53 protein-coding genes and 2 riboswitches (2 of these 55 only partly in view) are annotated in these 57671 nt (G+C 45.5%); of the genes, 12 read left to right on the top strand and 41 right to left on the bottom strand.

Annotated elements, in window-relative coordinates:
- Positions 1–656, bottom strand: partial view of a globin-coupled sensor protein gene (locus BK120_RS36275; protein WP_076267612.1) — the 5' portion only. 352 nt of this gene lie to the left of the window's left edge; the window shows 656 of its 1008 coding nt (coding positions 1–656); it begins with the start codon at positions 654–656; the stop codon falls past the left edge of the window.
- A 164-nt stretch (positions 657–820) separates the two neighbouring features.
- A complete protein-coding gene (locus BK120_RS11380) occupies positions 821–2716 on the bottom strand; it encodes a PrkA family serine protein kinase (protein ID WP_076267611.1) in 1896 nt (631 codons plus the stop codon).
- 242 nt (positions 2717–2958) lie between these two features.
- On the opposite strand from BK120_RS11380, the gene BK120_RS11375 reads away from it, so the two are divergent.
- Positions 2959–3684, top strand: a complete 726-nt coding sequence (locus BK120_RS11375) for a DUF2161 family putative PD-(D/E)XK-type phosphodiesterase (RefSeq protein ID WP_076267610.1) — start codon at positions 2959–2961, stop codon at positions 3682–3684.
- Here the strand turns inward: BK120_RS11375 and BK120_RS11370 are convergent.
- The 3 genes from BK120_RS11370 to trmL all read right to left on the bottom strand — a co-directional run bounded on the left by BK120_RS11370 (position 3668) and on the right by trmL (position 6094).
- The gene (locus tag BK120_RS11370) at positions 3668–4864 is read right to left on the bottom strand and encodes an aminotransferase-like domain-containing protein (protein WP_076267609.1); all 1197 of its coding nucleotides are present in this window, start codon (positions 4862–4864) and stop codon (positions 3668–3670) included. The two genes, BK120_RS11375 and BK120_RS11370, sit on opposite strands and share 17 nt — an antisense overlap.
- A gap of 340 nt (positions 4865–5204) precedes the next feature.
- Positions 5205–5453, bottom strand: a complete 249-nt coding sequence (locus BK120_RS11365; protein WP_054023539.1) for an AbrB/MazE/SpoVT family DNA-binding domain-containing protein — start codon at positions 5451–5453, stop codon at positions 5205–5207.
- Positions 5454–5629: 176 nt separating this feature from the next.
- On the bottom strand, positions 5630–6094 hold the full coding sequence (gene trmL / locus BK120_RS11360; RefSeq protein WP_076267608.1) for a tRNA (uridine(34)/cytosine(34)/5-carboxymethylaminomethyluridine(34)-2'-O)-methyltransferase TrmL: 465 nt from the start codon (positions 6092–6094) through the stop codon (positions 5630–5632).
- Positions 6095–6243: 149 nt separating this feature from the next.
- Between trmL and BK120_RS11355 the strand changes: the two genes are divergently transcribed.
- Positions 6244–6966: a response regulator transcription factor gene (locus BK120_RS11355; RefSeq protein WP_076267607.1), complete on the top strand. Its 723-nt coding sequence runs from the start codon at positions 6244–6246 to the stop codon at positions 6964–6966.
- 99 nt (positions 6967–7065) lie between these two features.
- On the opposite strand, the gene serC is transcribed toward BK120_RS11355, so the two are convergent.
- The 11 genes from serC to liaF form a co-directional block, all read right to left on the bottom strand.
- Complete coding sequence (serC, locus tag BK120_RS11350; RefSeq protein ID WP_076267606.1) at positions 7066–8151, bottom strand: 3-phosphoserine/phosphohydroxythreonine transaminase; 1086 nt, start codon at positions 8149–8151, stop codon at positions 7066–7068.
- Between the two features lie 217 nt (positions 8152–8368).
- The gene (gene glnA, locus BK120_RS11345) at positions 8369–9793 is read right to left on the bottom strand and encodes a type I glutamate--ammonia ligase (RefSeq protein WP_076267605.1); all 1425 of its coding nucleotides are present in this window, start codon (positions 9791–9793) and stop codon (positions 8369–8371) included.
- A gap of 289 nt (positions 9794–10082) precedes the next feature.
- Positions 10083–11144: a 3-deoxy-7-phosphoheptulonate synthase gene (gene aroF, locus BK120_RS11340; RefSeq protein ID WP_076267604.1), complete on the bottom strand. Its 1062-nt coding sequence runs from the start codon at positions 11142–11144 to the stop codon at positions 10083–10085.
- Between the two features lie 314 nt (positions 11145–11458).
- Positions 11459–12439, bottom strand: coding sequence for a 4-hydroxy-3-methylbut-2-enyl diphosphate reductase (locus BK120_RS11335; RefSeq protein ID WP_076267603.1), 981 nt, complete (start codon positions 12437–12439; stop codon positions 11459–11461).
- Positions 12440–12477: 38 nt separating this feature from the next.
- A complete protein-coding gene (locus tag BK120_RS11330; RefSeq protein WP_076267602.1) occupies positions 12478–14001 on the bottom strand; it encodes a sensor histidine kinase in 1524 nt (507 codons plus the stop codon).
- Between the two features lie 4 nt (positions 14002–14005).
- Positions 14006–14698, bottom strand: a complete 693-nt coding sequence (locus tag BK120_RS11325; protein WP_076267601.1) for a response regulator transcription factor — start codon at positions 14696–14698, stop codon at positions 14006–14008.
- 84 nt (positions 14699–14782) lie between these two features.
- A complete protein-coding gene (locus BK120_RS11320) occupies positions 14783–16471 on the bottom strand; it encodes a S1C family serine protease (RefSeq protein ID WP_076267600.1) in 1689 nt (562 codons plus the stop codon).
- 191 nt (positions 16472–16662) lie between these two features.
- Positions 16663–17076, bottom strand: coding sequence for a YugN family protein (locus tag BK120_RS11315; RefSeq protein ID WP_076267599.1), 414 nt, complete (start codon positions 17074–17076; stop codon positions 16663–16665).
- Between the two features lie 75 nt (positions 17077–17151).
- The gene (locus tag BK120_RS11310) at positions 17152–17817 is read right to left on the bottom strand and encodes a response regulator (RefSeq protein ID WP_076267598.1); all 666 of its coding nucleotides are present in this window, start codon (positions 17815–17817) and stop codon (positions 17152–17154) included.
- A gap of 17 nt (positions 17818–17834) precedes the next feature.
- Positions 17835–18848 carry a sensor histidine kinase gene (locus tag BK120_RS11305; RefSeq protein ID WP_076267597.1) on the bottom strand — a complete coding sequence of 338 codons (1014 nt, stop codon included), beginning with the start codon at positions 18846–18848 and terminating at the stop codon, positions 17835–17837.
- 7 nt (positions 18849–18855) lie between these two features.
- Positions 18856–19875, bottom strand: coding sequence for a cell wall-active antibiotics response protein LiaF (liaF, locus tag BK120_RS11300; protein ID WP_076267596.1), 1020 nt, complete (start codon positions 19873–19875; stop codon positions 18856–18858).
- A 263-nt stretch (positions 19876–20138) separates the two neighbouring features.
- Between liaF and BK120_RS11295 the strand changes: the two genes are divergently transcribed.
- Complete coding sequence (locus tag BK120_RS11295) at positions 20139–21434, top strand: ammonium transporter (RefSeq protein WP_076267595.1); 1296 nt, start codon at positions 20139–20141, stop codon at positions 21432–21434.
- A 68-nt stretch (positions 21435–21502) separates the two neighbouring features.
- Here the strand turns inward: BK120_RS11295 and BK120_RS11290 are convergent, their stop codons facing one another.
- The 9 genes from BK120_RS11290 to metA form a co-directional block, all read right to left on the bottom strand.
- A complete protein-coding gene (locus BK120_RS11290; RefSeq protein ID WP_076267594.1) occupies positions 21503–21886 on the bottom strand; it encodes a hypothetical protein in 384 nt (127 codons plus the stop codon).
- 182 nt (positions 21887–22068) lie between these two features.
- On the bottom strand, positions 22069–22197 hold the full coding sequence (locus BK120_RS35920) for a hypothetical protein (protein ID WP_256710855.1): 129 nt from the start codon (positions 22195–22197) through the stop codon (positions 22069–22071).
- A gap of 61 nt (positions 22198–22258) precedes the next feature.
- Positions 22259–22852 (bottom strand): 3D domain-containing protein, encoded by a 594-nt coding sequence (locus BK120_RS11285; protein WP_076267593.1) that lies wholly within the window; start codon positions 22850–22852, stop codon positions 22259–22261.
- Positions 22853–22912: 60 nt separating this feature from the next.
- Complete coding sequence (gene thrS / locus BK120_RS11280) at positions 22913–24850, bottom strand: threonine--tRNA ligase (RefSeq protein ID WP_076267592.1); 1938 nt, start codon at positions 24848–24850, stop codon at positions 22913–22915.
- Positions 24851–25298: 448 nt separating this feature from the next.
- A complete protein-coding gene (gene ytxC, locus BK120_RS11275; RefSeq protein ID WP_076267591.1) occupies positions 25299–26231 on the bottom strand; it encodes a putative sporulation protein YtxC in 933 nt (310 codons plus the stop codon).
- Positions 26232–26404: 173 nt separating this feature from the next.
- Complete coding sequence (gene mqnC / locus BK120_RS11270) at positions 26405–27541, bottom strand: cyclic dehypoxanthinyl futalosine synthase (protein ID WP_076267590.1); 1137 nt, start codon at positions 27539–27541, stop codon at positions 26405–26407.
- A gap of 166 nt (positions 27542–27707) precedes the next feature.
- Complete coding sequence (locus tag BK120_RS11265; protein WP_076267589.1) at positions 27708–28877, bottom strand: trans-sulfuration enzyme family protein; 1170 nt, start codon at positions 28875–28877, stop codon at positions 27708–27710.
- Complete coding sequence (locus tag BK120_RS11260; RefSeq protein ID WP_076267588.1) at positions 28877–30043, bottom strand: aminotransferase class I/II-fold pyridoxal phosphate-dependent enzyme; 1167 nt, start codon at positions 30041–30043, stop codon at positions 28877–28879. The genes BK120_RS11265 and BK120_RS11260 overlap by 1 nt, the downstream gene beginning before the upstream one ends.
- Positions 30044–30073: 30 nt before the next feature.
- A complete protein-coding gene (gene metA / locus BK120_RS11255; RefSeq protein WP_076267587.1) occupies positions 30074–30991 on the bottom strand; it encodes a homoserine O-acetyltransferase MetA in 918 nt (305 codons plus the stop codon).
- A 100-nt stretch (positions 30992–31091) separates the two neighbouring features.
- Positions 31092–31201: riboswitch (SAM riboswitch) on the bottom strand.
- A 307-nt stretch (positions 31202–31508) separates the two neighbouring features.
- Here metA and corA point away from each other — a divergent pair.
- From corA to BK120_RS11230, 5 genes are all read left to right on the top strand, one after another.
- Positions 31509–32444 (top strand): magnesium/cobalt transporter CorA, encoded by a 936-nt coding sequence (corA, locus tag BK120_RS11250; protein ID WP_076267586.1) that lies wholly within the window; start codon positions 31509–31511, stop codon positions 32442–32444.
- A gap of 147 nt (positions 32445–32591) precedes the next feature.
- A complete protein-coding gene (locus tag BK120_RS11245; RefSeq protein WP_076267585.1) occupies positions 32592–33494 on the top strand; it encodes a LysR family transcriptional regulator in 903 nt (300 codons plus the stop codon).
- Positions 33495–33539: 45 nt separating this feature from the next.
- Entirely contained in the window at positions 33540–34349 is an 810-nt protein-coding gene (locus BK120_RS11240) for a histidinol-phosphatase (RefSeq protein WP_076267584.1), read from the top strand.
- A gap of 164 nt (positions 34350–34513) precedes the next feature.
- Complete coding sequence (locus BK120_RS11235; RefSeq protein ID WP_076267583.1) at positions 34514–35359, top strand: DMT family transporter; 846 nt, start codon at positions 34514–34516, stop codon at positions 35357–35359.
- A 143-nt stretch (positions 35360–35502) separates the two neighbouring features.
- A complete protein-coding gene (locus tag BK120_RS11230) occupies positions 35503–35811 on the top strand; it encodes a winged helix-turn-helix transcriptional regulator (RefSeq protein WP_076267582.1) in 309 nt (102 codons plus the stop codon).
- Between the two features lie 162 nt (positions 35812–35973).
- Here the strand turns inward: BK120_RS11230 and sdhB are convergent, their stop codons facing one another.
- From sdhB to BK120_RS11215, 3 genes are read right to left on the bottom strand one after another with little or no spacing between them, the layout of a single operon-like run.
- A complete protein-coding gene (gene sdhB, locus BK120_RS11225; protein ID WP_076267581.1) occupies positions 35974–36738 on the bottom strand; it encodes a succinate dehydrogenase iron-sulfur subunit in 765 nt (254 codons plus the stop codon).
- A gap of 2 nt (positions 36739–36740) precedes the next feature.
- Entirely contained in the window at positions 36741–38498 is a 1758-nt protein-coding gene (gene sdhA, locus BK120_RS11220) for a succinate dehydrogenase flavoprotein subunit (protein ID WP_076267580.1), read from the bottom strand.
- Between the two features lie 24 nt (positions 38499–38522).
- Positions 38523–39194 carry a succinate dehydrogenase cytochrome b558 subunit gene (locus BK120_RS11215; RefSeq protein ID WP_076267579.1) on the bottom strand — a complete coding sequence of 224 codons (672 nt, stop codon included), beginning with the start codon at positions 39192–39194 and terminating at the stop codon, positions 38523–38525.
- Between the two features lie 304 nt (positions 39195–39498).
- On the opposite strand from BK120_RS11215, the gene BK120_RS11210 reads away from it, so the two are divergent.
- The gene (locus BK120_RS11210) at positions 39499–40407 is read left to right on the top strand and encodes a LysR family transcriptional regulator (protein WP_076267578.1); all 909 of its coding nucleotides are present in this window, start codon (positions 39499–39501) and stop codon (positions 40405–40407) included.
- A gap of 101 nt (positions 40408–40508) precedes the next feature.
- Here BK120_RS11210 and BK120_RS11205 read toward each other — a convergent pair whose 3' ends face one another.
- Positions 40509–41171, bottom strand: coding sequence for a potassium channel family protein (locus BK120_RS11205; protein WP_076267751.1), 663 nt, complete (start codon positions 41169–41171; stop codon positions 40509–40511).
- An 18-nt stretch (positions 41172–41189) separates the two neighbouring features.
- Positions 41190–42530 carry a TrkH family potassium uptake protein gene (locus BK120_RS11200; RefSeq protein ID WP_076267577.1) on the bottom strand — a complete coding sequence of 447 codons (1341 nt, stop codon included), beginning with the start codon at positions 42528–42530 and terminating at the stop codon, positions 41190–41192.
- 90 nt (positions 42531–42620) lie between these two features.
- A riboswitch (cyclic di-AMP (ydaO/yuaA leader) is annotated at positions 42621–42825 on the bottom strand.
- A gap of 245 nt (positions 42826–43070) precedes the next feature.
- On the opposite strand from BK120_RS11200, the gene BK120_RS11195 reads away from it, so the two are divergent.
- Positions 43071–44699 (top strand): CPBP family intramembrane glutamic endopeptidase, encoded by a 1629-nt coding sequence (locus BK120_RS11195; RefSeq protein WP_076267576.1) that lies wholly within the window; start codon positions 43071–43073, stop codon positions 44697–44699.
- On the opposite strand, the gene uvrC is transcribed toward BK120_RS11195, so the two are convergent.
- A complete protein-coding gene (uvrC, locus tag BK120_RS11190; RefSeq protein ID WP_076267575.1) occupies positions 44665–46569 on the bottom strand; it encodes an excinuclease ABC subunit UvrC in 1905 nt (634 codons plus the stop codon). The genes BK120_RS11195 and uvrC overlap by 35 nt on opposite strands.
- 208 nt (positions 46570–46777) lie before the next feature.
- Between uvrC and BK120_RS34880 the strand changes: the two genes are divergently transcribed.
- Positions 46778–46924, top strand: a complete 147-nt coding sequence (locus BK120_RS34880; protein WP_144376731.1) for a YqzM family protein — start codon at positions 46778–46780, stop codon at positions 46922–46924.
- A gap of 77 nt (positions 46925–47001) precedes the next feature.
- Here BK120_RS34880 and BK120_RS11185 read toward each other — a convergent pair whose 3' ends face one another.
- From BK120_RS11185 to BK120_RS11150, 8 genes are all read right to left on the bottom strand, one after another.
- Entirely contained in the window at positions 47002–48936 is a 1935-nt protein-coding gene (locus BK120_RS11185; RefSeq protein ID WP_076267574.1) for a dihydroorotate dehydrogenase, read from the bottom strand.
- Positions 48937–49034: 98 nt separating this feature from the next.
- Entirely contained in the window at positions 49035–49277 is a 243-nt protein-coding gene (locus BK120_RS11180; protein ID WP_076267573.1) for a YezD family protein, read from the bottom strand.
- A 24-nt stretch (positions 49278–49301) separates the two neighbouring features.
- A complete protein-coding gene (cysW, locus tag BK120_RS11175) occupies positions 49302–50186 on the bottom strand; it encodes a sulfate ABC transporter permease subunit CysW (protein WP_076267572.1) in 885 nt (294 codons plus the stop codon).
- Positions 50187–50203: 17 nt separating this feature from the next.
- Positions 50204–51037 carry a sulfate ABC transporter permease subunit CysT gene (cysT, locus tag BK120_RS11170; protein WP_076267571.1) on the bottom strand — a complete coding sequence of 278 codons (834 nt, stop codon included), beginning with the start codon at positions 51035–51037 and terminating at the stop codon, positions 50204–50206.
- Between the two features lie 34 nt (positions 51038–51071).
- Positions 51072–52178 (bottom strand): sulfate ABC transporter substrate-binding protein, encoded by a 1107-nt coding sequence (locus BK120_RS11165; protein ID WP_076267570.1) that lies wholly within the window; start codon positions 52176–52178, stop codon positions 51072–51074.
- 388 nt (positions 52179–52566) lie between these two features.
- Entirely contained in the window at positions 52567–53523 is a 957-nt protein-coding gene (gene dnaI, locus BK120_RS11160; protein ID WP_076267750.1) for a primosomal protein DnaI, read from the bottom strand.
- A 21-nt stretch (positions 53524–53544) separates the two neighbouring features.
- Positions 53545–55077, bottom strand: a complete 1533-nt coding sequence (locus BK120_RS11155) for a replication initiation and membrane attachment family protein (RefSeq protein ID WP_076267569.1) — start codon at positions 55075–55077, stop codon at positions 53545–53547.
- A 307-nt stretch (positions 55078–55384) separates the two neighbouring features.
- Positions 55385–55675, bottom strand: a complete 291-nt coding sequence (locus BK120_RS11150) for a YuiB family protein (RefSeq protein WP_076267568.1) — start codon at positions 55673–55675, stop codon at positions 55385–55387.
- Between the two features lie 164 nt (positions 55676–55839).
- Here BK120_RS11150 and hemQ point away from each other — a divergent pair, with 164 nt between their 5' ends.
- The gene (hemQ, locus tag BK120_RS11145) at positions 55840–56586 is read left to right on the top strand and encodes a hydrogen peroxide-dependent heme synthase (RefSeq protein WP_076267749.1); all 747 of its coding nucleotides are present in this window, start codon (positions 55840–55842) and stop codon (positions 56584–56586) included.
- A 129-nt stretch (positions 56587–56715) separates the two neighbouring features.
- On the opposite strand, the gene BK120_RS11140 is transcribed toward hemQ, so the two are convergent.
- Together BK120_RS11140 and BK120_RS11135 are read right to left on the bottom strand one after the other, a co-directional pair.
- A complete protein-coding gene (locus BK120_RS11140; RefSeq protein ID WP_076267567.1) occupies positions 56716–56988 on the bottom strand; it encodes a hypothetical protein in 273 nt (90 codons plus the stop codon).
- Positions 56988–57671: the 3' portion of an NAD(P)/FAD-dependent oxidoreductase gene (locus tag BK120_RS11135; RefSeq protein ID WP_076267566.1), read on the bottom strand. 510 nt of this gene lie beyond the right edge of the window; 684 of the gene's 1194 nt are visible here — the last part of the coding sequence; its start codon lies beyond the right edge, outside the window — the gene reads right to left on this strand; the stop codon is at positions 56988–56990. Before BK120_RS11135 ends, BK120_RS11140 begins: the two co-directional genes overlap by 1 nt.

Below are 57671 nucleotides of genomic sequence, written 5' to 3'. Positions count from 1 at the left end.
TCTTCACGAAGCTCACCTAATAGTGTATGCGTCTTATCCTGAGATTGCGAAGTCGAAATCGCAGTTGCCGCAATCGATTGTGCACCCTCGTCCAATTCAAACATAAGTGAAGCAAGTTCTTGCACAGCACTCGTAACAGTCGTCAGCATGATGGAACGATTGTCTGCCAGCTCTTGAATTTTTTTCTGTTCATGCTGATTGTAAGCTTCAAGCACGAATTGCGAGTCCAGATTAAACAATTTCGTCAAAGCATGCACAACATCCTTCCAGCGTTCAGGAAGAACTCTTTTCAGTACGTTCGTCGATATGTCCAGATAAGTCATATATGTACCCAAATACCAGTCCGTTGTCAACCCAATTCGGGAATGAACAGCGCCTATTTTAATGCGGTTATCAATGTAAGCTTGGTCGATTACCCCCTCGGTAAGCGACATGTAATACCATATCTGCGTTTCCTTCAAACGCTCAATGGTGCTTACATTAGAAATAATAGCGACAAGCTCCGGCTGCTGGCCAATACTTTCATAAAACCGGTCGACCACTTCATGGACAATATTTTGAAAAATGGGCTTGCATTCCGCTAAAATTTTGAGATCCTGCTCCGTAATGCCCGTGTATTCAATCTGCTTCTTGCGCTCTGCTGATAAATTAATCAAAATAGCCCGACTCCTTCGGTATATAGTAGACCACTATTACCTATTATATCGGAAAATATTCAAGAAACAGTATGATCATCTCAAATTCTTTTTAAACCTAGAGGAAGAAAAGAAAAGCCGATAGACAATTGTCTATCAGCTTCTCTAATACTCAGGCCAATTTTTTATCGATTGAGCAAGCTTCCTACATAACGAAGCAATTCATTTGAACATACCGAGCAGTAGCTGTGCTCATCCATAAGACGTTTCGTTACTTCATTAATTCGCTTCAATTGACTCTCATCCGGTGTTTTTGTAGACGTCGTTATTTTCACAATATCTTTCAGATCAGCGAACAGCTTCTTCTCAACGGCTTCGCGCAACCGCTCGTGACTTGTAAAATCAAACTTTTTCCCTTTCCGCGAATAAGACGAGATTCGAATCAAAATCTCTTCGCGGAACGCTTTTTTCGCATTTTCGGAGACGCCAATTTGCTCCTCGATGGAACGCATGAGGCGCTCATCCGGATCCATTTCTTCGCCTGTCAGCGGATCTTTAATTTTTGCCCAGTTGCAATACGATTCAATGTTATCCAAGTAATTCTCAAATAAGGTGCGGGCAGATTCCTCATAGGAATATACGAATGCCTTCTGAATTTCTTTTTTCGCGAGCAGATCATATTCCTTGCGGGCCACCGAGATGAAATTCAAGTAGCGCTCACGCTCATCCTTCGTAATGGACGGATGGTGATCCAATCCTTCCTTAAGCGCACGCAAAACATCAAGCGCATTAATACATTGTGTATCCTGCTTAATAAGCGCGCTGGAAATTCGGTTAATAACATAGCGCGGATCAATACCTGTCATACCTTCCTCTAAGTATTCGTTTTGCATTTCCTTCAAATCTGCTTCCTTGAACCCTTCTACTTCCTCGCCGTCGTACATCCGCATTTTCTTCACAAGATCCATGCCTTGCTTCTTCGTTTCCTTCAGCCTCGTTAAGATGGAGAAGATGGCAGCAGCACGCAGCGCATGCGGTGCGATATGGATATGGCGCATATCGCTTTGCGCGATTAGCTTCTTATAAATTTTTTCTTCGTCGGACACTCGCAAATTGTAAGGGACCGGCATAACGATCATTCTGGAATGCAAGGCTTCATTTTTCTTATTGCTTATGAACGATTTGTACTCCGATTCATTCGTATGAGCAATAATAAGCTCATCCGCGCTGATCAAAGCGAATCGGCCTGCTTTAAAGTTGCCTTCCTGCGTCAGTGAGAGCAAGTTCCATAGAAACTTCTCATCACACTTGAGCATTTCTTGAAATTCCATCAATCCGCGATTTGCCTTATTAAGCTCACCGTCAAAACGATAGGCACGAGGATCGGATTCTGACCCAAACTCCGTTATCGTCGAGAAATCGATGCTTCCTGTAAGATCGGCAATATCTTGTGACTTCGGATCGGATGGACTGAATGTGCCAATACCAACACGGTTATCCTCAGAAATAAACACCCGCTCAACGAGTACGTTTTCAATATCGCCGCTGTATTCCGTCGTAAGCCTCATTTGGCATGAAGGGCATAGATTCCCTTCAATTCGAACACTGAGCTCTTTTTCAATATCAAGCCGAAGCTCATGGGGAATAAGATGAAGCGGATCCTCATGCATCGGGCAGCCTTTAATCGCATAAACGGCTCCACGCTCAGTTCTGGAAAATTTCTCAAGACCTTTTTTGAGCATCGTAACGATCGTGGACTTTCCTCCGCTGACCGGACCCATTAACAATAGAATCCGTTTGCGAACCTCCAGCCTGCGAGCTGATGAATGGAAATATTCTTCAACCAGCTTCTCCACCGCACGATCCAGCCCAAAAATTTCTTGATCGAAAAATTTGTACTGCTTGTTGCCGCCAACATCTTCCACCCCATGAGATTCAATCATTTCATAAACGCGAGAATGTGCTGTCATGGCCGGGGACGGGTCCTTCCTTAACAAATCAACGTAATCCTTGAATGTTCCTGTCCAAGCAAGTTTCTCGCTCTCAGCCTGATACTCCGATATTCGCTTGAAAATGTCCATACCGTGCCTCCTCCCATCGCTTCCGCATTCCACTTATCATTCTACGCCCGGGATTTGTCTCTAGACGCTCTATCGAGTGGTGCCAACTTTTATTGAGGTATTACATTCCTATGCTTATTCGAGGAGATAATTGCACACTATTTTTGTCCTTCATCCATCAAAAAACGACAAGTGCGCAAAATCCTTTGCTATAATGATTCATAAGCATCAATGGAAATGAACGTGGAGAGGAGTTAGCAAACGTGGCAGTAGCACGCGAAGAAGAGCTCTACAAACCTATAAAAAAGTATTATGAGCAGCTTGGGTATGCGGTAAAAAGCGAGGTCCTTCATTGCGATTTGGTCGCTATTCATCCTGAGCGAGCGGATACGATAATTGTCGAAATGAAAAAAACATTCAATCTCGCCTTGCTTTTGCAAGGGGTTGAACGTCTTCGATTAAATAGCCATGTCGTGCTGGCGGTTGAACGCAATCGAACAAAAAGCGGAGCGCACAACCAGCGCTTTGGCGATTTGACTGAACTGTGCCGAATGCTTGGGCTCGGATTCATGACCGTCACCTTCTATAAAACAAAGCCGCCGGTAATCGATTGGTTGTGTCAGCCGGGCGATCCGCCGCTGCGCGGAGTAAGGCGCAAGAAGCAAGCACAATTGCTGACCGAGTTTAAGGAGCGCAGCGGCGACTATAACGTCGGCGGCAGCACAGGCCGCAAGCTTGTTACAGCATACCGCGAGAAGGCTCTGCGCTGTGCTTATGCGCTTCACACCTCGGGACCACTAGCGCCGCGCGAGGTCGCAGCAATTACTGGCTATAGACGCAGCGGCGAAACGCTGCGCAGCAATTATTACGGCTGGTTCGATCGCATTGAACGCGGCAAATACAGCCTGCGCCCTGAGGGCGCGGCTGCATTATCTGAATATAGCAATGTTATCGCTGAATGGTCGGCAACGGTTAGCTCCGCCCCGTAAATTCGCCGATCGCTTCAACAAACCGCAATACGCCTTGTTCTGTACGCGCTCCTGTATTATACGTGTAATTCAACCTTGCAGTGTTGCGCTGTGGATGATCGGCATAGAAAGAGCTGCCCGGCACAAACGCAACCCCTTTTTGAACCGCACACCGCAGGAGTGCCTCTGCATCCAAACCGTCAGGCAGCTCCAGCCATAGGAACATGCCGCCTTTCGGTTTTACCCAAGTGACGCCCTCTATTGCCTGACGCTCAAGAAGCCCATGCATCTCAAGCATACGCTCGCCGTATGACTTTGAGATAAGACGGATATGACCATCGAGATCAAACCCTTTAAGCAATTGACTTAAAATTTGTTGATCGATCGTACTCGAGTGTAGATCGGCAGCTTGCTTAGCTTTGGCTACCATGTTGATTACTTCGCTATCTCCAATAGCCCAACCTGACCGCAGCGCAGGAGCTACCGTTTTAGAAAACGTACTCGTATAAAAAACCGCGCCGCCCTCTACTTGTCCTTCTAATGAGAACAGTGAAGGGAATTGCTCGCTCTCATCAAATTTTATGTCACCATAAGGATCATCTTCAATAATTGGCATTTCGTTTTGCTTGCAGAGAGCAAGTATTTTCTTCCTTCGCTCAACGCTCCATACACGTCCCGTAGGATTGCCGAATGTCGGTACAGCATAAAGCAGTCTCGGACGATGCTCGCGAATAAGACGCTCTGCATCCTCAGGAATGATTCCTTGCTCATCACTCTCCGCTGCCACTACCTTTAAACCATGAAGAGCAAATACTTGCAAGCTTGCCAAGTAAGTAGGCTTCTCTACCAAGATTACATCTCCAGGCTCTGTAAGTACGCCAACGAGCAAATCAATCGCCTGCTGCGATCCTGTCGTCAGAATCATCTGATCTGGATTAACATGCATTTGCTTAACTGCCATTCGCTCACAAAGCTGCTCCCGCAATGGCAAATACCCAGCTGTCAAACCATACTGCAATGCGCTTGCTCCAGCTGTAAATACACGGTCTGCTGCTTCGCGCACGGCTTGTACGGGGAACAGCTCCTCAGCTGGAAGTCCTCCAGCAAATGAGATCATTTCCTTTCCTTGCGTCAGCTTAAGTATATCCCTGACCGCTGAAGATTTAAGCTCTGATACTCTAGATGAAAAACGATAATTCATATTGATTGCTCCTCCTCGCAAGCTATATTGCTATGCTTATACTCTCTATGTTAACAATGTGTTCACAACTTTTAAAGTTTTCTTTTTTGCCATCGTTGGTTATAATAAAAACAGCATACTTGGAGGTGTCCCACAGATGAACTTTATTATCGTTATGACTGTGTTTGCATTGTTCATTATTGCGATGCTTACCAGCTCTTACAATGATGACAAAACAAAAGGACTATAAGCCTGCTTTATCCGCTTATAGCCAGCGCAACAAAAAAATGAAGCTTCCCGAAGAGCATCAATACTCTTCTCGGGAAGCTTCATTTCGTTATACAGGATGCAAAAACGCTGATTAGCGCTGCAGAACTGCCATTTCTTCCATGCATACACCACAAACATAGCGATCCTTGAAATCACGAACTTCAACCATTGAACCGCAAAAAACACACTTTGGACGGTAACGCTCCAAAATGATATGGTCACCTTGGACGAAAATTTCAACGGGATCGCCCTCGTTCATCAAATAACGTTTACGTAATGATTTTGGAAGTACAATACGTCCGAGTTGGTCCACTTTTCTTACTACACCTGCTGGTTTCATCACTTTCACCTCTTCTGTGTCTGGTTTCGCAAGCTATTTTTGAGAAACCTCTGCGTTATAGTCTTTCGATGGCACTTCAGTATTTCCTTCCTAATTTAATAATTTCTTAATATCCTGCAATAATTCTTTTTATTAGAGCAAAAAAATTCCAAAAAATGAGAAATAAATTAACATTTTTAATCGAGTCCTGGAAAATGATTTTGTCTAAGCGCTTCATACACGATAATTGCTGCAGAATTGGACAGATTAAGTGATCGCACTTTATCCGTCATCGGCAATCTAATGCAAGTTTCTATATTCGCATCTATAAGCTCCTGTGGCAAGCCCTTTGTTTCTTTTCCGAATACAAAGAAATCGCCATCCTGATACTCGAACTGTGAATACGTCTTTCTCGCTTTTGTACTTGCGTAGAAGAATCGGCCTTGCGGATAACTTGCGAGCACCTCATCGAAGGAATCATGATACTCGATATGTACCGAGTGCCAATAATCGAGTCCCGCCCTCTTCAAGGTACGATCGTCCGTATCAAAGCCAAGTGGTCTTACCAAATGCAAAATAGTGCCGGTTGCAGCGCATGTACGAGAAATATTACCTGTATTTGCAGGAATTTCTGGTTCTACCAAAACAATATGAAATGGCATAGTTTTGTTTCTCACCTCTCATTTTGCCTATTATACACGAAAATGACGAATATTTTTACACCCACTTTACGTACCGTTAATCTCAAGCATAATTTCAACCTTCATAATAGAACCATAATAGGCGGAAACACATGGAGGAGAGCTGAATCATGCGAAAAAAAATTTTGATCGTGGATGACGAACCATCTATTTCAATGTTGATTGAATTTAACTTAAAGCTGGCAGGTTATGATGTACGTTGTGTAGGTGATGGTGAAGCTGTATTCGAAATGCTTAAGCCTTTCCGTCCCGACTTAATTGTTCTAGATCTCATGCTGCCAAAAATGGATGGACTCCAAGTTTGCCGCGAGCTGCGCAAGCAAAGCAATGCAGTACCCATCGTTATGCTGACTGCACTTCAAGACGTAACCGATAAAATAGCTGGTCTTGATAATGGTGCCGATGACTATATGACTAAACCTTTTAGCCCGCAAGAGCTTGTTTCTCGTATTCAAGCTATATTCCGCCGAGTTCAATCGCTTCCAGGCACTGCTGATGACACAACGTTCAACATTGGCCGCTTGAAGGTTCAGGTTGAACAGCGTGAAGTTTTCATAGACGGCAAATCCGTTGAGCTTACGCCAAAGGAATTTGAACTGCTATTGTTCCTATGCCGCCACAAAGGAAAAGTGCTTAGCCGCCAGCAGCTGCTTCACGGCGTTTGGGATTACCATTTCCTCGGTGACACACGAATCGTCGACGTTCATATTAGCCATCTGCGCGACAAGATCGAGAAAAACGCTCGTACACCGGAATATATTATGACCGTCCGCAATGTCGGTTATAAATTAAACGGTCCTCATATTGCTGAGAGCAGTCTTGCCCAAGCTTAATGAACTTATAACTTTAATACCCAAAAAACAGCCTGCTTCTATATTAGAAGCAGGCTGTTTCCATTCTAGCAATAATAGGCGTGAAATCAAAACGACTTATTAACCGTTCCGTTTTTGGAAGTCAGCCATGAATTGTGCAAGCGCCTGGCAGCTCTCAAGCGGAACCGCATTGTATGTTGAAGCTCTTAGGCCGCCAACATCGCGATGACCCTTCAAGCCTTCAAAACCTTCTTTCAACGACTCCTTAACGAACAGAGCCTCAAGCTCCTCCGTTTGAATACGGAAAGTAATATTCATAAGCGAACGGCTTTGCGGCTGAGCACAGCCCGTGTAGAAGCCGCTGCTTTGATCGATAGCATCATAGATCAGCTTCGTTTTGTCGCGGTTGTACTGTTCAAGCTGAGAAACTCCGCCTTTTGCCTTGATCCACTCCAGAACCAGCTTCACCATATATACCGAGAAAGACGGCGGTGTATTGTACAACGAGCCGCTCTTCGCATGCGTGCTGTAACGGAACATCGTTGGAATCGTTTTGTTGCTGCTCTCGATAAGATCCTTACGAATGATGACAACGGTAACGCCTGATGGACCTAGGTTTTTTTGTGCGCCGGCATAAATGACACCAAATTTGCTCACATCAATCGGTCTGCTCAAAATATCACTGGACATATCCGCAATAAGTGGCACATCACCAGTGTCAGGGAATTCTTGGAACTGCGTTCCACCGATCGTTTCATTTGATGTTAAATGTACATAGGAAGCATTGCTCGGTACTTCAATTTCTGACATAGTCGGCATACGCATAAATTTGTCAGCTTCAGTCGAAGCGGCAATAACCGTTTCTCCGACAAGTTTCGCTTCTTTAAGCGCTTTGTCAGCCCAAGCTCCTGTCATGACGTAAGCGCCTGGCTTGCCAGGCTGCAGAAGATTCAGAGGAAGCATAGCAAACTGTGTGCTCGCGCCGCCTTGCAGCAATAAAACTTCATAGTTTTCTGGAATTCCGAACAATTCACGAAGCAGGGCTTGCGATTGATTGTTCACTTCTTCATACATTTTGCTGCGGTGAGACATTTCCATAATGGACATCCCTGCGCCCTGATAATCAACAAATTGCTCCTGGGCTTGCTTCAGCACCTCAAGTGGTATTGCGGCTGGTCCTGCATTAAAATTAAATGCTCGTGTCATCTTCGGATACCCACCTCTGTTTCTTTATTTATGATATGGATATGATAGCAATTTTGAAGGGCTGCATCAAGTGTATTCCGCATATTAAATAATTTAAAAGTCGAACGTATGTCGCAATACTGTCAATAAACATTCGGATTTCGTTCATTATATCTTTATAAACCATAAAAAAACGGGTCCCAGAGGGACCCGTTTCTTATATTTCTTGAACGATTGATTAGCAATCGTAGTAAAGGCTGAACTCATGCGGATGAATACGGATTGCAACAGCTTTAGCTTCTTGACGTTTTACTGCAACGTAGTTGTCAATGAAGTCTTTGGAGAATACGCCGCCTTCAGTCAAGAAATCGGAATCTGCTTCAAGGGCATTAAGCGCCTCGTCAAGCGTTCCAGGAACGCTGCGGATTTCTTTTTTCTCTTCTTCTGGCAATTCGTAGATGTTTTTGTCGAAAGGACCGTAACCAAGAGCTACTGGATCAAGCTTGCGCTTGATGCCGTCCAGACCTGCAAGCAGCATCGCTGCAAATGCAAGGTAAGGGTTAGCTGTGTTGTCCGGCGTACGGAATTCAATACGACAGCCTTTAGGCGTTACAGCTGCAATCGGAATACGAACGGCTGCAGAACGGTTGCCTTTTGAGAATACAAGGTTAACCGGCGCTTCGTAACCAGGCACAAGACGTTTGAATGAGTTCGTGCTTGGGTTAGTGATTGCGATCAAAGCCGGAGCGTGGTAAAGTACGCCGCCGATGTAGTGCATAGCCATTTCGCTTAGGTTAGCGTAAGCGCCTTTGTCATAGAACAAAGGAGTATCGCCGTTGAAGATAGAAGCATGAACGTGCATACCGCTACCGTTGTCACCGAATAGTGGCTTCGGCATGAAAGTAGCCGTTTTGCCATATTGGCGAGCTGTGTTGTGAATAATATATTTGAATTTCATAAGGTTGTCGGCTGTTTTTGTCAATGTGTCAAAACGGAAGTTGATCTCTGCTTGACCAGCAGTTGCAACTTCATGGTGATGACGTTCTACGCGAAGGCCTGATTCCTGCAATAGGCGAACCATTTCGCTGCGGATGTCTTGTTGGGAGTCGATTGGAGCTACAGGAACATAGCCGCCTTTAACTGGAATTTTCGAACCAAGGTTTCCGCCCTCTTCTTTACGGTTCGTGTTCCAGCCAGCTTCCTCGGATTCAACAACATAAGAGGATGCGTTCATTGTGCTTTCATAGCGAACTTCATCGAAAATAAAGAATTCAGGTTCTGGTGCAAAAAATGCTGTCGTACCAATACCCGTAGTTTGAAGATACTCTTCAGCCTTTTGAGCGATGCTACGTGGGTCACGGTCATAACGATCGCCTTCAGGTGTATGAATATTACACATAACGTTCAGTGTAGGATGATCAGTGAAAGGATCAATAAATACGGATTCTGTATCCGGCATCATAACCATATCGGAATTTTCGATACCGCGGAAACCGTGGATTGATGATCCATCAAAAGCTACTCCGTTTACAAAAGTATCAGCATCAACCTCAGCAGCAGGAAGCGTGATGTGGTGAGCCTTACCTAGAAGATCCACGAAGCGGAAATCTACAAACATAATGCTGTTTTCTTTAATATTGTCCAAAACATTTTGAACTGACATTATAATTTCCTCCATTTCCGAACATTAGCGTAGTGTTGAACAAGTATTGTTCAATTATTGCTCCAAATCCATGTGGTTATTATAAAACTAGCCCTCAATCTCCGTCAATAGCTATGTAAGGTATTTTTTGAACTCATGTTAGGTATACTTACAAGTTTGTACGTTTGTTCACAAATCCTCAATAAAAAAAGCTGAGATCCTTTGATTTATAAGGCTTTTTGAGAACGGTTACACAAAAAACAAAAAAACTTTGCCATCCTAAGATGACAAAGTTTGGTTTGATGTTATGTTAGATTTTCCACTCTACAAAAGCTTCTGCTGGTGCTTTTGGCGTATCAAACTGTTTGCCTACGATAGGTGCCAGCTTCTCTAGGTCCTTCAATAAGTTAGCGAATTGGTCCGGGAACAAGGATTGTACCCCATCGCCAGTCATCGAGTTATCTGGATCGGTATGCATTTCAACGATCAATCCATTCGCGCCAGCCGCTACTGAAGCTTTCGACATAGGCTCAACCAGCTCACGACGGCCTGTTCCATGGCTCGGGTCAGAAATAACTGGCAGATGGCTGAGAGATTGAAGAACTGGAATTGCAGATAAATCAAGCGTATTGCGCGTGTAAGTTTCGAATGTTCGGATTCCGCGTTCACACAACATGACATTTGGATTGCCGCCTGCCAAAATATACTCCGCGGCATTCAAAAACTCGTCATAGGTTGAGCTGAATCCACGTTTAAGCAGTACAGGCGTTTGAATCGTTCCAAGCTTGCGCAGCAAATCGAAATTTTGCATATTGCGTGTACCTACTTGAAGAATGTCAGCATATTCTGCGCATACATCCACGTATTCTGGCGTCATGACCTCTGTAATCGTCAGAAGGCCGTGCTTCTTACCCGCTTCCGCCATCATAACAAGCCCTTCCACACCTACGCCTTGGAAGCTGTAAGGCCCTGTGCGCGGCTTGAAGGCGCCTCCTCGCAGCACCTGTCCGCCAGCCGCTTTTACTAAACGAGCAATCTCGTCGATTTGCTCCGGTGTTTCAACAGCACAAGGTCCGCCCATTATAACAAGATTGCTTCCGCCGATTTTCACGCCTTTTATGTCAATAACTGTATCATCCGGATGAAAGTCGCGGCTTGCTAGCTTGTATGATTTCGAAATTTTAATAACGTTTTCCACACCTTTCATTTGACGCAAATGCTCAGCAAGCGTAGGTTCTGCTTTGCCAATAATTCCAATTACTGTGCGATCCGTACCTCTTGATACATGTGCTTGAACTCCTGCTCTTTCAATATGAGCAACAATTTCTGTAATGCGTTCTTCTGCAATATTTGAATTCGTGATAACGATCATAGGGATCACTCCTAAATTTATTGTGGGATTTGGGCAAAAAAAATGTACAAACTTTTACTTAATAAATGCATGGCATCGCACGAAGCGCGCCTCATTTTTTCATATCTCATTGGATATCCACTTTATGGCTTTTATGCTTCGTAGCTTTTATGCTTCGTAGCTTTTAAGCTTCTACGCTTTTAACCGCTAAAGTAAATATACAAGAGAAACTCATTTTCGTCAACCCCCACCACCATAAAAAAGGAGATGAAACTCGTTCATGATGCTTCTTCTGCATCAATCACTAGTCTCATCTCTTTCTTCATGTTAGCTATTTATTCAGTTTTCTCTGCGGTTGCCGTTGCCGCTGGCGTCGACTTCACGCGAACATTAGGCAGCAGCTTATTCATATTGACCGTACGACGGATTTCCCATGTCTCCGGATTATTATGATCGTACTGCTCTAAATAAGTAATGACCTCTTTCGTAAGCGGCGTCGGCGTAGACGCACCAGACGTAACTGCGACACGATCGATGCCTTTCAGCCATTCCTGTTCAATCTCTGACACATCGGAAACGCGGTAAGCTTTCACTCCTGCGATCTCCTCGGATACTTGTGCTAGACGGTTCGAGTTGTTGCTTCGCGGATCGCCAACTACGATCGTAAGCTGCGCTTCGCCTGCTTGCTCTGCTACCGCCTCTTGACGAACCTGAGTGGCCATGCAGATTTCATTATGAACCTCTGCAGTAGGATAACTCTCAAGGAGCTTGCTAATCACATGACGAATATCCCATTGCGACATCGTCGTTTGGTTCGTTATAAGAATACGCCCTTCCGGCACATTAAGCGCAGCAATTTCCTCTTCCTTTTCGATGAGGTGAACCCGCTCCGGCGCAACGCCGATCGCTCCTTCTGGCTCAGGATGGCCTTTCTTGCCAATATAAATAATATGATAGCCTTCCGCCGATTTATCGCGAATGAGATCATGAGTTCTCGTAACGTCAGGGCATGTCGCATCCACAACGGAAAGCCCCTTATCACGAGCACGCTGACGTACTTCTGGCGAGACGCCATGCGCTGTAAATATAACGGTGCCTTGTTCGATTTGATCCAAAATGTCGAGTCGGTTGGCACCATCAAGCGTAATGACACCTTCCTGCTCGAATGCTTCTGTAACATGGGCATTATGGACAATCATACCTAATATATAAATAGGTCGCGGCAGCTCCAAGTTTTTGACCGTTTGCAAAGCCAGCACCATCGCGTCGACGACGCCATAGCAATAACCACGCGGTGATATTCTAACGATTTCCATTTATTGCACCTGCTTTCTGACCGGATATGCGTAAACAGCTATGAATCCTTCATTTCATCCGTTGCTACTATTATAGACGAATGAGACGTGTCAGAAAAGCTAATTGGAAGCCAAATCGTAAACTTCGTTCCATTTCCTTCGCTGGTGAGCACTTCTACAGAGCCTTTATGCTCATCAATAATCCATTTTGCAATGGATAATCCAAGACCTGTACCGACGGTAACCCCCCGTGATTCGTCCGCTCGATAGAAGCGATCGAAAATATGCGGGATTTCATCTGGATTCATCCCAATCCCTGTATCTTGGATAACGAAGCCGATTTGTAAATCCGTTCTGACCGCACTCAGCTCAACCGTACCCTCCGACGTATATTTGAATGCATTCTCAATAAAAATAAACAACAGCTGCTGCAAATAATTGTGATTGGCATTGACGCGTACCCCATCCAATGCCGATAGATCGCCAAGCTTCCATTCAGCTGTACGCGGGAGCAGCTGTGCTCTTCGCACAACCTCCTCTGTAAGCGGCAGCAGGTCAAGCGGCGTCTTCTCCATCGTATAACCCGCATCTGCTCTCGCAAGCGCAAGCAGATCATTAACAAGCGTACTCATACGAATCGCCTCGGCAGATATATCGCTCATCGCTTCTTTGGACATATCCCATCGATCCGAATCCAGCGGCAGCCACTCGCCCGTATCGATGTCTATATTCGTCTCTCGAACTCGCGTCCACATCCGCTCAAGCAGCTCAATATTGCCTCGAATCGTCGTCAAAGGCGTCCTAAGCTCATGAGACGCGTCAGATACGAACCTGCGCTGCGCCTTGTAAGCTTCATCAAGTTCATTGTATGCCATCTCCAAACGCGCAAGCATCACGTTTAACGTACTCACAAGCCTTCCAACTTCATCTTTCGGCCCCATGACAGGTATGCGCACACTGAGATCAGCACCATTTTCAATTTGCTCTGTTGCACGAATAACACGCTCAATCGGACGCAAGGCTTGACGGGCAATTAGCAAACCTATAGTAAAGGCGATAAGTACAACGATTAAAGAAGCGAAAATGAGCGTCGTACGAACACTATGCAGAAATTTTTCTTCATTGTAAGGGATTGCACCAACCTGAAGAAGGCCAACTAGAGTTCCATCATTTGTATAAATAGGACGTTGGTGAATCAGCATATTGTACTTTTTCTTATTAATTTCCACTCGTTTTTCGACTACTCCCTGCTCAGGCTTATCCGATGCTTCAGGATAAGGGAGGACAATTCCAAATTGATTTAAATTGTTTGACTGACTTATTGCACCTTCAATATAATTGACGATTTGAATATACATATCCTTCTCTTCAATTTGGGATTCTCGTCCCAAATTCAAATCATATTGATCCCAAAAAGTAGTTCCACCTCTAACGACAAGTTTTTGATCCTGTTTCTTTAATTGCTCCTTTAAATCAGAATACGTATTCCAATTTAAAAAAACATAAATAGAAACGCCAAAAACAAGAAGCGTTACCGCAAGCAAACCCGAATACCAAAGCGTTAGCCTGAGCCTAATGGACATAAGCTTAACCCGCCTCTCCGCGAAGCACATAACCGGTGCCGCGAACCGTCTGAATGAGTCGGTTTTTGCCTCCGTCCTCTACCTTTTGGCGCAGCATCGCGATATACACCTCCAGCACATTCGACTCCCCGCTGAAATCATAACCCCAAATCTTCTCCATAATTGCATCACGCGTAAGTACACGACGAGGATTTTCCATGAATAGCAGCAGTAAATCGTATTCCTTGGACGTTAGCTCAATACGGCGACCCGAGCGAATCGCTTCTCTGGCATCCATATCCAAAATCAAATCCTCATAAAGCAGTTGATTGCTTGATTGCTCGATTTTATCTGCTTTGCGGCGCAGCAAGGCGCGTGTCCGCGCAAGCAGTTCCTCCAGCGCAAACGGCTTAACTAAATAATCGTCAGCCCCAAGATCGAGCCCTTTGACCCGGTCATTGATATCATCCTTTGCCGTTAGCATCATAATCGGCACCGTACTGCCTCCCTCGCGCACACGGCGGCAAACTTCCCAGCCATCCACTTGAGGCATCATCACATCAAGAATGAGCAGATCCGGCTCCGTCTTAAGCAGCACCTTCAGCCCTTCCATCCCATTCGAAGCGGTAGTTACCTCATAACCTTCAAACGCTAGACTTCTACGAAGCAAAGAAATAATTTTATCATCATCATCTACAACTACAATATGTTGTCTCAACGGCATGTCCCCCTCTATTTGCAGCAAAAAGCACAGAGCCTGCTGTCTCTCTGCGCTTTTTGTTTCTATCCATCAGTTAAGGCTTTATTGAGCGCCTGACGTATTTTTATCACCAATCTCAACCTTCAAGTTCATCGCGCTGCCTTTGCGCAAAATGTTCAGCTCGATCTTATCGCCAACTTTTTTGGTTTTAATTTGATCGATAAGAGCTTGCGTGTTTGCGTATTTCTTCCCGTCAATGCCGACGATGACGTCGAACTGCTGCAATTCAGCCAAGTAAGCTGGTGAATTATAGTATACATTACGCACTATGGAGCCTTCTACTTTATCCATGCCTAATTGCTTCGCAATATCCGCTGTTACATCCTGCAGCTCTGCGCCAATGTATGGAGCGGCTGGCTTAGGAATCGTCTTGTTGTTTTTAAGATTTTCCAGCACATCTTGAATCGTGCTCGTCGGAATCGCGAAACCGATGCCTTGGGCTTGCGAGCTTACTGCCGTATTAATGCCAACGACCTCACCATTCACATTCAGAAGCGGTCCGCCAGAGTTGCCTGGGTTAATCGAAGCATCTGTTTGCAGCAAATGCTCATATTTACGCGCTCCCTGTGTGTCAGGGATATCGATCGGACGTTCTTTGGCACTTAATACGCCAACAGTAACCGTATGATCGAAGCCGTATGGGTTACCGATTGCAACAACCCAGTCGCCGATATTAATCGTATCCGAGTTGCCAAGCGGAAGCGTTGGGAACGCTTTGTCGCCTGTTACTTTAAGTACCGCTAAGTCTAAGTCATAGCTAGAACCCAGCAATTCAGCCGTGAATGGCTTATCATAGCCTTGAACAATCACTTTGATTTGGTCAGATTCTCCGATTACGTGCTGATTCGTTAAAATATAGCCTGTTGAATCGAAGAAAAACCCAGTTCCGATGCCTGATTGCTGCATGTTGCCTTCTTCATTCTTTTGTCCTGCATCCGGCTGTGTCGTTCCAGGGTAATCATCGCCAAAAAATTGGCGGAAAAACGAATCATCGAGCATGTTGTTGCTATTGTTGCGTTTTGCTGTATTAACGAAGGTTTCGATTTTCACTACAGCTGGACTTGCTGTCTCGAACAATTTAGCAATGTTGTCTGGTCTATCTGCGACTGTAGCCGCACCGCCATTGCTGGTCGTACCCGCAGAAGCAGTGGAACCCGATCCGCTAGATTGTGTATTTGATGTTAATGCGGCTTCTTTCGTGAACCAGTTGTTTAAGTCCGCAGTATACATCAAGCTGCCTACTACAAGAACACCTGCTAGAAACGATGAAAAAATAGCCTTAAAGGAAGTCCGGCGCGGTTCCCTTACTTGCCATGGCCCTTTGGAGGACTGCGGCGACGGCGTGAACGTTCGAATTTGGGATTGCATAGGCGATTGTGATCTTGCCCGTTCAGATTCCATTGTTGAATCCGATTGTACATTCGCTTCTTCTGCACTGGATGCCTGCGCTTGCGTATCGTGTGTATGTGTATTGCCGTATGGCTGATCTTGAATCAGCTTAGGCTTTTCCGATCCGTAGCCAGAAGCGGAATGATTCCCGCCTTCTTGAGAATTCGCCTTATACGGCCCATACGAATAATAATAAGATGGCTTTGCCGGCTGCTCCGATGACTCATTTGAAATAGGCTGCGCGGAGTCATTTACGTTTTCGCTGTTATCAGCTGAGCCATGTCCCTCTTCATTTTTGCGGAAAAAGTCGTCAAATCCCTTTTTGTTGTTTTGATCGTCCATGTACGTTCTCCTCCTTGAATCTTATTGCATCATGCGTCCAATTGGCATTCTATCCGGAAACATGTTATTTGATATAGTTCTATCATGCACATTCTACCTTAAAACAAACTTAAAAGGAATTTAAACAGAAATAAAAAAAACGCTCCCAAATGATTTTGGCAGCGTTTTTTTGAGTGTTTTTACGATGTGAATCAATGCGGAAAAAGCTGCTCTACTTCATTTAATGTTTCTTTTGCGCGATCAATCCACTGCGGTTCTACTTCAGCATCTGGATTCGACGGTGATTGGAATTGATCAAACAGCGCTCCGACTACACGAACCGATGCTTCCGGATCATTTCCTTCTCTGTACTCATGCTTAAGCACGTACGGTGTACCGAGTATAATCCTCGCTTCATTATCTTTTTCCCCAACATCAATATGACCAGCAATGACTTCAAAAGGAATGCGAAGCCAAATCTTATTCGCATCATCAAGCGCGCGGTCAAAGGAACCAGCAGCGTACTCCCAGTTGCCGCCAAGCGTGAATTGCTGCGACTCCAGCAGCTCTTTCGTTTCTAAGAAATGTTGCTCCCGTGATTCCAGCACGGACGAAATGGGTATCATGAAGGCGTCTCCTTTGCACTAGCTTATTTCTAATCTCTTTTTGCTAGTAGGTAGTATACCCTTCCATTTCCATCTTTATGTGCGATTAGCCCAGCCCTTGCGATGGGCCAGCACGGCAAGCTGTGTCCGGTCGTCAAGCTCACACTTCATCAATAAATTGCTGACATGTGTTTTCACTGTTTTTACACTAATATGCAGCTCTTCTGCAATTTCTTTGTTCGATTGTCCATCTGCAATAAGCAGCAGAACTTCCTTCTCACGTTCCGTTAACCCCTCATCACCAGACTGAGCGGTCTTCTGTCTTAAACCTCTCGTTAACGCCTGCGATACGTCAGCAGTCATGACTGGCATTCCTTTGAATGCGCCGCTGATCGCATATATAAGCTCTTCTGCAGAAACGGTTTTGAGCACGTAGCTGACAGCGCCAGCCTCTATCGCGCCATAAACCTTGTCATCTTCGAGGAAGCTGGTCAGCATTACGATTTTCATATCAGGAAAATGCGAGATAATCGCCCTTGTGGCTTCAATGCCATCCATGCCGGGCATCATCAGATCCATCAAAATAATATGAGGTCTATTCTCATCCGAGCTAGCCTTCAGCAAGTCAATTGCTGATTGTCCATTGCTCGCCTCTGCAATGACATGAAGCTTTGGCTCCAGCATTAGATAAGTTCGAAGGCCCGTCCTTACCATATCATGATCATCCACGATCATTACTTTTATTAGTTCAGATGCATTCATTATTCATGCTCTCCCCGCTACATTTTTGGTATCGTAACCTTTACCCTCGTCCCGCTCCCAGACTTGCTCCAGATTTCGGCCGCGCCGCCAAGCTTCTGTGCTCTCTCCTGCATCGTAGACAGTCCATATGAGCCGCGTCTCACCTCATCTACCTTGAAGCCAACCCCATCATCCTGCAAAATCATGCTAACCTGCCGTTCCGTATCTGCCATTGTCAGCGTGCAGCCCTTCGCGCTTGCATGCTTTTCGATATTCGCCATCGCTTCTTGGACGATAAGAAAAAGCTGATGCTCCTTCGCTTCGGATAAACGCTCCTTCAAGCGCCATTCCAGCTCACCTTGCAAATTATTTTGGCGGCAATAATCAGGGAACCACTTATCAAGCGCTTCATATAAAGTTCGACCTTCAAGCTCCATAGGCCGCAGCTGAGCGATGAAATTCCTCATTTGTTTCTGAGCCAAATTAGACATATTGACGAGCTGCTCGAGCACAGAATCCGCACGTTCGCGATCAACCTGCTGCAGCTTTGGAAGCGATGAAGCGCACATATGGATAGCGAATAACTGCTGGCTTACCGTATCATGCAAATCCCTTGCCAAACGCTTTCGCTCCTCGAGCACGGCCGCTTCATTAGAAGCAGACTCCGTCATCACATACTCTTCGCCGCGTACTTGCAGCCATTTCATCTTTTCTTCCATCTGCTGAGCGAGCTCATTAAACTCACGATAAACCTCATTAAATGAATTATGACCGCCCTCAGTAATCCGAACGCCATAGTTGCCGTTTGATGCTTGCTTTAACGATAAATGAAGCGTATCAATTCGGCGTCCAATGCGCTGTGCCGCCCAGTAACCGAACGCCACGCTGACAAGGAGGAAGACGGAGGCAGCCCCTAGGCGCACTTCCGTCTTATTGACTTCATCTAAGAGTCCATTCCACACCACCGCTCCAAGTATTAGAGACACGGTTGATGCGATGACAAACATTCCGATGAGCTCCCACTTTCCGCTCCTCAAAAACCGAACCATCATACTCGAATCACCCTACCTTTGTAACACGAACATCTCCGATAAACGTGCTGACGACCAGCTTAATTTTTTTGTTAGCTTCCTGATAAGTTGGCGATTGAATATTGATATTCGTAAACAATCCGCCTTCTTTCTGACCAAGCACCTTCACATCGCCAATAAAGGCGCTTGATACAACCTGTACGCCTACTTCATAATCATTCGGAACGTATACTTTTACATCGCCAATAAATGAAGATACATGAATTTTGGTTTCGCCCATGGATACTTGTGCTTTTGTTAAATCAAGCACGGTATCACCGATGAAATGGGAAATATTAAGCGGCTTTAAATCCCAATAATCATGACCGATATGAATATCCCCTATAAACCCGGAGCGATTCTGCACATTGGAATCATTGTGGTTCCACCATTCCACATGCTCCTTATGATTTCGTTTCCATTCTTTTTCATTTTTTTTGTATTCTGATTTATGGTGATTTTTCCATTCCTTATACTCTTTCTTGCTGGCAGTAAAGTCATCATATGGTTTGTTTGATGCGCTTTCCTGCTTCTCTTCCTTCGTGTGCGTGTCCGCAGGCTGCTTCGTTGGATCAGGGTGAAGAGGCGGCGCTGGCGGAACAGACGCTTCATCTGTGTAAGGGCGGTATGATTTCCAATCATCTGTTGGCGGAGTTTGGCGTTTTGATCTTGGTCTCCAAATAATATTGATCCCGACTAAAATAACAACTATTGGCCAAATGTAAGGAATGATGTCGCCAATAGACCATGAGAATAAGTTTAAATTGCGTCCCAAAAATACACATCCGATTAATAGGACAATCGCGCCCCACCAGCTCGAACCCGAGCCGTACGTTTTGCTGGACAACAATCCGCGAATACCTACAATCATAACGATTACAGGCCAATAGGTAGAAAATAAATCTCCAATATCAAAGGTCACATGACCCGTTTGATTCAGTAAAAACAAGACGCCAACTGCAATGATGATTAACCCGGTGAATAACCGGTTTGCGAAGTTTCCGTTCATGCGGCACCAGCTCCTTACGATTCCATCGTCGTTTGATATTCTTAGTATAACGGACAACATGCAATAGAAAAAGGGACGACCGATTGAATTGTTAGTCAGTCTCTAGACTGAGCTTTTGTTGATTCTATCCATTTTAAACCTAACATGCGTCATGAAACATAACGCAGAGCGTTGACATTGTTAACGTCTTCTATTTATAATGATGAACGGATTAAGAAAATAGAGACCGCTATGCATGAATATTAAGAATAGGAGATGAAGAAATGGACGTTATCGAACTGTCAAAAGGACTAGATACCATCTGGGTCGTTTTGACAGCAGCCATGATCTTGCTCATGGAAGGCGGCTTCGCATTGCTTGAAGCAGGATTTGTCAGGCAAAAGAATGCCGTCAGCATCATCATGAAGGTTTTTGTCGACATCGCTTTCGGCGCACTCGTTTTTTACTTTTTTGGCTTCGCACTCATGTATGGGCAGGACGCAGGCGGAATAATCGGAACGACCGGCTTTCTCATCAACGGAGACCTGTCTCACATAAAACTAAATATTACGCACGAAACCTTTTGGTTATTCCAATGCGCATTCGTTATAGCCGTCATTTCAATCGTGTCGGGCGCAGTAGCGGAAAGAATAAATTTTAGAGCTTATATTTTACTCACTATTGCAATGACCGGATTCATTTACCCGCTAGCCGGACACTGGGTATGGTCGAGCAGCGGCTTTCTTGGCAAGCTTGGCATGATCGATTTTGCAGGCTCTGCTGTCATTCATGCTTTAGGAGGTTTCTCCGCTCTCGCCGCAGCCATTTTCATTGGTCCGAGAATCGGTAAATTCAGTCCAGACGGCAAAGCCAATATCGTTCCGCCTTCCAACTTGCCGCTTGCTTCTGTAGGTGCATTCATTCTATGGTTTGGCTGGTTCGGGTTTAATGCAGGCAGTACTCTTAGCGCTACAAACGGCTCAATCGGACATATTGCGATTACAACGATGCTCTCGGCAGCTGCTGGCGGCGCAACATGTATTCTGTTTACGATGTTCCGCTACAAGAAAGCAGATCCGCCAATGGTCATCAATGGTTCACTCGCCGGCCTCGTTGGTATTACTGCAGGCTGCGCTTTCGTATCTGACATCGCTGCAATTGGGATCGGCGCAGTATCCGGCATCGCGATGGTGCTGGTCACTGAATGGCTGGAACGCAGGCAGATCGACGATCCAGTCGGCGCCTTTGCCGTACATGGCGTCAGCGGCAGCATCGGAACAATTGCAGTCGGCTTATTCGCACTTCCCGAGCTAGCAGAGGGCGTAGGCAAGGGCTACTACGGTTTATTTTATGGCGGAGGCTTCAACTTGCTCGGCGTTCAAGCATTAGGGCTCGTAATAGTTTCCTTATGGGGCTTCGCTTTAACTTGGGGCGCACTATGGCTGATCCGCAAAATTATGCCCGTCCGTGTCTCCAAGGATGAGGAGCTCATCGGCCTCGATGTTGGCATTCACGGTGTTCCCGCATACAGCCAGGAGCATGATTTCCTCGATTATGATCGCTTAAAAAACAGCAAATAAACATAAAGAACCGCCCAAGCCGGAATGGCCTGGACGGTTCTTTGCTATTATTTAGAATGATCATTCCATTAATCGTTCATCTCATTGGCCAGCTCATAGGATACCGTTACAATATCGTTTGGAGCCGATACGTTTTTGATGGAGCGAGCACTTTCGATTTCCAGACGGAGCGCACGAACCTTTTCCATCGGTTTTCTTACAAAATGAATATATTCAACGGCCAGATGATGATCCGGCTTCCTGCCAGTCAGCATTCTTCGAAGTGTAGACATCGATTGATACGCGCGGTCTTCCATCAGCCTTCTTTTCTCATAACGCTCAACCATCTGTTCAATTTCAGCTATTTCCTGCTCTTTCTTAGCAACGTAAGCATCAATAAAAGGTAAAACCTCGCCCGCTTTACGATGATGGGCAGCAATTACAAAGCCTGAATGAATGATCGGATCTGTCATGAGTATTCACCTGTCTTGTCATGTTATTATTTCTTACATATGTAATCATACAACAAACCGAGGTCATTTGAAAACTGTTTTTTATTAGATCAAAATAACGGTGCGATGAGCAGAGGACAAATAAAAAGAGGAACCGATAACGGTTCCCCTTCGTTTCCTTCTCATGGCATAGCAAAAAAATATTACTTCTCAGCTTTTTGCTGAGCATTGTTTGCCGCTTGTTTGTTAGCAGCGTTATTTTGGTTAAACTCTTCTGCGAATTCTGCATTGTATTGATTGTTTTGGGCTTTGTTGTTTTTGTTTTTAGCCATTGTATTCACCTCCCCGTTTCATTGATAGTATGGCATTCTTGCCGCTTATTATACGACTCATTTACGATTCTAAATACGTCTGCGGAATAGGCTTTCCGGCCTCTATAGCCAAGTTTATTTTGTTCAGCCATGCCTGCGAAAGCTTGCCCGTTCCCATGCGCAGCACCTCTACATGAACGGTGCGTTTGCCCCACTGCTCATACACCTGCTTGATCGTTTCAAAATACAAGTCGATGCGTTTTCCCTTAATTGCTGAACCCGTATCAGCCACCACGCCATAGCCATAGCCAGGTATATAGAGCAGCGTCCCAATGGGAAACAGCCTCGTATCCGCCGCAATCGTTGAGACTTGATCCCTGCGTACCTTTACGCCCGAATAGGTGATTCCGTATTGTGGATGCCCAGGCCGTTTACCGGTCGATTCTACGCCAGCTGTGTAGCCTGTAGCAACAACTTCAACCTTTTTCGGCTTCGTGCGCTCAGCTGCCTCTGACTTGCCGAGGTTGTCGCTTTTGCTTGCAACAGGGCTTTGCTCAGGTGCTGATGCTTCAGCATGAATCGTATCGCCGCCCTTTGTATCTAAACCGATTACGATAACAGTTAGGAGCAGCAATGCCGTTAATCCTTTTTGAATATAAAAAAAGCTTGTAGCCATCTGGGTACTTCCTCCTCAGAAGAATAATGCCCCGATGGCTCAAGCTTTATGCGTAACTTATTATTGTTCTTTGTTTGCGATCTGCTTTTGCAGCTGCGAAATCAGCTCTGCAACTGGAATAGCGCCAAGATCGCCTTCACCGCGTTTCCTTACGGAGACGGCTTCAGCTTGCATTTCATTCTCGCCCACTACGAGCATGTAAGGCGCTTTCTCCAGCTGGGCCTCACGAATTTTGTAGCCCAGCTTCTCATTGCGCAAATCACTTTCTACACGAATGCCGTTTTCTTGCAGCTGCTCGGCAACTTTTCGCGCGTATTCCTCATAAGCTGTCGATACTGGTATAACTTTCGCCTGTACTGGTGACAACCACAATGGAAGCGCGCCAGCAAAGTTCTCAAGCAAGAAAGCTGTCATTCTTTCCATTGTGCTTATAATGCCGCGGTGGATAACGACCGGACGGTGCTTCTTGCCATCATCGCCGACATATTCAAGCTCGAAACGTTCAGGAAGCAAGAAATCAAGCTGTGCAGTCGACAACGTTTCTTCTTTGCCAAGCGCCGTTTTAATTTGAACGTCAAGCTTAGGACCGTAAAATGCAGCTTCGCCTTCAGCCTCAAAGAATGGAAGCTCCAGCTCCTCAACCACTTCACGCAGCATGCGCTGTGACATTTCCCACATCTCATCATTTTGGAAATACTTCTCTGTATCCTTAGGATCACGATAAGATAAGCGGAAACGATACTCTTTAATTCCGAAATCTTCATACACTTTGCGGATCAAGTTAACCACGCGTGCAAATTCTTCTTTGATTTGATCCGGACGACAGAAGATATGCGCATCATTTAGCGTCATGGCACGTACGCGGTGCAAGCCTGTAAGCGCGCCTGACATTTCATAGCGGTGCATTGTGCCAAGCTCAGCAATCCTAACAGGCAGGTCGCGGTAGCTGCGCATGTCGCTTTTGAACACCATCATATGGTGTGGACAGTTCATTGGACGAAGAACAAGCTCTTCGTTGTCCATAATCATTTTTGGGAACATATCCTCGCTGTAGTGCTCCCAGTGACCGGAGGTTTTATAAAGCTCCACATTTGCAAGCACCGGCGTATAAACATGCTCATAGCCCAGTCTTTCCTCAAGATCCACGATATAACGCTCCATCGTTCTGCGAAGCTTCGCGCCATTTGGCAGCCATAGCGGCAAGCCTTGGCCAACCTCACGTGAGAATGTAAACATTTTTAGCTCGCGGCCTAGTTTACGGTGATCGCGTTTTTTAGCTTCCTCGAGGAAGTGAAGATGCTCATCCAATTGTGCTTTCTTAGGGAAAGCTGTTCCGTAAATACGCTGCAGCATTTTGTTTTTGGAATCTCCGCGCCAGTAGGCACCAGCAACGCTAAGCAGTTTAAAGGCTTTAATACGGCCGGTAGATGGCAAATGCGGTCCACGGCATAGATCGAAGAACTCCCCTTGGTCATACATCGTAATAACCGAATCAGCAGGAAGGTCACGAATAAGCTCCAGCTTCAAGTTATCATCAAGCTCAGTAAAAATCGCAAGCGCCTCGTCTCTACTAACTACACGACGACGAATGTCGATGTTTTGCTGAACGATTTTTTCCATTTCCTTCTCGATCTTTACAAGATCCTCAGGCGTCAACGATTGCTCCATATCAATATCATAGTAGAAGCCATCTTCGATTACCGGGCCAATTCCGAGCTTAACATTAGCATTGCCGTATATCCGTTTGATCGCTTGTGCCAGCAAGTGAGCTGTACTATGGCGGTATACCTCAAGGCCGTCTGCCGAATCTACAGTAACGATTTCAATTGCAGCATTGTTCTCGATAGGTGTGTATACATCGACTACTTTGCCATCGATTTTTCCGGCAATCGCATTTTTACGCAAACCCGAGCTGATCGAGCCTGCTACTTCTTCAATAGTTGTGCCAGCCGCATATTCTCTTACCGCGCCATCTGGCAAAGTGATTTGAATTGTCATTTTGGTTCATCCTCCATTTTGTCCGTAAGCGAATTACGCTTCCATTCATCATTTCAAGCAAAAAAAGAGCACAAAAAAAGCACGCATCCCTAAAAAGGGACGAGTGCTTGTGTGCTCGTGGTTCCACCCTACTTCGACTGCTCTTTATTCCTAACGCAGCAGTCCTCGTATTATCTGGTAACGGAGATTTCCGGTACAGCATACTGCTATAGCGCTCAGCTTCTTAAGAAACCTGCTATAGGTTGGGCCATACAGCTTCAAAGGGGTACGCCTGTGGACATTGTGGAAGGAAATTACAGCCAAGTTTCCTCTCTCTGGACCAAATATCATAAACAGACACATGTCTTTTTCATTGCCGATTACATCGTATATGTGTGTCATTATAGCTCGACTTGCGCGTTTGGTCAAGGCTATAAGCTTCAAATAGACAGTAAATTCGTTAATTCACCTATGGCTGAACGAGTTCATCAATGCTGCTGCTGCAGGATGCGCATTGCGTGCAAAGCGTGACACGCTGGTCAAAAATCGTTTGAATCGTTCGAATCACTTGCATATCCTGCTGCCTCGTATGGATCGTAATATGCTTTGGAGATACAGCAATCAGCGAGCTGATTACCATGTCTTCGATGTTCATTTCCGTTTCAAGCATTTCGGCTACGATACGATCGGTTGGAGGGTTCGGATCAAGCGGTTGAAACTTTTCGTCATAGAGCATGAATTCATGACCGCCCTTATGCAGCAAATGCACCATAGGCAGCTTTGTATCTTGAAGAAATACAAAATATTTTAACAGGGAAATAAACTCCTGATATTGTTTATCGAGCACATACTCATCTAATGCGTATTCCACAACTTCGGCTAGTTCTTTACGATAGGGCTCAAGCCTGAAGGTTGTAAACCCCTTCACATTAAGCTCCGTGTTATCCTGCAAAAAAAGCTCAACCTCTGCAGCCACTTTGCTTTTCCTTCTTAAGCGATCCGCATCCAAAAATCTCGTTCCAAGGCTATCCCATTCTTTCCCATGCAGCAAATCATGACAATACCGCTCAATAGCAGCTGTATCGGCTGAACTGTTATGGCGATACTTTCTGCGAATAATAGCAGCAAGCATCCCTGGCTCCATCTCACTTACCACAAATTCAGCTATAGCTAGTGACGCCGCTTTATATACGATGTGACCATGCGTTTTTAACTGAAAATGTGGCAACAGCGCTAGACAGCTTATATTTTGATCCGATACCTGCTGAAACTCGATGACGGCTGTTTGCTCCGTTTTTGAGCCAATATGTAAATCGACAAGCGCTTGTTCCTTCAACAATTGAGTTAGTTTATTAACCGACTTTTGGAGACTTGCAGGTAACGATACCGTGAATAGCTCCATCAGCTCACCCCTTTCTTTCCTTATCAGTATATGGTGACGCGTTCGGGGATATACGATGAAGACATTGGAATGTAAGGGAAGCAAGCATACAAAAAAACGTTTGCCGAACTTCCCACTTTGGAGCGAGAAGTTCAACAAACGTATTGATACTGCTTATATCGGTCTAAAAAGCATTAATTTTGCATAACAAAATCGAGATCTGCTTTATCGGATTCATTGTAAACCTTCAAAATATTATATTTTGTATCGCGTTGAGCCGGAATTTTGCCGCACTCGCGAATAAGCTGAAGGATAAGTTCAATGTTCACTTTATGTGTTGTTCCAGCTGCTGAAACGACATTTTCCTCAATCATGGTGCTTCCGAAGTCATTGCAGCCATAGGAAAGAGATAACTTGCCCATCTCAGGCCCCATCGTCACCCAAGAGGATTGGAAATTCGGAATATTATCAAGCATGATTCGGCTAGCTGCAACAATACGCAAATATTCCTCTGGCTTTGCTTTCTCAAGCTTCAGGTTTGTATTGTCCGGCTGGAAAGGCCATGAAATAAACGCCAAGAACCCCGTCGAATCATATTTGTTCGCAATGCACTCATCTTGAGCATCACGGATGCGCAGCATATGTAATGCGCGCTCTTCAACGGTCTCACCTAGACCATAAACCATCGTTGCAGTCGTATTCATACCATGACGGTGTGCAGACTTCATCACATCCATCCAGTCCGTCCAAGAGCCCTTCATGCGGCTGATCTTGCGGCGTGTGCGATCGTCCAAAATTTCAGCGCCGCCGCCAGGCAAAGAATCAAGTCCAGCATCATGCAGTTGTCTAATCACTTCATCGAGGGAGAGGCCATCTGATACAACCTTCATCTTCTGAATTTCCGCTGGAGAGAACGAATGCATCGTTATGCCCGGGAAATGCTGTTTAATTTTGCGAAGCAGATCCAAATAATACGTAAACGGCAAATCTGGATTCGTACCGCCCTGCATCAAAATTTCAGTTCCACCCACATCGATCGTTTCTTGAATTTTGCTCAAAATCGTATCGTCAGGCAGTACATAACCCTCTTTAGAGCCTGGAGCGCGATAAAACGCGCAAAAACGGCAATAAACATCACATACGTTCGTGTAGTTTACATTTCGACCAACAACAAAAGTCGTTATTGGATCTGGATGATGCTTGAGCATAATTTGATTAGCTACATGCCCCATCTTTTCAATCTGATCCGAAGCTAATAATTCCATGCCTTCTTCGAGCGAAACACGCTCGCCGCGCAACGCTTTATCCAAAATATGGTCCAACGTTCCCATTCCGCAAGACCTCCTTATTTCCGTTCTATTTATGCTAACCATCACTTCATCCTAACATAGATCTCTAGTGCAAGTCACCCGCCGTATGATGGCATCTCGCCCTGAAATAAGGAAAAACACGGCATGTTCGTTAGAACATCCGTGCTTTCCTTTCTTTTAGTCCCATTTAGGCACGAAGCGCATTATCCAAATCTTCAATAAGATCCTCAATATCCTCTAGACCAACAGAGTAACGCACCAAGCCGTCCGTTATGCCGCGTGCATGACGCACTTCTCTTGGCATTGCTGCATGCGACATCATAGCTGGGTAAGAAAGAATGCTCTCTACTGCACCTAAGCTGACAGCTACTAAAGGAATTTGAACCTTGCTCAGCAAAGATTTGGCACGTTCTCCACTTCCAACATCGAAAGATACAACAGCTCCATACCCAAGCGACTGCTTCTCATGTATCGCCCGGCCGGGGTGATTCTCTAAACCAGGATAATAAACCGCTGTTACTTCCTTATGCTCCGACAACCATTCAGCTAGTCTGCGAGCGCTTTGTTCGCTATATTCCATCCGAGCTTTCAAAGTTTTCATGCCGCGCATCAACAGCCATGATTCTTGGGCGCTCAGAACCGTTCCCATTCCGTTTTGAAGCTGTTTCAAGCGTTTGCCTAATCCTTCATCTGCGGTAACTGCAAGCCCAGCCAGCACATCGCTGTGGCCGCCTAGAAACTTTGTCGCACTGTGCAAGACGATATCGACGCCATGCTCGATTGGACGCTGATGATAAGGGGTCATAAACGTATTATCAAGTATCGTAAGCAAGCCATGCTCTTTCGCCCATGCTGTCGTCTCTGCAATATCTGTAATTTTGAGTGTCGGATTAGAAGGCGTCTCCATAAATACTGCTTTCGTATTTGGTTTAAGCGCCGCCTTAACCGCTTCAAAATCCGTCATATCTACAAAAGTAGACTCAATGCCCAGTCGATCCAAAATCGTCGTTAGCAAGCGGTAAGTTCCGCCGTATACATCCTCTGTAACGATGACATGCTCACCCGCAGAAAGCAGCAAAAACGTTGTCGAAATTGCAGCCATGCCTGATGCAAAAGCGAAGCCGCGAGCACCGCCCTCTAGCAAAGCGATATAATCCTCTAGCGCTTGGCGTGTAGGATTGCCCGAGCGGCTGTAATCATATTGCGGCGGGTTGAAAATATCATGATGATGGAACGTTGAAGCTTGATAAATTGGTACGCTTGAAGCTCCTGTATGCTCGTCAATTTCTGCTCCGAAATGCAGCAGCTTCGTTGCAAACCGGCGATCTTGAGGTTGAATTTTGTTGTCGTTGCCCATTAGTTGTTAACCTCCTCGATTTCGCGTTTGGCAGCTTCGAGTGCTTGCGCCAAGTCACTGATCAAATCATCCGCATGCTCAATTCCAACAGAGAAACGAAGCAGACGGTCGTCAACGCCAATCGCTTGACGAATTTCAAGTGGAATATCAGCATGCGTCTGAACCGCTGGGTAGGTCATCAAGGATTCAACTCCGCCCAAACTCTCAGCAAATGCAATGAGCTTAATATGACGAAGAATTGGCTCCACATAACGAGCGTCCTTTAATCGGAATGAGAAAATGCCAGTATTGCCGGAAGACTGTTTGTTCTGAATTTCATGGCCTGGATGGTGAGGCAATGCCGGATAATAAACATCCTCAACGGCTGAATGCTCAAGCAAATAATTAGCAATTGCGGTAGCATTAAATTGGTGGCGCTCCATACGGAGAGCGAGCGTCTTCATTCCCCTCATTAGAAGCCATGAATCCTGAGGCCCGAGCACCGCTCCAATTGAATTGTGCAGGAAGGCCATCTCATCGGAGAGCTCCTTGCCTTTGGTTACAATTAGACCAGCAAGAACGTCATTGTGACCGCCTAAATATTTGGTTGCGCTATGAATGATAATGTCAGCACCAAGTTCTATAGGACGTTGGAAGAAAGGCGTAAGCAGCGTATTGTCTACAATAGTAAGCAAGCCTTTTGACTTCGCCCACGCAGTTACTTTCTCAATATCCGTAATCATCATAAGCGGGTTAGTTGGTGTTTCGATAAGTACCGCTTTTGTGTTCGGCGTCCATAATGCCGCCATCGCATCAATATCGTTGGTATCCACATAAGATGCCGTCACACCAAATCTCGACATGATCCGCTCCAACAAGCGATAAGTACCGCCATACAGATCAAGAGATACGATCAAATGATCGCCCTGACTAAATAAGGCGAATATCGTTTGCAGCGCAGCCATGCCGGAGCTACAGGCAAATGCCGCATCGCCTGCTTCTAATTGTGCAGCCGCTTCTTCTAGTACCGCTCTGGTTGGGCTTTTGGTACGCGCATAATCAAATCCTGTACTCTGTCCCAGCTTAGGATGACGAAATGCGGTTGATTGGTACACTGGAAAACTTACCGCTCCAGTTACAGGCTCTTTAATAGATCCAATCTGTGCTAAATGGCTCTCTATCTTCATCTTTATATAGCGCTCCCTTATTATATGGTTTTAAATGCCTCCACCCAAATCATACGGTGTTTGCTGGTAAACATAATAATTAAGCCAGTTCGAGAATAATAGGTTGGCATGCGCACGCCATGTTGATAACGGCGGGTTAGCTGGGTTATCACCTGGGAAATAATTTTTTGGTACATCTATTTGGTGGCCTTTGGCTTGATCGCGATCATATTCATATTTAAGTGAAGTTGGATCATATTCGGAGTGGCCTGTAACGAAAATTTGTCTGCCGTCTTTTGAAGCCACGATGTATACGCCCGAATCCGCTGATTCCGATAAAATATCGAGTGTATCAAGCTTCTCGATGTCCTCGCGGCGTACCTCTGTATGACGAGACTGCGGAACAAAAAACATTTCATCAAAGCCTCTCAGCAAATTAACATTGCGTTTTTCAATTGTGTGCGGGAACACACCAAACATTTTGTTGTCCAAGCTGTATTTTGGAACATTAAAGTGATGATAAAGCCCGGCTTGTGCAGCCCAACAAATATGGAAAGTTGAAGTTACGCGCCTTGCGCTCCAATCCATAATTTCTTTCAGCTCTTCCCAGTAGTTTACATCCTCGAAAGGCATATGCTCTACCGGCGCGCCTGTAATGATGAGGCCATCATAATATTCATCCGAAATTTCATCGAATGTTTTATAGAAGGACTCCAAATGATCGGCTGAGGTGTTCTTTGATGTATGTGTTCTTGGATGCAGCAGTACAACCTCAACTTGTAGCGGCGTATTGCCGATAAGTCTAAGCAGCTGCGTTTCGGTTGTTTCCTTGGTAGGCATTAAGTTCAAAATCGCAATTCTGAGCGGCCTAATATCCTGATGGTAGGCGATGCTCTCATCCATGACGAAAATGTTCTCGTTGTTCAATACCTCTTTGGCTGGTAAATTGTCAGGCACTTTAATTGGCATAGGTATCACTCCTCTAGAAGCAGTATGACCGCTTGAACATGAAAAAGACCCTTTCTGCTGTGAGAAAAGGTCGTATGCTCAGTAAATAAGCCATCCGCCTCTCTCATCTCTCAGAAACATTAAAGTTTCCGCAAGAATTAGCACCGTGCGTTTTACACGCCGGTTGCCGGGCTTCATCGGGCTAGTCCCTCCGCCTGCTCTTGATAAGAAAGTAGTCTATTCAATTTTCCGCGGTTTCATTTCACCTTCACTTTAATGCATTCTGACAATTGCGTCAAGATCCTCTATTCATATCCTTGACATTTGGATGAAAAAAACGATTGTTTTTAGGCTTGAATGTAAAGCTGACGCGGGAGTATACTAGACAAGAATTATTTCATTTATTTGACTTATAAAGGGGTGCATATGGACATGGAAGGCGACCGACCGAAGCCTGAAAACTATCGAATACGGTTACTGCCGGCCAAGTCCGATTCAGCCGGCAGTTTCCTCTGAAGAAAGAAAGGAGTGACTCCGGATGAAAATCCGCCTTGTTAGCAATGGCATGTTCACCACTATTGAAGATATTAACGAAACACTTATTCCCTCAAAAGAAGGATTTTACTGGATTGACGCTGATGTGGAGGATCTTGCTATTTTACAGCCCCTATTCAGCATGCACGATCTGGCAGTTGAGGATTGCCTCAGTGAAGAGGAGCAGCGTCCAAAAATTGAAATTTACGAAAGCCATTATTTTATCGTAATCAACAGCATACGATTTGATGACGAAGAAATCTTCCTAAGGGCACTCAATATTTTCCTTGGCCGCCACTTCATTATTACGGTCACCAAGCAAAAAATTAACGAGCTTCGTTCTCTAAAGCCTGTTCTGTGGGAACAAGAGGTTAGCCGGCCCGATTATTTCTTGTATCATCTCGTCGACATTGTTGTCGATAATTATTTCCTCGTTGGCGACCGTATTGATACGCGCATCGAAGCGCTTGAAGAAGATATACTAATGCATACGAAGAAATCGCATTTGAACGAAATCATCGGGCTCCGCGGTGAAATATTGTGGCTGAGGAAAGTGCTCGGTCCACAACGCGACGTCATTGCAACGCTTAACAAAAAAGATCTAAAGCTCATTGACGATCAGTTGCAAAAATATTTCAGCGATATATACGAAAACGCCTTGAAAATCGCCGAGTCCTTCGATACGTACCGCGATCTCATGGGCAACTTACGCGAAGCTTATCAGTCCAGCGTATCCAACCGTGCCAATGAAATCATGCGCGTATTTACAGCAATTACGACTATATTCATGCCGCTGACCTTTATAACCGGCATCTATGGGATGAACTTTGATTTCATTCCAGGCCTTCACCTTCGCTTAGGATCATACATTTTACTTGGTATCATGCTGCTGCTTGGCATAAGCATGTTTTATATTTTCCGCAAAAAAGAATGGCTCTAGAGACCTGTGCCATATTCATTACAGAGCTGCACTCGTACGGGCAATTTATGCCGAACGAGCTGCAGCCTTTTTGCTGTAATGGCCGCTATCCTTTATAATAGTAGAATATGAGTTTGAGCATTAAGTACCTATGAGAGGGGGATTGACGTGAATATTAGTCAGCTTGAAACACTCCTTACGATATCCAAAACGATGAGCTTCCGGAAAGCTGGCGAGCTGCTGAATCTCACACAGCCTGCTGTTTCGGCACAAATCAAAAGCCTTGAGGATGAATTCAAAACGATTCTCATTAATCGCAATCAGCCAGTTACATTAACGGAACACGGACAAGTTTTTTTGGAACATGCGGAGCAAGTTCTTTCGATCGTGGAAGAATTGAAGCAGAAGCTTTCCGATATGAACCTTACGCCGCAAGGACACATATTACTCGGAACTACGGCTTCAATAGCGATTCAGATTTTACCGCGCGTGCTATCCTATTTTCAAAACCAATTTCCTTTTATTAAAACAACGATTCATTCCATGCCCTCATCCCAAGTTATGGCCAGTGTCGAGAACGGGTCAGTCGATATAGGGATTACATATCTTTCTGAAAAAAATCCGAACGTTTCCTCCTCCGTCCTTTATTATGATACATTCGAGCTCGTCGTCCCTCCTTCCCATCCCATGAGCAGGTTGACGCATACGACAGTTGATACGCTCAAGGACATTCCAATGATTATGCTTGCTCCAGACACGCTTGGCAGGCGATTTGTCGATCAAATTTTTCGCAAATACAATATTCAACCCAACATCGTAATGGAGGTTTCCAGCAGCGAGGAAGTAAAGCGCATGGTTGAAATTAATTTAGGCGCTGCAGTCGTATCCAAACTTTCGATAGCAAACGAACTCCGTATGGGTACACTAAAAATGATAAAGGTCAACGAGCTTGAAATAAGCCATCCCGTTGGAGTGGTTTATAAATCAGGCCGTTACATCAATACCGCACTGAAGCAATTTTTAAGTGATTTAAAAGGCATGCCTGAGCATCAATTCATTAGCAGCGAATAGTCGACAAGAAGCTTCCACTAGACAAACAACTAGGAGAGATAAAAAATGAAATTCGACTTACATACCCATCATTTTAGATGCGGCCATGCCGACGGCAATATCGAGGATTATATTTTAGCCGGAATTGAAGCCGGGCTTCAGGTTATTGGCATCTCGGATCACTCCCCCTTCTTTTATCATGAGAATGATCAGCCTTCGCCAGGCATTGCAATGGCAAGAAGCGATTTCACCAATTATGTTAATGAAGTATTGCGGTTGAAAGAGAAATACGCAGGCAAAATCGAGGTTATGCTTGGAGTAGAATCCGATTTTTTCCCTAAATATGTAGACAGCTACAAAAAAGCCTATGAGGGCGTGCCCTTCGATTATATCATTGGTTCTGTTCACCAAGTTGGCGACGTCAGCATATTCAATCGCAATCGCTTTAAAAACTTAAATGAACAGCAGCATATTGAAGTGAAGCAAAGCTACTATGATCTTATCAAACAATCTGCACGCAGCGGCATGTTTGATATTCTAGGACATATCGACGCGATGAAGGGGTATTACCCTGCTTTCTCCGATATACCTGCTAATAAGGAAATTGACGATGCTTTGCAGACGATTGCCGAATGCGGCGTTTCCATAGAGATTAATACATCAGGCAGCACCAAAGATGTAGGCGGATGGTATCCATCGGATGCGATCTTAGAGCGAGCACTTCATTTTGGCGTAAATGTGACGTTTGGTTCGGATGCGCATAAGCCAAGCAGAGTTGGCGAAGATTGGGAGCTCGTGCAGAAAAGGCTGAAGGAAATTGGCTTCTCGCAGTGGGTTTTTTATCGCAAGCGCCAGCAGGTTATTGTACCGATATAAGAGCTCATGAGGGGCTTTAGACAAAAAAAAGTGGACCTGCACGTCGCAGGTCCCAAAAGGATATATTAAAAAGGGGGTCTTGTTTATTATAATAGCCCACTAATGTAATGAGACGATAACAGAACTATTTCATTTGTGTAACAAATTTGAGGGGTTGGAAAACGATGTGGCTCATTACAGCCATCAGCAGCGCTATTTTATTTGGACTAGCAGGCTGGTGGATGAAAGTATCACAAATGCGGGGCGGCTCTACAAGAACGCTGCTGCTCGGATTGTATGCTTCTGGAACATTAGGTTTTGGGGTGCATGCAGCGCTTGAAGGTACGTTTTTCTTTCTTGCTGATCCGAGGGTATGGATTGCAGGCATCATAATAGGAGCAGGCTCAGCATGGGGAAACGCTTTGTTTATGAAAGCATTGCATTTTGGACCCGCCAGCTTGACCTCTCCCCTAACGAATATGAACATTATCTTAGTTGTCGCTTTAGCGACCTTGTGGTACAACGAGCCGCTCAGCGCTTCAGAAGCAATAGGCATTACGCTGCTTCTGCTTGCTGTCGTCTTTATTGCTCATAAACGAAAGGAACCGCTCACGATTACAGAAAAAAGATGGTTCATTCTCGTCTTTTTGGCAGTCGTGCTATTTGCGCTGCGCAATGGCGGATTAAAGGTCACCGATGAATTGGATCTTCCTAGCGCCCCGATCCTGTTCATCGCTTATGCCCTCTCTCTCTGCTGGTTTCTCATCCCGGTCAAAACGACCGATGCACGTTCCTCAGAGCGAACTGGTCTTTGGCTCGGTATTGTTGCGGGCCTGTTCTCATACGGAGGATTGCAGCTTTATGCAGTCGCGATTGCTACCGGTCAAGCGAATCTTGCAGCGCCTATCTTTGCTACGAACAGTCTTGTCGTAGCAGCTGGCGCTATTATATTTTATAAAGAGAAGTTGACGATCCTGCAGTGGACAGCCTTTGCTTGTACCATTCTTGGGTTGATTGTTATTCGATTGTAATTCACTAACGCTTTTCCTGTATTTTCCTAACTTTAATATAGTAAATATAATATACGATCAAACAATCGCATTCCCACTGAAATTAACTTACTTTTAGTTTGTTCGTATGGTACAATAGTATTACAAAAAGCGGGGTGATACGGTTGGATTATTCGACAATGTGCCCAAAGTATGAAGCCGCAGCCGACATTTTAGGCAAGAAGTGGACTGGCAGAATTATTCGGGTATTGCTTGGAGGACCAAAGAGGTTCAAAGAGATTAAGGAACAAATTCCCGAAATGAGCGACAAAATGCTAACGGACCGGATGAAAGAGCTTGAAACATTAACGATTATTAAACGTCAAGTTTATCCAGAAATGCCTGTACGTATTGAATATGAGCTAACCGACAAGGGCAGGGAGCTTCAGCCAGTCATTGAGTCCATTCAAACTTGGGGCGAACAATGGATGTAAGATAAAAAACCGCTTAGGCGGTTTTTTTTATTGCCTTCTCTTCTTTTATCTGGAATTGACAAAGGATTATTAATCTACTATCATTGATAATAATAATCAATATCACAATATACAAATAAAAAACCCCCGATCAGATCGAGGGTTTCCTATAAATCAATTGGACTACATGCCAAGCCATTTCTTGAATAGATGTTTGGTTGTATCTTTATTGATTGCTGCGATTGAAGTCGTAAGCGGAATGCCCTTCGGACATGCGCGAACACAGTTTTGCGAGTTGCCGCAGCCTTCGATGCCGCCATCTGTCATCAGTGCATCCAGACGTTCTTCCTTGTTCATCTCACCTGTTGGATGAGCATTAAACAAACGAACCTGTGAAATTGCAGCAGGACCGATGAAGCTGTTCCGATCATTTACGTTCGGGCACGCTTCAAGGCAAACACCGCAAGTCATACATTTGGAAAGCTCATAAGCCCATTGACGCTTCGTTTCTGCCATCCGCGGTCCAGGACCCAGATCATACGTTCCGTCGATTGGAATCCATGCCTTAACGCGTTTCAAGGCGCCAAACATGCGCTCACGGTTAATAACAAGGTCACGAACTACTGGGAATGTTTTCATTGGTTCAAGACGAATCGGCTGCTCAAGCTTATCGATCAAAGCGCTGCACGCTTGACGAGGCTTGCCGTTGATAACCATTGAGCATGCGCCGCATACTTCTTCCAAGCAGTTGGAATCCCAGCATACAGGAGCCGTGCTTGCGCCGTCTGCCTTTTTCGGATTACGTTGAATTTCCATCAAGCCGCTAATTACGTTCATATTAGCGCGGTAAGGAATTTCAAACTCTTCCGTATATGGTTTGGAATCAGGAGTATCTTGGCGAGTGATGATAAACTTAACCGATTTTGTAGCTACAGTCGTTTCAGCCATCATTATTCTCCTTTCTTCTTGTCGCTCGAGTAATCACGTTTACGCGGCTTGATCAAGCTTACGTCGATATCCTCGTAAGAAATTTGTGGACCTTCCTTCGTCCATTTCGCAATCGTCGATTTCATGAAATGCTCGTCGTCGCGTTCTTGGAAGTCTGGTTTATAATGAGCGCCGCGGCTTTCGTTGCGCAGCAATGCGCCTAGCGTCATCGCTTCAGAAAGCTCAAGCATGTTCCAAAGCTGACGAGTAAAGGCAACGCCTGCATTGTTCCATTGCGCTGTATCGTTAATGTTGATATTCGCATAACGCTGCTTCAGCTCTTTGATCTTGTGGATCGTTTGCTCCAGCTTGTCATTAAAGCGAACTACCGTCATATTGTTCGTCATCCATTCGCCTAGCTCTTTGTGAATGACATATGCATTTTCAGTACCCTTCATATTAACGATGCTGTTGTACTTGTCCGTTTGACGCTTGTTCTCGCGGTCAAATACGGAGGAAGCTACATCTTCAGCTGATTTCTTCAAGCCTTTGATATACTCAACAGCTTTTGGTCCAGCTACCATACCGCCGTAAATAGCGGATAGCAAAGAGTTCGCGCCAAGTCGATTCGCACCATGGTATTGATACTCGCACTCACCGGCTGCAAACAGACCAGGAATGTTTGTCATTTGATTGTAGTCAACCCACATGCCGCCCATGGAATAGTGAACCGCTGGGAAGATTTTCATCGGGATTTTCCGTGGATCGTCGCCCATGAATTTCTCATAGATTTCAATGATACCGCCGAGCTTAACATCAAGCTCCTTCGGATCTTTGTGAGACAAATCAAGATAAACCATGTTTTCTTGGTTGATACCAAGCTTCTGGTCTACGCACACGCTGAAAATTTCACGAGTCGCAATATCACGAGGAACAAGGTTTCCGTAAGCTGGGTATTTTTCTTCTAGGAAGTACCAAGGCTTACCGTCTTTGTACGTCCAAATCCGTCCGCCTTCACCGCGCGCTGATTCCGACATCAAGCGGAGCTTGTCATCGCCTGGAATAGCGGTTGGGTGAATTTGAATGAACTCGCCGTTCGCGTAGTTAACGCCCTGCTGGTAAACTGCGCTGGCAGCTGTGCCGGTGTTGATAACAGAGTTCGTTGTTTTGCCGAAAATAATACCAGGACCGCCTGATGCAAGAATAACTGCATCTGCACGAACCGTGTGAACTTCCATCGAGCGAAGATCCTGTGCCGAAACACCGCGGCAAATGCCGTCATCGTCAACAACAGCGCCAAGGAATTCCCAGTGCTCGAATTTGTTAACTAGTCCAGCTGCTTCCCAGCGGCGAACTTGCTCATCCAGTGCATAAAGCAGCTGTTGACCTGTCGTTGCGCCTGCAAATGCTGTACGGGAATGCTTCGTGCCGCCGAAGCGACGGAAATCCAGCAAGCCTTCAGAGGTACGGCTGAACATAACGCCCATCCGGTCCATCAAGTGAATAATGCCTGGTGCCGCATCACACATCGCTTTAACCGGCGGTTGGTTGGCGAGGAAATCTCCGCCGTATACGGTATCGTCGAAATGCTCCCATGGAGAATCGCCTTCTCCTTTTGTATTAACAGCGCCATTGATGCCGCCCTGTGCACATACTGAGTGGGAACGTTTGACCGGTACTAGTGAAAACAGATCAACGTGAACGCCAGCTTCTGCTGCTTTGATGGTAGCCATCAAGCCTGCAAGACCGCCGCCTACGATGATAATTTTATTTTTAGCCATAACGTTTCGCTCCTTGTCTACAAACTAACCGATATTCGTAAGTGCCAATGCAGCACTTGCAGCTTCTTTGAATTGATCTCCGCTGAATGCGATAAGCGAAAGAATGAACAATGCTGATACGACTACAAAAACGCCCATGCAAATATATGAAGAGATGCGTTGAGCTTTCGGGCCAATCGTAATGCCCCAGCTGATCAGAAACGCCCATAGGCCGTTGCTGAAGTGGAAAACAGCTGCTAATACACCAATTACATAAAGTACGAAGTAAGTAGGGTTGCTCGCAATTTGATTCATCGTTGATCCCAGTTCCTCATGGGTGATGTGGCCGAGATAAACTTGAATCCGAGTTTGATATACGTGCCAGAAAACGAATACAAAAGTAATTACCCCTGTAATCCGTTGTGCGGTAAACGCCCAGTTCCGGCCGTACTTAAAACGCCCCGTATTTGTGTTCGATTGGTAAGCGACATACAAGCCGTAAATACCATGAAACAATAGCGGGAGGTAAATGCCGAAAATCTCGAGCAGCGGCAGCACGGGCATGCTGTTAATGAGAGTTACGCCTTTGTCAAAGCCTTCAGGCCCGCGTTCAAACGCCTGGTAGTTAGTCAGACCATGCACGACGATAAATCCGCCGAGTGGAATGATCCCGAGAAGCGAGTGAAGCTTGCGCGAGAAATACGAATTTCCTTTCATGTCATTCCTTCTCCTTTCAAAACTGTGAGTGCTAGCATGCTTTTTCTTAAAATATAAGAATGTATCGGTTTCCCCTTTATACATTGCTTATATTCCAGCGCAAACGAGGTGCTGTGCAGCCAATGGTTGTCATCAGCAGTTTACGCTTGGCAAATCATTCTACATTGTAACCCCAGCATGTATGTCCGTCAACAAAACTCGACACATATTAGCCACACTTCCCATCCTACTCCTTTTAAGCTTATAATGGAATTGCTTATTTTTTATAATTTCTTATAACAAAATGACATAAGGGGTTTCATTCATGAATGAAGAGATGCATGTCTTCACCGTTATTGTGGAACAGTCCAGTATGAACAAGGCTTCCGCCTTGTTAAACCTGTCTCAGCCTGCACTTTCTCGCAAAATTGCCAAGCTTGAGCAAGACCTGGGCTCTCCTTTGTTTCATCGCATCGGAAAGCGGCTGGAGCTTACTCGAATTGGGCAATTGACCTATGAATATGCTTTGGAGCTTCGCCAGCTTCATCGCAAATATTTGCAAACCGTCTCCGAGTTCACCTCGGCTGGACATACGACCCTGACCATTGGCGCAAGCTTGACGACGCTTCAAACGACTTTGCCCGATCTCATTCAAAGCTTAACTTCTACCCATCCGGAGATCGACATTAAAGCGATTACCGGCAAGACGCATGAAATCGTATCGCTCGTACGAGATCACAAAGCCGATATCGGCATTGTCGCCTCTAGTATTGAGGATTCAACGCTGCGGTGCATTCCGCTGTTTGAAGATCATCTATCGCTCGTGGTGCCTCGCAACCAAGTCATTACCGATAAAGGAACGCTAGGTATACAGGATGTGACCGGCATGCCGATGATCTTGTTCTCCAAAGGCACTTGGTACAGGTTGTTGACCGACGAGCTGTTTGACAAATATCATCTTCAGCCGGATGTGCGAATGGAAATTGATTCGTTTGAAGCTATACTTCGGCTACTGCATACTTGCCGTGCTGCGACGCTCCTGCCTCAATCGTATATGCGCAATCAACTGCTTGAAGACAATGATCTTACCGTCATTCCCATTCGAGAACTTGAGGATACAAAGCGCACCACCTCGCTCATTCATGCGGATTCGGCCGCCCTCAGCCCGTCCGTTCGTCTTTGGATCAATGAGCTTGCAGCAGGCTTCCCCAGCAAAAAGGACAGCAGCTTTTAAAATAGCTGCTGTCCTTCAGCATTTCCAATATTACACTTCCAAATCCATCTCAGCCTAATCTGCTTTTTCTAATAATAAGCCTCCTCCACTACATAAAATAATTAACGGATAACCGATGCTTCAAAGTCTTCTATTTGCTCATTTGTTCCTATAATAACCATGACATCACGAAGTGAAAGGACATCCGTTGCTGTCGGTGCGATGATGATGCCATTTGGCTTATTTATGGCTACAATGCTGCATCCAAATCTAGCTCGCGGATTAAGGTCATGCAATGACTTGCCATCCAAGCATTGCGGTACGGCAAGTTCGGCAATCGTATACTCTTTGGAAAGCTCGATATAATCTAATAGATTTGGGGATACAAGCTGATGCGCAACTCGAATACCCATATCGCGCTCTGGATAGACCACGCGGTCGACACCGATTTTCTCAAGCACCCGGCCATGCAGTTCAGTCAAAGCTTTCGCTACAACTTGCTTCACTTCCAAATCCTTAAGCAGTATGGTTGTCAAAATGCTGGATTGAATGTCATCGCCAATCGCGACAACTCCGCAATCAAAGTTTCTTACACCCAAGGAGCGCAGCGCTTCTTCATCCGTACAATCAGCTGATACAGCATAGGTTAGAATACCGCTCATGTCCTGAACGGCTTCCTCATCCTTATCTATTCCAAGCACCTCATGGCCAAGCTGGACGAGTTCGCGCCCTAAGCTCGAACCAAATCTTCCTAAGCCGATGATGACAAATTGTTTCTTTTTAATTCCCACTTGCAAAGTCTCCTATCCAATCGTAATTTTGCCTTCTGGATGCCGATAAAGCTCTTTCTCTGTACGAGGCCCAAGCGCGTATGCGAGCGTCAGGGGCCCAAGTCTTCCGGCAAACATGGTTAATGCAATGACTATTTTCCCAACAAGACTCAGCTCTGGTGTAACACCAACGGATAATCCTACTGTTCCAAATGCTGATGTCGCTTCAAACAATAGCTTTATAAAAGCTTGATCCTCCGTCATCGACAAGATCATCGTTACAATAATGACAAGCGATAAAGAGATCAAAGTAATCGTGAGTGCTTTAAAAATTCTGTCTTTGCCTAATCTGTAACGGAAAAGAACGATGTCCTCTCGTCCTCTAATCATTGCAAATACAGCGCCGACCAGCGTTGCAAAGGTTGTTGTTTTGATGCCGCCGCCCGTCGAGCCGGGCGAGGCGCCAATAAACATTAATATAATGGTGAAAAACATCGTCGCTTGCCGGATAGCCGTATAATCAAGCGTATTGGCTCCTGCCGTCCGTGGCGTTACCGACTGGAAGAACGAGGACAAAATTTTCCCGCCCCAGTCCAGAGAGCCCAGTGTCTTCGAATTCGAGAATTCAAAAATAAATATGACGAGTGTCCCTACTGCAATAAGTGTTCCTGTCATAGATAGCACGACCTTGCTGTGCAGCGACAGCTTGCGGTTTTTGCGGAACTCCATCAGGTCCGACATAACGACAAAGCCAAGTCCGCCCGAAATGATCAGCATCATAGCTGCAATATTGACGACTGGATCAGAAACGTATAAGGTCAAGCTGCGATAGTTCCCAAAAATATCAAAACCAGCATTGTTAAACAATGAAACCGCATGAAAGGCTCCAAAATAAATCGCTTTGCCCAGCGGCATATCAAATGCAAACCTCGAAGCAAACAACGCAGCGCCAATAAGCTCTATTGTCAATGAATACACAATAACGCGTCTAATCAAACGCACGATGCCTTCCATGCTCGACTGGTTCATGGATTCCTGCAGCAAAAGCCGCTCACGCAGCGAAATCCTCTTGCGAAGTACGAGCGCTACCAGCGTTGCCATCGTCATAAAGCCGAGTCCGCCAAGCTGGAACAAGCACATTAATATGATTTGACCCCATATAGAGAAATAAGTTCCGGTATCAACGACAACTAACCCTGTTACACAGGTTGCCGAAGTTGCAGTAAACAGCGCATCTATAAAAGGCAATCTCTCACCGCTTACCGATGCAAAAGGCATGGATAATAATAAGGCACCCAGCAATATAATAAGAGCGAATCCACTTACCAAAATACGCGGGGGTGACCACTTCAAAACATTCCAATTAACCTTCATTCATTTCCCTTCTTTTTGATTATGTCATATCGTCATTTATTGTTTTTAAGCATAAAAAAAAGCACTGGAAACTCAAGTGCTCGTGCGATGAGTCCTGTTCCAATACGCCTTCGAGGTTAGCTGACGGATTCGGGCCTGGACAGGCAGCCCTATTCAGCGGAAGAAGACGATGCTTCACCGCTAAAATTCACCCCATGCTATCTAATGTTGAACTGCTTTGCTTTCAGCAGGTTCATCCATTTAGACAACTTTATGGTTCCCCCGATTTCCTTAGGAAATTCGGCTATGCTATGCAATTAGTATGACGATAACGATTATAATCCCTAAGCACTCCTGATATAAAGGTGACGTTTATGACAAACAGGACGATATTAGCTCAAATTAGGGCAATGGGACGAACCAGCACATAGCTAGCTTGCTGGACATCGTTATTTCGCATTTTTTTGAAAACAAACGGTCATTTTCATTGGATAATTTAGGGATTCATATGTTAAGGTTATAAAATGAGCTATTTATTATGAAGACAGTTGAGGTGAAACTATGATTGATTCTATTAAACCCAATGAATGGAAACGATTTATATGGGCAGCAGTTGCTTGCTTTATTATTTATGGAGCCGTACAAATCGTTCCAATGATTACAGCTATCTCATCTGGCGAAATGAATACCAAGGTGATTACGAAATCAGCGGCGGAGGATAAGGCGTCTGTATTTGTTGAAAAAGAAACAGACTTGAAGGTGAAATCGGCTAAAGCCGTACATCAAACCGATAAAATTATGAATGGCTACTTATCTAAATATGAGCTAGTCAAAGCATATACGGATAAATATGACCCTAGGTTTCCTACAGATACGTTTCAGGTTGATCTTAAATTCGTAGGCGGCGGCAGCGGATATGTTTATCTGCATATGCATAGCGGGAAAGTCGTAGCTTGGAACTTGAAGCTTGAGGGAGAACAGCTATCAGATGCAGATAAAGCAAAAGAAGCTATTGCCTTCCTAACCGCAGGAAATTTCAGCGGTACTGAATTCATAGGCGGTCAAATATTGCCTAATGGCGATTGGCAGCCCAAGCCTCCTGCAGGTTATTCCATTAAAAATGCTCATCTTAACGTATTGGTTAACGCTCTTGTCGTGAATGACCGTACGATCATTACTAAATATAAACCGATATTCGAGGCACCATCCGATTACATAAACTATGTAGAGAAACAAGATAAGATAGCCGGATACCTTACATCTATCGGTTATTTGTTCATGAGCTTCGTTTTATTCGTCTTAGCTATTATTTACTCCGTTTTGTATCGAAAACATACATCCTTTAAATACGGAATCGTATTAACGATCATTTATTTAATTACTTATACGATCATGAATTTAAACGTTCTGGATGGTATCCGGGCTACGCTCGGCGAGACGGATATGGCAGGCGCTACCGTTTCGATCACTGCCATCGTAAGTGTTCTGCTGGCGATTCCAATGGCAGGTTCCATTTATGTATCCATCGTTGCCGGAGACGGCCTCTGGAAGGCGCAGGGCCGCGTTTTATGGCCGCGCTTTGGTCAGAGAGGGTATGGCGATTATGTTTGGCGCAGCGTGGGCTTGTCCTATTTATTCGCGATCATCTTATTCGCAATTCAATCGGTTATCTTTATCGCCTTGAAGCTGTCCATTGGCACTTGGGAAACATCAGATGCCTCACAATCCCCATACAATATGGGTATTCTTTGGCTAATGCCCGTGCTTGCTTGGGCTGCCGCAATTGGCGAAGAAGCCGTATTCCGCTTCTTCGGTATTGGACTATTTCGCAGGTGGTTTAAAAACACGTTTGCCGCAGCACTGCTGCCTACCTTCTTCTGGGCGCTCGGCCATGTGATGTATCCTTTTTATCCGTCCACAACGAGATTGTTTGAGCTGATGATTATCGGGCTGTTGTTCAGCTTTATTTTCGTCAGATACGGCTTCATTACAGCCATGTTCACCCATGCCATCTTCAACAGCGTTGCAGTTGGCCTATCCTTGCTCACTATTGGAACAGCACCGAACATAATCTCGGCTATTTTCTTCTCCGTGCTGCCGGTACTGATTGCATTTGTTCTAAAATATTTAAGTCGCAAAAAAGAGAAGAAGCCGTCTATGACGACGACTCCTCCCCTAGAGCAGCTATAATTTGCGAAGCTAATTTATCACCAATAGATAGAGGCCGGAAGTCTTCGACTGAGGCCTCTTTTATTTTTTTGATCGAGCCAAAATGCTTGAGCAGCAGCTTGCGCCGTTTCTCGCCAATGCCCGGAATCGAATCAAGCTTCGACTCCACCATGGACTTGGCGCGCTGCTCGCGGTGGAATGTAATCGCAAAGCGATGCACCTCATCTTGAATGCGCTGCAGCAAATAAAACTCCTGGCTGTCCCTTGGCAAAGGAACAATCTCCGCAGGATCTCCAGTCATAAGCTGCGCTGTCTTATGCTTTGCATCCTTCACAAGACCGCAAACTGGGATGTATAACCCAAGCTCATTCTCAAGCACGTCGAGCGCCGCAGATATTTGCCCTTTGCCCCCATCGACTACAATCAGATCCGGCGGAGCTAATTCCTCTTTCACTACACGCTCGTAGCGGCGCCGTATGACCTCGCGCATCGTTTCGTAATCATCTGGACCTTGTACTGTCTTAACCTTGTATTTACGGTACTCCTTGCGGTCTGGCTTGCCGTCCGTAAAGACAACCATAGCCGAAACTGGATTCGTACCTTGAATATTGGAGTTATCAAATGCCTCAATTCGGCGTACTTCATCCAGTCCTAGCCAGCCTGCAAGCGACTCTGACGCTTTGACGCTTCGTTCCTCATCTCGTTCGATGAGCCTGAATTTCTCGTCCAGCATCACCCTTGCATTATCGATAGCCATCGTTACGACCTCGCTCTTGCGTCCGCGCTGCGGCATAAGCACCTTAACCTTCAGCCAGCTGTGCAAGGATGCAATGACATCGTCAGCATGCGTAACGGCTGCCTCATCAACTGCTGCCACACCGCCCGCTGATTCCACCGCTTCCAGCTCAGGCGGTATTGGCAGCAGGATTTGCTTAGGCAATGCCGGATTATCGCTATAATACTGCGTAACGAATGTCATGAAATCATCATACTCTTCCCCGTAATAAGGAAAAGTTGTGCCGTGCCGCTCAATGAGCTTCCCTTGGCGCATGTACAATATTTGAACGCACATCCAGCCCTTATCTACTGCAAAACCAAAAATATCACGGTCAAGCGCATCGGACATCGTAATCTTCTGCTTCTCCATGACCGCATCGATTGCAATCAGCTGATCCCGAAGCTCCTTCGCCCGTTCAAATTCAAGTTTCTCAGCTGCTTCCTCCATCTTGCGCTGCAGCTCATTTTTCACGACATCTTGACCGCCGTTCAAAAACTTTGAAATTTCTTGAATCATCCGATCATATTCGCTCTGCTGCACATCAAATTCACACGGTGCAATACATTGTCCTAGATGATAATACAAGCACACCTTATCAGGAAGTGTCTTGCACTTGCGAAGCGGATATAGCCGGTCCAGAAGCTTCTTTGTCTGCTGAGCGGCATAAGCATTCGGGTAAGGGCCAAAGTACTTGCCCTTGTCTTTAATGATACGTCTTGTGACCTCGAGCTTCGGATGTTTCTCGTTCGTAATTTTGATATAGGGGAACGTTTTATCATCCTTTAACAGGACGTTATATCTTGGATGGTATTGTTTAATTAAGTTGCATTCTAAAATGAGTGCTTCCATATTGCTAGAGGTTACAATGAATTCAAAATCACGAATTTCTGATACGAGCCGCTGCGTCTTGCCGTTGTGGCTGCCGTTAAAATAAGAACGCACGCGATTTTTGAGCACTTTTGCCTTGCCTACATAAATGATGACGCCTTCGCTGTTTTTCATGAGGTAACAGCCTGATTGATCCGGGAGCAGAGCTAGTTTGTTCCGTATCGTCTCTTTTGCCTCTGCAAGCTGCTGCTCTGCCTGCTCCCGATCCGTTTGCTGATGATCCATGCTCTCGCCTCCGACTGCCAAATGATTCTGTTCATATTTTATCATAACTCGGCTATACTTTGTTTTACAATTGTCACCGGTTCTGGCTTTACAACTGTTTATCTGTTTGAGTATACTAATATAAGTTGAATAAACCGATACTACATAAAGACGACCGTAAATTGGTTGTTACTTACGCAATCGGTCTTTTTCAAGGAGGACGTCAACGATGGAAAACGTAAGAGACCCGCGCGAGCATTTTAACGAAGAGCCTCGCCATGACTTGATGGACGTCGTGTTCGGCTTTGGCGGCATGCTCGGTTTAATGACCGTCATTTTCGCTGTTGCTGTAATCGTGAAATTCATCATTTCATAAGAAAAAGGAGCAGCGAGCTGCTCCTTTTTTTTGTTGCCTATCAACGATACGCAGCTGATTAATCAGATATAATTCCGCTATGCTTGTTGCTTTCTCATTAAATAAGGATATAAGAAAATAAGTCCCAGTATATAAAGCAATAACGCAAACAACGCAGGTGAAAGATGCAAAAAATCGATATAACCGATAGATAGATGAACACTTAAGCCCGCATAGAAGCCCGGTGCTCCGCCAAGAAGCAGCGTCCACCATATCCAGCGCGATCCTTGCTGGATTCCCCATAGCGCAATAATAAGAATGGCCAGCGCAGCACAGAACAACGCTCCGCCAAATCCTGCTCTATCATGGGCTATCAACGGGATGAGTTTCAAGTTCGCCGCATTCAGCTCGTTATGCGTCGTATTCAAATAAACCAAATCCGACTGTACGAACACCTCTGTAATCCCAACGCCTGCGATCGTTAAACCGCCTACAGCCAGCGCGAAACCCAAAACGACAAAACAAAATTGTCCATACATCGCCAAACGCCATAATCGATCATTGCGAACATTAACTGGCAAGCGATAGGGCTGATCCGGATTTCTGCGCATGGACAGCAGAAACATCGGGAACAAAACCGCAGCAGCTAGCGCATGCAGCGGGTCGAAATAACCGTAGCCAAGAAATAAGAAAAAGCTTAAAAACCCAACAATACCAGACGTCATCAAAGCCGTTCTAGCCCAGTGCAGACTATGCTTTAATCCATGTCTAGCCAGCTGAACATACAATATGCCGATTGTAATCATCGTTCCGGAAAGCGTAATTCGGTCATGAGACATAAAATGCAGCAGATGATGGTTGATTTGCTTCAGCTCGTCCAACGTCATGTCTATAAAATTCAAGTCATAGGATAGCAGCACCGTAGTCGCAGCAATAATCCATGACAATATCCCGCCAATAATCATGCCGATTCCAAGCAGGAGCATCCAGCCCCAATGCTTCCAGAATGATGGAGTCACTTGCGCAGGAAGATTTCGCACCTGCTCATAAATGACAGCTTCATTAATCCGTTTTGGCAGACCTGGCCCTGCATAAATCAGTCCGCTGTGAAGTAGAACGGCGTTAGCGCCTGCTTTCAGCAAATCTAACGCATCCTGCGGCTCATGCACGCCCCCGCCCGCTTTGATTAGCAAGTGGGAACAGCATTCCTTTCGCAGCAGCTTTATTTTTGCCAACGTAAGTGCCTTAGCCTCTTTACCCACGCTTGCGGCATAGCCCTCGTTGTTAACTTCGCAAATTGCTTCTCCAATGACCACGCCTCTCCAAACTCCCTCTGCTGCGTGGATCAGGGAGATTAAGCTGTCATTAGAAAAGTCAGGCGGAACATAAATAAACAAAGGTTTATTAGCATGCGGTTGTGCGGAAGCGTATCCGGCTATTCCTTTCAAAATAGTGAGGGCTTCTTCGAGGCTCCTTGAAGAATGCAGGACATCAACATAAAAACCAGCCGCACCCGCTGCATTTAACTGTACCATCATGCTTTTAAGTTCGATTAGAGCCTGCTCGCAAGAAGCATGCGGCATTGGAGCAATTCTCGCCAGCTGCGGCAACGAATGTCCGGGCTTTCCCATACGCTCAGCATACTGCTCTACACCGTCGTTTTCATAATAATCTGGATATCGAATGGTTTCATTTAGGATGTCATTCGTTATAGGCTTATCACTCTTAATTTGCTTGACGGTGATTGGACCATACTCGATAAAACCAATTCCAAACTGAGCAAGCGCTTTATGCGCCACTCCTTGCGGATCTAGACCGCCTGACAATCCCACGCTTGTAGTTAAGGCAATGCCTGCTAGCTTCTGCTCCAAGTGAGGTGATGGCTCCATATGCCCAAGTGTACGAATGACAAAAGTACCGCCCGGGATGCTGCTCAGCGTTCCCATTGCTTTTAGAGTCAGTGTTCTGCTGAGCCTAGAAGGAAGCCTGAATAAAAGTGGTCGAAACAAGGACTGATAGGACCAATCCGGCATTAATATTCTCCTTATGGATACTTTTCTTCCAGTATACAACAAACCCAATGCCTGCGCGGCATTGGGTTTGTTGTATATTTATCGAATCTATTAGGGAGCTACTGCACAATTCTAAGCGCTTCGCCCGTTGATGAATTGTCCCGCTGCTTCGATTGCTGTGAAGATTCGGACGGAACCTGCTGCTTCTGAGAGGGACCATCATAACGTGTTCTTTCCGTCCGGTCGATCTGTACAATTCTTCCATCATGAACAGTGATCGTTACATGCCCATAATTAAGACCCGTTACTTGTTCAGAAATACGCTCCAGCCATTGCGCATCTAACTCTAGCGGTTTTGCCATTTCAAACCCCTCCATTATTGTCATTTATTCAGCTTTCTCCGCCGGCTTCTGCGTGCCAGACTTCCATTCTACAATGCTCTTCACGATCATCGTTACGACCGCCAGCATGACGAGCAAAGAAGCAACAGCGAATGAGGCCGAAAATTGATATTCGTTGTACAAAATCTCAATGTGCAGCGGCAGCGTATTCGTTTCTCCGCGGATATGGCCGGATACGACAGATACAGCGCCGAACTCGCCCATTGCTCGTGCATTACATAAAATAACGCCATACAATAATCCCCACTTGATGTTTGGCAAAGTAACCTTCCAAAAGATCTGCCAGCCTTTAGCGCCTAAGCTTGCAGCTGCTTCCTCCTCTTGAACACCCTGCGCCTGCATCAATGGAATAAGCTCGCGAGCAACAAAGGGGACCGTAACAAACACGGTTGCAAGCACGATTCCCGGAACTGCAAATATAATTTGGATGCCACGCTCATCTAGCCAAGGACCCAAAAAGCCCTGTGCGCCAAATAACAGCACATAGATCAATCCAGAAATGACTGGCGACACAGCAAACGGCAAATCGATTAACGTAATTAAAATATTTTTACCGCGAAAGCGAAATTTACTGATCGCCCAGGCCGCAGCAATACCAAATACCGTATTCACAGGAACTGCGATTAATGCAACGATAAGCGTGAGTTTAAGCGCTGACAAAGCATCCGGCTCCGTAATCGAATCAATGTATACGCCTACACCTTTTTTTAATGCTTCAACAAATACCGATGCCAGCGGCAGCAGGACAACTAATCCAAGAAACAGCATCGCAATGATAATAAGCAGCCATTTGACGGGACCTGACTCTGTAATATGCCTCGGACGTTTGGAAGCTTCTGCATTCGTGTGTACTGTAATTGCTCCAGCCATTTGTATGAGCTCCCTTCTTAGTCTGATACTGTGCGGCGATTCATTCGCCACTGCAGTAAATTAATGACTAGCAGCATCAGGAAGGATACAACGAGCATTACGAGTGCAATGGCAGTAGCGCCAGCGTAATCATATTGCTCCAGCTTCGTCATGATGAGCAGTGGAGTTATTTCTGTTTTCAGCGGCATATTGCCCGATATGAACACGACAGAGCCATATTCTCCGATACCTCTTGCAAAAGCTAGAGCAAAACCAGTTAATAGTGCTGGCAACAGCTCAGGCAAGATGACCTTCCAAAAGGTTCTTAAACGATAGGCTCCGAGCATAACTGCCGCTTCTTCCGTTTCTTTCTCCATATCCTGCAGCACCGGCTGTACCGTACGAACAACAAACGGAAGTCCAATAAATATTAGTGCGATGGTAATACCGAGCGGGGAGTAAGCAACCTTGACGCCGAGCGGTTCGAGCAATGAGCCAATCCAACCATTCGGTGCATAGATCGCAGTTAAAGCAATGCCAGCCACTGCAGTTGGCAGTGCAAATGGCAGATCCACTAAACTGTCGACGATTTTTTTGCCTGGAAACTGATAACGAACGAGCACCCAAGCGATTAATAGGCCAAATACCGCATTAACAAGTCCGGCAAAAAATGCGGTTAGAAAGCTGACTCGATAAGATGCAACGACGCGAGCATTCGTAACCGTGCTCCAGAATTCAGACCAGCTGAGCTCTGCCGTTTTGAAAAAAACGGCAGTCAGCGGAATTAATACAATAATGCTGAGGTAAAACAATGTGAATCCAAGCGACAAACCAAAACCCGGCAGTACGTTACGGGGCTTGGAACCTTTCATGTGAAGTCAGCTCCAATCTTGTTTATGCTTTGCATTATGAGCCTGGTGTGTAAATTTTGTCGAAAATGCCGCCGTCTGCAAAGTGTTTGGTTTGCGCTTCTTTCCAGCCGCCAAAATCTTTATCAATCGTGAGCAATTCTAGAGTTTTGAATTGATCTGCATATTTTGCAGCAACTGTCTCCGAAATTGGACGGTAATAGTTTTTAGCTGCAATTTCTTGGCCTTCTTCTGTGTAAAGGTATTTCAAGTAAGCTTCCGCTACTTCACGAGTTCCGCGCTCGTCTACCACTTTATCAACTACAGCAACTGGAGGTTCAGCAAGAATACTTAAAGAAGGATATACGATTTCGAATTTGTCTGGACCAAGCTCATTGATCGATAGGAAAGCCTCATTCTCCCAAGCAAGCAGTACATCGCCAATGCCGCGTTCCACAAACGTTGTTGTTGATCCGCGTGCACCGGAATCCAGTACAGGTACATGCTTAAATAATTGTGTAACAAACTCCTGTGCTTTCGCTTCGTCATTTCCATTTTGCTTAAGTGCATAACCCCATGCAGCAAGATAGTTCCAGCGAGCTCCGCCAGATGTTTTAGGATTTGGAGTAATAACTTCAACTTTGTCCTTGATTAGATCGTTCCAATCCTTAATGCCTTTTGGATTTCCTTTACGAACTAGAAATACGATTGTTGATGTATAAGGAGCGCTGTTGTGCTCAAACTTTGATTGCCAATCCGCATTAATTAGCCCTGGCTCAACGATTGCATCGATGTCATAACCAAGTGCAAGCGTTACAACATCCGCCTTCAGGCCATCAATAACTGCGCGGCCTTGTTTACCAGACCCGCCATGCGATTGTTTAATCGTCACGTCTTGACCTGTTTCCGCTTTCCAATGTTTCGAGAATGCCGCGTTAAATGCTACATAAAGCTCACGAGTAGGATCGTAGGATACATTCAAAAGCTCAACTGGCGGTTTTGGTTTATCCGTAGGTGCGTCTGTTGCAGCTGTATTAGTTGCCTCGTTAGTAGGCTTATTCGTTTCTTTGTTTGTTTTGTTGTTGCCGCCTTGACCGCAAGCAGCAAGTACAAGCACTAATGCCAATAGAATAACAACGGAACGAACATGAGTAATTTTCTTCATCTTTCCATACACCCCTTTTTTAAATTAACAGGCTTTCAGAAACATTTATGAAGTTTACTTCCTGTGAGGATGTTTCTCCTGGATAGGTGTTTGCTCCGGTTCGTCCGGTCGGAAAACATTATTCCTACCTGCTTAGTTGGTTATGGAAGAATCTTACCAGCGAGCCCCACTTTCTGTCAATACTTAATTTCAAATAATTGATAAGTCCTATAAGAAAGCTTTATATGCTAGCAGAACGAACGTCACAGTATAAAAACAGCGCTCATCCTGAATACGCTTTCAACCATACTGAGATAAAGCTTGATGCCGCTACCAGCCTTAAACAAAAATAAAAGCTTTGGTCAACAAATTCCTCGAATAGGAATCCGTTAACCAAAGCTTTAATCGATTACTTTTGTCCGCGCTTGTTTTCACCGGTAACCATGACGACTTCAACGTAAGGCCGTATACGGTCCATTATACGCTGTCCCTTATGCAGCTCATCGCCATCCTTGCTCGTGAAGCTAAAATGCCTCTCCAGCGCCTCCAGCTCGTAGTTGGAGGTGTAGAACGTTGGCTTGCGCTGCATCCGGTAATTCAAGATTGCGCCTAGTACATGATCGCGAACCCATGGATTTAAATTTTCTGCGCCCATATCATCAAAGATAAGCAGGTCAGTTTCCTTCATCATCTCGACCGTTTCCTTCAGCTTGCCGGGCTCATGCATGAGCGTCTTCAGATCTTCTACAAAGTCAGGCATGTAGACGATCACACCGGAATATCCAGCCTTCGCAAGCTCATGAAGCAAATAACACATTAAAAATGTTTTGCCTGTACCAAAGCGGCCTGCCAAATACAAGCCTTCCTCCTGCAAGCCATGCTCTTTCGTGCGATCGATATATTTCTGAACCTGCCCTACCGCCTTTGCACGCTCAAGATCTCTCGTAATAATCTCAGCTGACGAGTAGCCGCGCTGCAGCGCCTTCTCGTCTATGTAGAAGCTTCTGATCCGGCTTCTAATCTGATCCTCATTCTGACGAGCGTTAAATTTCTTGCATGCTACCTTACGGTCATATAACTGCGTTAGACCATTCACCGTATCAGAACTAAGCAGCGTATAGTGGCCTTCAAAATCATTCGGGCAATTGTCTAAGCCCGGACAATTGGTACAGTTCCTGTATTCCGTCACATATTGATAAACCCGATTCAAATTAAGACGGATCGTCTGCTCATCCAAATCCGGATATTTAACGCGAAGCTTCTCAACAAGCGGTTCTGCAAGCAGCTCAGTCAGCTTATGCTCCGCCTTTTCCGTAAAGGCTTTGCCGGAAGGCCAAGCCTTCAGCAATTCGCCCATCGACTCCATCATCTGCTTACACCGCCTTTATCATTTACCGTCTAATTTCCGAGCCAGCTTCAACAGCTCTTCAAGCTCATCGGCCGAAACTGCCGAAGTCGATTGATCTTCCTGTACGATTGGAATAGAAGGCTTACGGGATGTGCCCCTGCTGCTGCCTCCGCTTCTTGAACCGCCTTTCGAGCCGTTATAGCCTCCGCCAGCGTAACTGGTCGCAGCTTCCTTGCGGCGTTCCTTATCCTGCTCCACCTGCGCTTGCTCTCGCACATAAAGCACAGCTTTCTCGAATGTATCGATTTGCTTCACAAGCATGTTCGATGCTACGGCGTCCAAAAATGTTTTTGTCACCCGCTGCGCATCGTTAGCTCCAATAACATAATGTATAAGTACGTTAATAACGGGGGCAGCTAATTTATAATTGAGGTCGATGCGTTCAAACACACGTTCAATCCAATCCGGTACTGCTCCGGGGAAAAAGCGCTGAAGAAACCGTGTATGTGGTTCATTTCGCATCAGCATATTATACTGCTGAACATCACAGCGGCCGCTAAGCTGATTCGGAACTTGCAAATAATGCTGCTCTTGCACTTCGTATTCCTCGGTCAATTCATCAGGATCAACCGTCTCCTCGTCCGCAACAACTTGCGTGCGTGACAGCGCTCGCTGCCGTTCGCCTTCCCGCTTCTTGTCCTGCCTATAAAATTGATTAGCCCGCAGTTGAAGCTCGTCAACATTCAGTGTGCCGCTCTCTCCAAAAATGCCATCCTCATCAAGCAAACGACATATATCCACTACAGCCAAATTATATTTGTAAGCTACATAGTTTACCTGCGAGAGTTGTTCTTCATCACTTCGCAGCCGCTCCACGAACCGCCGATTTGCGGAATTACGAGGAAAACGCAAAATAATTTCTCCATAAGGTATGCCTGCTGTTGCTTGTGCCGGCCTAGCGGCTGATTGCCGCGATGGCGCAACCTCCGTCAACGCTTGCTCAAGCTCATTGTCTACGGACTGCATATTAAGCTTAAACAGCTCATAGAAAGGCACTGATATATTTTCTTTCGTTAATTTCGCTCCTGCCAGCTCATCCGGTTCATTAGCGCCAAATGATTCTCGAAGCGAGATTACAGCATACTTGCCAACCTTATCGCGCAAGAGCATCGTTAAATGCATGTTTCGAAAAAATTCGACTGGCGACAAGGGCTGGGACATTTCATATTCATAAATAACATCTGCATTATCCGGAACGCCTAATCGTGACGTTTGCAGCAATCCAACAGCCTCCAGCTTCGAAGCCTGTTCGATAAGATGCTTGCGTCCGCGCTCGTTCATCTCCAGCCCTAAACCAAGAAACAGCTTGCGCTGCGGCTCAATCGAAGAGTAGCCCGAGGTGCCTTCGGCAATGCCATGATACAGCTGCTGGTAAAATGCGACGGCAAATGCGCCAATCATCGGCTGATAGATTAGCGACAGCATTTTGTAGTCGAGGCTGCTTAGCGAAAAATCGCGAAAAATGTAATATCGGTGGTGTTCCGTGTACTGCAATATATTATTGATGCGCACAGCATCAGCTCCATCCTTCACTAACATTCTATTATTTTAACATAAAAACCGATGTTCAGGACGAGTCGGAAAATAGAAAAATCCCCCGAAGGAGGGATTTTTTTTTCAAATATAAGAAGGCATATCATTCGTTCCTTCTGCTTATCTTATATTTCTCCGTCTAAGCTGCTTCAGCATCCAGAGGACGCTGAAGGCGTTTTTGCTTGAAATATAAGAATTTATAAGTTTGTTAGCTTATCAAGGGCTTATATTTCTCCGTCTAAGCTGCTTCAGCATCCAGAGGACGCTGAAGGCGTTTTTGCTTGGCTTAAAACATTTTGTAGCCGCCCTTGCGCAGCGCCTGAATCGCCCATCCGCTTACGTATGCGCCGATTAGCGCTCCAATTACCGGTATGTAATCAAAAACCGTGTAGTGAGCAAAGTTTTCAATCGTCGTTGATGCCGACTGATCCCAAGGAGCCCAAATACCTAATACAATTAATGCGATAACAAATAAATATATCGGGAACCACGTTGTTTTTAACAACATATTCAAAATAAAGCCAATACCGAACATCATAACTAAAAACAGCACGGTAGCAATAATTAATTGAAGCATCCAAACTTCCCCTTTCACACTCTCGTTTATTAGTTTAATTAATGGTTAGATGGAAGTCAATTATATGAGGACAAATGTCACAAGACCGCCATTTGCTCACTCCGCCCTCCTTACGATACAATGATTAGAGCATCATTATGGAGCTTGAAGGGAGCATTTATACGATGAGTGAAGCAGCACAAACATTAGAAGGCTGGTACGCGCTGCATGATTTCCGCAGTGTGGATTGGACCGCTTGGCGCTTAGCCGATGAAAGTGAACGCAGCCGCGCGCTGGACGAGCTGCAAACGTTTTTGCAGCAATGGACCACAGTGGAGGAAAATAAAGAAGGCAGTACAGCCGTTTATTCCATCGTTGGTCAAAAAGCAGACTTCGTATTCATGCATTTGCGTGAAACACTAGAGGAGCTTAACGAACTTGAAACGGCGTTCAACAAAACAACGTTCGCAAGCTTTACATATCCGGTATTTTCATATGTCAGCATTGTAGAGCTGAGCAACTACATGGCACAACCGGGCTCTGATCCGATGCAAAACCCGGATATTATCGCTCGATTGAAACCGACGCTGCCAAAAGCAAACCACATCTGCTTCTATCCGATGAACAAGCGCAGGGATGGACAAGACAACTGGTACATGCTCGCAATGGACGAGCGTAAAACGTTGATGCGCAGCCACGGGATGATCGGTCGTCAATACGCTGGCAAAGTAAAACAAATCATTACCGGCTCTGTCGGCTTCGACAACTGGGAATGGGGCGTTACGCTATTCGCCGACGATGCGTTGCAATTCAAGAAGCTAATTTATGAAATGCGCTTTGATGAAGTGAGCGCTCGTTACGCTGACTTCGGCGATTTTTATGTCGGCAATTTCTTGAACGCTGAGAAATTCCAAGCCTTGCTGAAAATTTAATAGAAAGAAGCCCAAGCCTTTTCTTCAAATGGCTTGGGCTTCTTTTTTTTTCGTGAAGATCATTTGAATGAAAAAGGCTTCCGCCTTGGAGCAGTTTCGTTGCTGCTCCATTGAGCGAAAGCCTTTATTTTAATTATCGTCGTCGTCATCTTCGTCATTGTTTTCAAGCCCCAGCCGCTTCGCTTCCAAATACTCTTGCGTAGCTCGGTCACGAGCGCGGCCTTTGTCCTTCAACCGCTCGATCGCCGGCTGAATAAGGAGGTCAACTTCCTTTTGCACCGTATAGGCCAAGTCGTATCGTGTTTGCGATTCTAAGAAGGAGCCGACTTCCATCAATGCATTGTAACGATCCAGCTCATCTCTGGTCAGCAATCCGCGGACTTGTACGCTGCAATGTCTCATTATAGAAACTTCCCTTTGCGAAGGACAAGCGAAATGCCGCCGATGATGAACAGGTAACGAAGGTCGATCGCTTTTTTCAGCCATGCGGCTACGCGGCCTTTATATTTTTTGCCAAAAGCTACTCCGATTGCTTCGCCTTTGCCAAGTGAGGCTACCGTTCCTTTGTTGCTGAACGTAAAGCTCTTCGGCGGTTGATTGCGAATGGAAGCGACAAGGTTATGGGCGCATACGACACCTTGCTGCATTGCAATTTGAGCAGTCGGCGGATAAGGACGGCCTTCTGGATTAAACATCAGCGAGTTGTCGCCAACGATATAAATGTTCTCATTGCTTGGGGAGCGAAGGAATTCATCCACCTTCACGCGTCCGCGCATCGTTTCAAAGCCAGCTTCCTCAATGAGGCGATTGCCGCGAATACCGCCAGTCCAGATCACGGTTGCCGACTTGATTTCTTCGCCTTCGCCAACGATTACACCCTCTGGCGAGCACTCCTTAATGGCTGTGCCAATACGGAACGTTACACCCTTCTTGGTCAACACATCCATCCCATACTCTACGAGCTCAGGATCAAAGCCTGGCAGCGCCGTTGGTGCTGCTTCGATGTTGTAGATTTTTACAAGCGCAGGATCTACGTCAAATTGCTTGCACAGCTCAGGAATACGGTCGGAGAGTTCTCCAACAAA

The organism is Paenibacillus sp. FSL A5-0031 (genome assembly GCF_001956295.1).
Taxonomy (GTDB): domain Bacteria; phylum Bacillota; class Bacilli; order Paenibacillales; family Paenibacillaceae; genus Pristimantibacillus.
This window is presented reverse-complemented; position numbering and strand designations above follow the sequence as displayed.

What these genes read in the sequence shown, in the direction of transcription:
- aroF (WP_076267604.1), bottom strand. Translation starts at nt 11,144, where the DNA reads ATGATCGTTATCACGAATTCAAATATTGCAGAAGAACGCATTACAGAA.
- BK120_RS11240 (WP_076267584.1), top strand. Translation starts at nt 33,540, where the DNA reads ATGAAATTCGACTTACATACCCATCATTTTAGATGCGGCCATGCCGAC.
- ytxC (WP_076267591.1), bottom strand. Translation starts at nt 26,231, where the DNA reads ATGGAGCTATTCACGGTATCGTTACCTGCAAGTCTCCAAAAGTCGGTT.
- hemQ (WP_076267749.1), top strand. Translation starts at nt 55,840, where the DNA reads ATGAGTGAAGCAGCACAAACATTAGAAGGCTGGTACGCGCTGCATGAT.
- glnA (WP_076267605.1), bottom strand. Translation starts at nt 9,793, where the DNA reads ATGTCAGTTCAAAATGTTTTGGACAATATTAAAGAAAACAGCATTATG.
- BK120_RS11315 (WP_076267599.1), bottom strand. Translation starts at nt 17,076, where the DNA reads ATGATACCCATTTCGTCCGTGCTGGAATCACGGGAGCAACATTTCTTA.
- BK120_RS11260 (WP_076267588.1), bottom strand. Translation starts at nt 30,043, where the DNA reads ATGAAGATAGAGAGCCATTTAGCACAGATTGGATCTATTAAAGAGCCT.
- BK120_RS11320 (WP_076267600.1), bottom strand. Translation starts at nt 16,471, where the DNA reads ATGGACGATCAAAACAACAAAAAGGGATTTGACGACTTTTTCCGCAAA.
- BK120_RS11215 (WP_076267579.1), bottom strand. Translation starts at nt 39,194, where the DNA reads ATGAAAGGAAATTCGTATTTCTCGCGCAAGCTTCACTCGCTTCTCGGG.
- BK120_RS11185 (WP_076267574.1), bottom strand. Translation starts at nt 48,936, where the DNA reads ATGCCGGATTGGTCCTATCAGTCCTTGTTTCGACCACTTTTATTCAGG.
- BK120_RS11235 (WP_076267583.1), top strand. Translation starts at nt 34,514, where the DNA reads ATGTGGCTCATTACAGCCATCAGCAGCGCTATTTTATTTGGACTAGCA.
- BK120_RS11330 (WP_076267602.1), bottom strand. Translation starts at nt 14,001, where the DNA reads ATGTCCATTAGGCTCAGGCTAACGCTTTGGTATTCGGGTTTGCTTGCG.
- BK120_RS11355 (WP_076267607.1), top strand. Translation starts at nt 6,244, where the DNA reads ATGCGAAAAAAAATTTTGATCGTGGATGACGAACCATCTATTTCAATG.
- BK120_RS11365 (WP_054023539.1), bottom strand. Translation starts at nt 5,453, where the DNA reads ATGAAACCAGCAGGTGTAGTAAGAAAAGTGGACCAACTCGGACGTATT.
- metA (WP_076267587.1), bottom strand. Translation starts at nt 30,991, where the DNA reads ATGCCAATTAAAGTGCCTGACAATTTACCAGCCAAAGAGGTATTGAAC.
- uvrC (WP_076267575.1), bottom strand. Translation starts at nt 46,569, where the DNA reads ATGGATCATCAGCAAACGGATCGGGAGCAGGCAGAGCAGCAGCTTGCA.
- BK120_RS11295 (WP_076267595.1), top strand. Translation starts at nt 20,139, where the DNA reads ATGGACGTTATCGAACTGTCAAAAGGACTAGATACCATCTGGGTCGTT.
- BK120_RS11335 (WP_076267603.1), bottom strand. Translation starts at nt 12,439, where the DNA reads ATGGAAATCGTTAGAATATCACCGCGTGGTTATTGCTATGGCGTCGTC.
- BK120_RS11265 (WP_076267589.1), bottom strand. Translation starts at nt 28,877, where the DNA reads ATGGGCAACGACAACAAAATTCAACCTCAAGATCGCCGGTTTGCAACG.
- sdhA (WP_076267580.1), bottom strand. Translation starts at nt 38,498, where the DNA reads ATGGCTAAAAATAAAATTATCATCGTAGGCGGCGGTCTTGCAGGCTTG.
- dnaI (WP_076267750.1), bottom strand. Translation starts at nt 53,523, where the DNA reads ATGGAGTCGATGGGCGAATTGCTGAAGGCTTGGCCTTCCGGCAAAGCC.
- BK120_RS35920 (WP_256710855.1), bottom strand. Translation starts at nt 22,197, where the DNA reads ATGGCTAAAAACAAAAACAACAAAGCCCAAAACAATCAATACAATGCA.
- BK120_RS34880 (WP_144376731.1), top strand. Translation starts at nt 46,778, where the DNA reads ATGGAAAACGTAAGAGACCCGCGCGAGCATTTTAACGAAGAGCCTCGC.
- cysW (WP_076267572.1), bottom strand. Translation starts at nt 50,186, where the DNA reads ATGGCTGGAGCAATTACAGTACACACGAATGCAGAAGCTTCCAAACGT.
- BK120_RS11380 (WP_076267611.1), bottom strand. Translation starts at nt 2,716, where the DNA reads ATGGACATTTTCAAGCGAATATCGGAGTATCAGGCTGAGAGCGAGAAA.
- BK120_RS11310 (WP_076267598.1), bottom strand. Translation starts at nt 17,817, where the DNA reads ATGAATGCATCTGAACTAATAAAAGTAATGATCGTGGATGATCATGAT.
- cysT (WP_076267571.1), bottom strand. Translation starts at nt 51,037, where the DNA reads ATGAAAGGTTCCAAGCCCCGTAACGTACTGCCGGGTTTTGGTTTGTCG.
- BK120_RS11370 (WP_076267609.1), bottom strand. Translation starts at nt 4,864, where the DNA reads ATGAATTATCGTTTTTCATCTAGAGTATCAGAGCTTAAATCTTCAGCG.
- BK120_RS11180 (WP_076267573.1), bottom strand. Translation starts at nt 49,277, where the DNA reads ATGGCAAAACCGCTAGAGTTAGATGCGCAATGGCTGGAGCGTATTTCT.
- BK120_RS11210 (WP_076267578.1), top strand. Translation starts at nt 39,499, where the DNA reads ATGAATGAAGAGATGCATGTCTTCACCGTTATTGTGGAACAGTCCAGT.
- BK120_RS11150 (WP_076267568.1), bottom strand. Translation starts at nt 55,675, where the DNA reads ATGCTTCAATTAATTATTGCTACCGTGCTGTTTTTAGTTATGATGTTC.
- mqnC (WP_076267590.1), bottom strand. Translation starts at nt 27,541, where the DNA reads ATGGGAACGTTGGACCATATTTTGGATAAAGCGTTGCGCGGCGAGCGT.
- corA (WP_076267586.1), top strand. Translation starts at nt 31,509, where the DNA reads ATGAAAATCCGCCTTGTTAGCAATGGCATGTTCACCACTATTGAAGAT.
- trmL (WP_076267608.1), bottom strand. Translation starts at nt 6,094, where the DNA reads ATGCCATTTCATATTGTTTTGGTAGAACCAGAAATTCCTGCAAATACA.
- BK120_RS11200 (WP_076267577.1), bottom strand. Translation starts at nt 42,530, where the DNA reads ATGAAGGTTAATTGGAATGTTTTGAAGTGGTCACCCCCGCGTATTTTG.
- serC (WP_076267606.1), bottom strand. Translation starts at nt 8,151, where the DNA reads ATGACACGAGCATTTAATTTTAATGCAGGACCAGCCGCAATACCACTT.
- sdhB (WP_076267581.1), bottom strand. Translation starts at nt 36,738, where the DNA reads ATGGCTGAAACGACTGTAGCTACAAAATCGGTTAAGTTTATCATCACT.
- BK120_RS11165 (WP_076267570.1), bottom strand. Translation starts at nt 52,178, where the DNA reads ATGAAGAAAATTACTCATGTTCGTTCCGTTGTTATTCTATTGGCATTA.
- liaF (WP_076267596.1), bottom strand. Translation starts at nt 19,875, where the DNA reads ATGAACGGAAACTTCGCAAACCGGTTATTCACCGGGTTAATCATCATT.
- BK120_RS11305 (WP_076267597.1), bottom strand. Translation starts at nt 18,848, where the DNA reads ATGATGGTTCGGTTTTTGAGGAGCGGAAAGTGGGAGCTCATCGGAATG.
- thrS (WP_076267592.1), bottom strand. Translation starts at nt 24,850, where the DNA reads ATGACAATTCAAATCACTTTGCCAGATGGCGCGGTAAGAGAATATGCG.
- BK120_RS11140 (WP_076267567.1), bottom strand. Translation starts at nt 56,988, where the DNA reads ATGAGACATTGCAGCGTACAAGTCCGCGGATTGCTGACCAGAGATGAG.
- BK120_RS11290 (WP_076267594.1), bottom strand. Translation starts at nt 21,886, where the DNA reads ATGACAGATCCGATCATTCATTCAGGCTTTGTAATTGCTGCCCATCAT.
- BK120_RS11285 (WP_076267593.1), bottom strand. Translation starts at nt 22,852, where the DNA reads ATGGCTACAAGCTTTTTTTATATTCAAAAAGGATTAACGGCATTGCTG.
- BK120_RS11195 (WP_076267576.1), top strand. Translation starts at nt 43,071, where the DNA reads ATGATTGATTCTATTAAACCCAATGAATGGAAACGATTTATATGGGCA.